Genomic DNA, 40,403 nt, shown 5'->3' with positions numbered 1-40,403 from the left:
ACGCACTTGGCTCAGAGATGTTTATTGGAAGAAGGGCAAAGTTCATTTTTTCTTCCTTTTTAAAGAGTTTCCTTTTCCAGTATCCGAAACGATGGCGGGTCAAATCGTTCTGTCTACAATACTCAGCTTGACTGAGACCAGAATTTTTCCAATTATTCAAATGTTCTTGGTAAAATTCGCAAAGAATTGCCGGGGACTCCTGGCCGTTAATTGGGGTGATATTTTTTTTCATACTGGAGCAAGCATCCTTTTTATCTATTCGTTAAAAGATGGCCCACTATTTCATGAAAAACACCTCTCTGGAAGATGGGGTTTATAGAGCGCTTACTCCTCAACTCATGGGAAATATCGGACAGCCATTGCTTTTGTTTTTGCTCGTAGTCAAAGAGCTGATCAATCATGATATTAAAATCCTGGGCCAGCATTCCCAGTTCATCTGTCCGGGAAATCTCCACTTTCTTATCAAACTGTCTTTTACCCAGCCTGTGCACCGCACGGGACATCTTCTTGATGGGGGCCAGAAGTCCTGCTGCCAAAAATAAGAGATCAGGACAGAAAGGATCAAAAACAGACCGCCGACCAGATAAAGCAGTTTCCGCTGCTGTGCCAGATAATAGGCGTCCAGCGGATTGGGCAACTTTCCAAGTTTTCGAATGCCCAGATAGCCTATGGTTTTGTCCTCCAGCATTACAGGCCTTGTGACTTGCCCTTCCATGGTAAGGGCGTGGCCCATAACAATACGTTGCTCCGTGTCAAAGAGACTGATTCTGGGGCCTGTCTCCAGAAGGTTGGGAAGCCTTCGGGGATATGAGTGCCGGGGCTCAAGGGGAAGGTCGTTTGGCAAGCGTTTATCATGCTTGATCAGGCCGTTCCGGATAAAGATGCGGATCCAGACCTCATGGTTGTCGCGGACAAACGCCCAGCTGCCATGGACCTGGTACTCCCGGGCAAGGTCCCGGGCGAGTCCGGAAAGCTTGTCAAGCTCGTTTTGGTCTACGTATTCCCCGAAATTGCGAAAGGTGAAAAACTGCATGGCACCGATCATCAGCCCGACCAGCATCAGGCCCGTCACCAGGAAGGATAAAAAAAACTTGGTCAGCAGCTTAAATCTCAAATCGTCCTGCACCTGCCCATCTAATAGAAAAGGACCGTGTTGCACCTTAGCTGCTCCTAATTTAATGGACCCGAAAATTTTATACAACCAGTAATTGACCTGTTCCGGAAGAATACGAAAAACAAACGCCAGGAATGTAAACATCACCAATACGGTCAAACTTATGTTCAAATTCACGCATCAATACCTTCGGATGTTGCCGTCTTATTGCCGGCGGGCCTGCCGGCATGGCGGCTTCAAATCCCTTATCCACCCGGATGGCGTTGGGATAGGCAGACGGATTTTTCTCCTGCGGGGCTTTTCCGAGTGTCGCCTTTCCACCGCGCACCAGGCAGACAAAATTCTGGCCGTGGCGGGCATTCCCCTGGGGGCCGCGTCCGATGCTGTCCTTTCCGGTTTTGGGGTCACTTCTCTGGGCACCGGCCCCGTGGACGTCCATGATCCTGCCGTGCATCATCCCCATGGCCCTGCCAAAGCAGATGCAATACCCCCCCAAAAAATTCATAGCCTCTCCTTTTTTTATTTTTACGATGCTTTCCATAATAGTTGCAAAATGTGGGGATACTGTGGAGATATTAGGGGGAAATCATTGAAAAACACCTGGCTGCAGCAGCGCATTTCCCGAAACAGACCTTGTTTCGCCGGGTTACACATGGTTAATGAAATAAAGCAAGGCATCAATGGATTGATTCAGGCGGATTGATTCAGGCGGATTGATTTAGGTTATAGGGTGGGGTATGGTATCCTAACAACTTTAAACATGGAAGAGACCAACGATGGACAACCGCCTGGAAACTTTATTTTCCCCGGAAAGACTTGAGAAAAGATGGGCTGGCCCGATTGACCAAAAGGACCAGCCCGCCACCCAGTGGCATGTCCGGATGGAAACCGCCTCCGTGCCGGACGCCTTGTCATCCCTTTCCGGAGAAATCCTGACCGCGGTAAAAGCAGGGCACCGGCAGCAGGTCCTTTCTGCCATGCTGGCAAAAATCCGGGTGGCTGCCCAAGCCGTTTTCCGGCCGGACCGGGACCCGCCGGTCCAGGATGACGAGGTGTTTGCCCTGGTGAATGAAATCCAGCAGCTGGAAGACATGGTTGAAGCCTATCTGAGCGCCCAGGGGGATCTATAGTTTTGGAGCGTGCGGACAAGACAATCGCCGTTGAAAACAGGATACGAAAAAATGTCGGCCGTTTCGACCTTGTTTCGCTCATCAGGCTGCTGCGCCACATCGGGTACGACAACCGGCAGATCCGGTTTAAAAGCTACAACAGCCAGCTGTCCCAAAAGAGCCTGATTCAATCCGTCAGGTTCAGAAAATGGCCGGAAAAAATTGCGGAACTGACCCTGAACATGGGGCTTCTCTCCCCCCAGGCCCCCCTGCCCAGCTATTTCCAAAAGATCATTGACAAGGGGATGATCGACGTCAACGCTTTTTATCAGTTCATCAACTTCTTTGACCACCCCCTGGCGGCAAGTTTTGTAACCAGTGTCATGCCCGAGGAGAATACCCGGTTGTTTCCCGATTGGGGCAGCACAAAACTGAGCTACATCAAAATGCTGGATCTAAAATCCGTCAACACCCTGCACTGGTTTTTATCCCTGTATTTCCCGGAACTGGAACTGCGTGTGGACAAGACCCGGAACCCCAGGCAGATCGAGACCAACCCCTTCATTCTCGGCCGTGCCGTAATCGGGGATACGGCGACCTTCGGGGACCGGACAACCATAGTGGCCCAGGGCGTGCGCATCACCCTGTTTGCCCAAGAGGAAAGAACCGGCAAAGACCTCCCGTGGCCCAGGGAGATCCGCGATCGTCTAGAGACCCATGTTTTCCCCGTTCTGGCTGCCGTAGGCATGGACGTTGAGGTTGTCCTTGTGATCAAGGACCAGCAGACCTGGGCCAGACTGGAACGTAACTCCTACCTTGGGTACGACAAGGTTCAGGGGGGAAGCAATCCTTTACGAAGGATCAAAATTTTCAACGGTCACCTTATTCACTGAGACAGAGGCACAAGCCATCGGGTTGCGGATAGAGTCCGATTCTGTTCCGCAATCATGCCGATCCACCTGAACCACCAAAAACGAACCTCAGCTGATCCAGAAAATTGCAACGGCCAAATATGTTTTTTTTATGGGGGGCAAGAAATCGGTACAAAGGGGGTTGATTGATGTGCTAAGACATAACGGAGTGGAGGGCAGGCCGGACCTGCAGACTAAAGCAAAACACTCCTTTTTCAATCCCGATTTTTATTTTATACAAGGAGAGACCCCATGCAAGTCAAATTTTTTAAAAAGAACAACATGACGTTAGAAGTTACCAACAACAATAATACTCTGAAGTTCGATACGTTCGGTACGGCCAAAGATGTGAAGGCCTACGAAAATGCCCTAGGATGGCTGACGTTGAAGTCGGCGCGTTTTAAGCAAATGATGGCGGATATCGGCAATTCCAGCACGGCAGGCACCGCCTATGTGGTTGCCAGCAATAACAATCCGTTTACCCAGGGAAAATTTTTTTCTCCCGATGAAACGAGCAACAACGGGTGGCCGGGTGAACTGGCAGGCAAACCGGTTGTGCTTGTATCCCTGATCGCGGGAACAGGGGTCATGCTAAAGTGCACCGACACCAAGAAATTTGTTGGCGACAACCTGGATCTTTTCGCGGGCGGACAACCCAATAATAAAGTTTCACCGGTGCCAAAAGGCTGGACCCTGCAGGGCAAAGGAAAACTCTGGGGCGTTGCAACACCCTTGATCGGCCTGGCCCATGAATTGGGGCATCTTTGGCAATATGCCCAGTACCCGAAGGTCTATAATCAGCTGATGAAAAAGGCCATAGCCTCCGGCGTGTCATTCGGCGATGATATGCTGCGCATTGAAATTAACAATATAATCAATAATGAAGCCCCGATATGCTGGCAGATGGGGGAGGCATCCCGTTTTCATTACGAGTTTGTCAAGGATTACCAAAACGACTTTCTTTATAAATTGCCGGACCCGTCGGGAACGAATCAATTGCCGATGCTGGATAAGGCCGTTATAAAAGGGGATTGGCCCAAGCAACCCGTTCGTACATATAATTCATGCCAGGGCAAGTTGGAAATGACCGGGGACAATGTTGTCCCTCTGACCATCAAATAACTTGCCGACAGGCCGAAAAATTCTAAGGATTCATAAAATTTAGGAGAACGTATGGATAAGCAGCTTTTGCTCACCAGGCTGACGGTCCAGGAAAATCCGGGACTTGCGCTCACCGATCCCAGGTTCAACGAACTGAGCACCCATATTCAGAACGCAGATTTCGCTGAGGTCACCCGCCTGGCCGAAACCATTCTCAAGGAGGAAATTTACGACGTCCGGGTGATCTGTTATTTCCTTTACGGCATCTTTATGGCGCATGGCGTTGCGGGCTTGCCAGACATATTCAAGTCGATTTCCATGATTTTCACCGATAACTGGGAGGCGGTGGGCCCCCGGCGGAACAAGGAGAAACAGATCGCCAACAGCCTGAACTGGCTGTTTAAACAGCTGAACCGGAAAATCGACTACGAGGAGAAAAAAGAGAGTCCGGAATGGATCAAGTGGCAGCAAATGCCGGACGCGGCGGACACGGCCCAGGAAGCCATCGACCTCTGTACCGGGCTCCAGAAGGTGTTGTCACAGCATCTGGAAGATCTGGCCTCCCACCTGGTGGACGGTATCTCCAGCCTGAAAACCTGGCTGGAGGCCTTTTTACGGCTGGTGTACAAACCCGAACCCGAAGAGGCGCCCGGGGAGGAGGCGGAATCCGGGCCCGAACCCGCGGCTCCGGTTGAAAAGCCCCCTGAAACCCAGACCCCAGCGCCTCCCCCGCCCCAGATGACGGTCCAGGGTAATTACCACTTAACACAACTGCACCGTAAAATAGCCGCATTCAAGTCCCTGGTTGAAAAGCGCAAATACGAACAGGCATCTCTGGTGGCCTTTGATATTGATCACATTATCGAGCACTTTGATCCCCGGCGCTACTTTCCGGAAATCTTTGCTGAATTTTCCCTTTTATACGCCATGAACATCAAGGAGATCCTGACGGCTAAAAATTATGTGGCATCATCGGAATGGAAAGCACTGCAATCCATTTATGAGGTGGATATTGACCGGTTCTCGGACATGGACCTGGATATTGATTTTTCCGATCTGCATCTCACATCCGGACCGGGCCGGAATGAAGGAGATGAAGATGAATAGGGACGTTGACCCAATGATGAGAACAAAAGATCAGCGGAGGTTGCCATGGAATGCAAAGGCTGCGGCAAGGCATTTGAAGAATCTGAATTGAAAACCGTAGGGCCCTGGCAGTTCTGCCCGCCCTGTTTTGAAAAACTCATGGCAGGACCGCCGCCGGCAGAACCCGGGGAGCAAGAAGAGATATCCCCTCCCCTGGTGATCACGGGGGAACAGGCCCGGTGTGCGGTGTGCGATATTGTCCTTGAAGAAGGCGCAGGAAAGGATATGGGTATTTTAACCGTATGCCCGGACTGCTATCAGGAGTTGATTACAAAACCCGAGCCTGTTAAGATTCAGGAACGTGATCCCGAAGATGCGCCTGAAACGTCTGAAGAACCTGACATTCCGTGGCAGGACCCCATGGAAACCGTCCCCTGCACCCAGTGCCGCAGGACCATTAAAAAGGTGGCGGCAAAAATTTATCAGGACAAGCCCTACTGCCCGGATTGTTTCTATCAGAACAATTACCAGAACCCGGACCCGGATGACCAAAGCGCTTAGATAAAGGAAATTGCCCATGTTTACCGATTCGCTCATGGCCACCTTGACCGTCACCATAGATTCCACCGAATATGAGATCCCGGCGGGCAGCCTCAGGACCATACAGCTGCATATGGGTACGGCAGGCTTTGAAGGCCAGGCCTCCTTCACCCTGACCTCCAGGGATGACAATGAATTTTTCACGGCCTTTGCCGATAGCACCTTGACCGATTTTTCCCTCTCGATCCAGGCCACCTGGAACCAGCCCGACGACACGCCGGATCCCCTGTACGTCGAGGGTATCGTCACCCAGAAATCGGTCCGGGAGTACACGGTGGAAATTATGAAAGACACCCCCGTCATCTGGTACGACTTTAAAATCCACTTCCGGGACGCTGTCCAGGTGCTGTGGCGCCAGCACTTTCCCGTGGCGGTGTATGCGTCATCCACCATGGGTGACGTGGTTACGGCCAACACGGTCGCAAACTTCACCGTGAGTGCGGACATGGAAGAATTTTCCACAAGCTACGACCAGATTTGCCTGGCCCTGGGGATGGCGGACAACCAGGCAAGTTTCTACGACTTTATTCTCTGGTACGTTTACTCAAGAAACGGTGTCGTCTACTATGATTATACCAATAAAAAGCTGGTGATTTCGGACAGCAAACAGACCGCCGATGACACCTCCACCCTGAATATCGACGATGTGGGCGCCTATCGCCTGGTTATCCCCGAGATTCCGCGCTACAATACCCGGCTTTACAATGTCAGTTCCGAATCCACGGGCACCACCTCCCTTACCCAGGATGAGGCGATCTCGGGTATTTATCAGGACCGTGTCATCCGAACGGACATCACAAGCGAGGTGACCGCAAAAAGCGGATACCTGGAGGCTGAGCTGAAAGTTCCGTCCAAAGAGGTCCATCTTGAGTTCAAGCGGATGCCCAGGACCACGTTCACCGTGGGGTCCCAGGTCGAGTTTGACGCCGATAAATGGTACCAGGGCTTAAGCTTCAATGACGATACCTTCAGGGTGTATGAGATTGATCTCACCGCAACGGCAGTCAACCAGGCCAGTGAAAGCGGGATTGGCGCCGAATATGCGCCCTTTCAAATCAATATGACGGCCAGGATGGAAAACAAGGACAACGAAGTCAGGATCTTTCCGGCGTTTATCCGGCCCCGGTATCCCCTGGCCGTGGAAGGCACCGTGGTCAGCGAAACCGGTGAAGATACGGATAAAACCTACCAGATTTACACGGATGACGATACATCCGTGGAGTACTACAAAGTCTATCTCCCGCTTTGGGAGTTAAACATCCAAACCCGTTACATCCCGGATTTTCTGCCCGGCCATTTTTACTTTCCCCTGTTCAGGGACACCCGGGTGCTGGTGGAACTGACCCTGAACGGGGCCAGGGTGGCAAGGGTTCTGGACTGGGGAGACTCCACCCGCCTGCCGGACGACTACCAGGGCAACCACATCCTGTTCGGAAAGAACGACGGGGACCAGACCTCCATGCAGCATTACTACGATGAGAGCAAGCCGGTTCTGTCCATCCAGCGGACTTACAGCACAGATACCCAGCTCATCCAGATGAGCGACGAATCCATTCTGCTCCAAACCCAGGATGACGAAGATGAATAGCAACTTCACCAAAGGAGATACGGCATGTCCAGCCTAGTTGTCACCGGAGCCACCCTGTCCTGCACCATGGGAACGGCGCCCACAGTCCTGGTGGTTACGTCCAATACAACGGTTGTCGCCACCTTGACGGCCGCCACGATCATGGACTACACATCCGTTACCAATATCCCCAGCTTTACCCTTTGCGCCTCGACCACCAATCCCACGACCATTGCGGCCACGGCCGCCGCAAGCGGGGTCTACACCCAGGGGGCCTGTATCCCGGTGGTGGCAGCGCCCTGGTCACCCGGGGCGACAAAGACCTGTATCGGCAACTATGCCGCCCTGACGGACAGCTGTACCTGCACCTGTTCCTACGGCGGAACCATCAGCATTACCTATGCCGGCCAGGTCACGGTGAGTGCGTCGTGATCTTATCTCCGGAGATGGCAGCAGGAATACTAATGAAAAATGTGCGGCCAGCCCACGATTTTCACATAATCTGCGCAATGCCCCGGCAACACTGGTAAATATAAAATAAAAGTCCCCATTGAAGTATGGTTGAAGCCTTTTGGGATTGACGAAGATTATTTAATACAATAAATTTTTATGACTGTTTGCATCATGACCATCAGGTCAATCCCAAAAATAGATTATGATAATTTCCCTCTTTAATGACAAGAGGGAATTAAAAACAGATCGCTTATAGGAAAGGGAGGAGTCGTGAAAATAGAAAATTTTTCTATGGCGGCACAGGGTGTTATCGAAACTGCCGTAAGATCCGCAGTCAAGCAGGAACACAAGAACGTGACCCCCTGGCACCTGCTCCAGGCCATGGTTGATACACAAAACACGGGGGTGGCCCGGCATCTTGAACAAGCGGGTGCCGACACAAAAAAACTGTCGTCCGCCATGGGAAGCTATTTCCTCTCCCTGCCCAAAGCCCTGGCAGGCACCCAGGAAACCCCCATGAGCCGGGATCTTGAAAAGGTGTTTATTACGGCCGAGGATCTGGTGGATGCGGACAACGGAAAGCATATTCTTGTGGACCACATGCTCCTGGCCCTGGTCAAGCTCGAAAGTGTCAAAGAGGGACTGACCCGTGCGGGACTGTCTTCCGAAACCCTGGAAAAGAACGTCAAGGCGGCCCGGGAGCTGGGCGGAGGACCGGCAGAGGGGTTCGAATACCTGGACCAGTATGCGGAAAACCTGACCCAAAAAGCCCAGGCCGGTAAGATTGATCCCATCATCGGCCGGGACAAGGAGATCAGCCTGGCCGTCCAGATCCTGAGCCGGAAGATCAAGAGCAATCCCATCATCATCGGTGAACCCGGTGTGGGAAAAACCGCCATCGTCGAAGGGCTGGCCAGCAGGATCGCCCAGAAAAAGGTACCCGAAAGCCTCTGGAACATGACCATCATGGCCCTGGACATGGGGCAACTTTTGGCCGGGGCCAAATTCCGGGGAGAGTTTGAGGAGCGGTTCAAAAACGTGATCCAGGAGGTCAAGGACGCCGGCAACATCATCCTGTTCATTGATGAGATCCACATGATCGTCGGTGCAGGCGGCGGATCCGAAGGCGCCATGGATGCGGCCAACCTGCTCAAGCCCGCCCTGTCCCGGGGGGAGATCCGGTGCATGGGTTCCACCACCCTGGAAGAGTACCGAAAGCATATCGAAAAGGATTCCGCCCTGATGCGCCGATTCCAGATCGTCCAGGTGGACGAGCCTTCCATCGAACAGACCCTGACCATCCTGCGGGGCATCAAGGACCGCTACGAGATCCACCACGGGGTCCAGGTGCTGGACTCCGCGCTTGTGGCGTGCACCAAGCTTTCATACCGGTATCTTTCCGAGCGGTTTCTCCCGGACAAGGCCATCGACCTCATGGACCAGACCTGCGCCACGGTCCGGCTGAAAATGGCGGCCAAGCCCGATGAGATCGAGTCCCTGGACAAGCGTATCGTGGAACTGAAAATTGAGATCAACGCCATTGAAAAGGAAACCGACGAAAAGGTGGTCAAGCGCCTGGCCCAGCTACGGGAAGAACTTGACGGCCTCACCGCCCAAAGTGCAGCCCTCACCGAAAAGTGGCAAAAGGAGAAGGACTCTATCTGCCTGGTCCGGAATGCCAAACAGGAACTGGAAGCCGCCAAAAAGGAACTGGAAAGCCGGATCGAGGAAGAGGATTTTTCAAGGGTGGCCGAACTCCAGTACAAAATCATCCCGAAAAACGAAGCCCTGCTGGCAGAGTACGAAGGGGTGTCGGTCACCGACGCCAACCTGCTTAAAAAGGATATCAACGAAGAGGACGTGGCACGGACCGTCTCCTTTCTCACCGGAATCCCCGTGTCCAAGATGCTGGGAGAGGAAAAGGACCGGCTCTTGAATTTGGAAGATCACTTGAGAAAACGGGTCCTGGGACAGGACAATACCCTTTCCGTCATGTCCAAGGCCATCCGCCGGGCCCGGGCAGGGGTCCAGGATGCAGAGCGTCCCATCGCCTCATTCCTCATGCTGGGCCCCACGGGAACGGGCAAGACAGAGATTGCCAAGACCCTGGCCCAATACCTGTTCGATACGGAACAGGCACTGATCCGCATCGACATGAGCGAGTTCATGGAAAAGCATTCCGCGGCCCGCCTGGTGGGTGCCCCTCCGGGATACGTGGGGTACGAGGAGGGCGGTATCCTAACCAACAAGGTCCGGCGCAAACCCTATTCGGTCATTCTCTTCGACGAGGTGGAAAAGGCCCATCCCGACGTATTCAACCTCTTTCTCCAGCTTTTGGACGACGGCCGGCTGACCGACAGCCAGGGGATCACCGTAAACTTCACCAACACCATTGTCCTTTTAACGTCGAATCTGGGGTCCGAACTGATTCAGCCCTGCGAAACCCCCGAAGAGGAAGCACAGATGCAGCAGGGTATCATGGCGGCGGTCCGGTCCCATTTCAGACCGGAATTCATCAACCGGCTGGACGATGTCCTCATCTTCAACCAGCTGACCCGTGAGGTCATGCGGCCCATTGTCCACATCCAGCTTAAACGCCTCCAAAGGCTCTTGGCGGACAAGGAGATCACCCTGACCTTTACGGATGAATTGATTGATTCCCTGGCCGATGAAGGCTTCAACCCCATGTTCGGCGCCCGTCCCCTGAAGCGGGTCATCCAGTCCAGGGTCCAGGATTTTCTGGCGGACCAGATTATCCAGGGGGAAATCACGGAGGAGAGCACCGTTCACCTGTTCCTTGACCAGGATCGGAACATCGCCTTTGTTTCAGGAGAAACACCGGTGCCGGTCTTTGAACGCGAGACGGATTCCCCGCAGCCTCCCGAAGAAAGCCAGGACAATTATTAAGCAACCGAGACAAAACAGGAATAGCGTAGAGCGTTTGATTTAATCCATGAAGCTGCCACCCCCCATAGCCGCATTGTCCGGCCTGCTCCCCAAGGTCAGGGCCCTGCTGTTCTCGCCCTACTTCCAGATTTTCTGCGTCTTGTTGGCCGTCATTCTTGCCGGAATATTGATCTATAAGATCAGACAGCGCAAAAAAGAGGAGAATCCCGAAGCCGCCGCCCCGGAACTTCCCGGGGAAGCGCCCCCCATGGCACCGGACGCACTGCTCGGCGTCTGGAAGACCTACGTCAAAAAGATTCCGCACGAATTCAGACGGACCATTCTTTTATACCATCCATTCGTGGTCCTCGGGGATGCCGGTTCCGGGAAAAGTACGCTGATCGACACCTATTCGGACTGGAAAAGCCAGGCCGGGCAATTCTATCCAAGCTTCCGGGAAAATCAGGACCTTCAGATCTACCAGGGCGCCAAGGTGGTGATCCAGGAACTGTCCCCGGCTGTATTGGAAAACACCACGGTGGAAGCCAGAAATGCGCTGGTGAAGCTATGGAAACGGTTTTACGGGCGTGAGGAGATCACAGCCGTGGCCGCGGTCCGGGCCGAAGATATCCTCAGCGGCAACAAGGAGGGACTCATCTCCCAGGCCCAGGTCATCCGGGGCAAACTCAACGTAATGTCGGCGGTCATGAAAAAGCCGGTGTTCTGTCATGTGGCCGTGACCTGCATGGACAGGATCCCTGGCTTTACACAGTTTTCAGGCTATTGTGCCAAACAGGGCATGGCCACCCATCTTAGTGCCGGGACGGATCCGGCCCGGTGGATGGCCGAGCGGTTCGACTCCCATCTGACCCATTTTCTGGTTACGGAACCGTCGGCAGATTACATCAAAATGCTCCACTATCTGAATCTGCAGGCCGCATTGGGAGATGGGCTGGAAAAATTCACAGCGGTTTTGACCAAGCCCGATCCCCTGGCAAAAACACCAAAGGTTGAATATATTTTCCTCACAGCGGCCAATGCGGCAGACACCCATCTGTCAAACCCGTTCCACCGGGAGGAAAGGCTTAAGCGCCCGTGGGAAAAACATCCTTACTTCAAACACCAGGCCGCCGCCCTGGCCCTTTTGATCCTCGGATGCTTTTACCTTGGGTTTTCACACAGTTACAAGGACCGGTACATATCCGATTTAAAGGCGCAGGTTGCGGCTCTTCAGCAGCAGATTTCCATATCCAGCGAAAAAAAGGGATTTCTGGAAGCGTTGATGAACCGGACCAATGCCATAGATCACAACGCCTTTCTCTCCTTTCTGGCGGATTTCCATCCAAAGGCAGCCGCCGAAATCCGGACCCAGGTGCTGGACTATATCCGGAACGAGGTGCTGGCCTGGGAACTTGACAAACTCCGAAAAGGCGGCGGAACCCCGGAAGAGGTCCGGATGATGCTGGCCCTGATTTACGCCTCCCGGCACAACCGCCTGGGCAAACTCATTCTTGACAATCCGGACCAGTGGGAAACGGCCACGGGATTTAAACAAAAGTTTCTCACCAATTATGTGCGGCTCAGCGACCAAAGCTGGCAGAAACGGGTCAGCCTCGCCGACCTGGCCTATGAGGAGCCGTCGGCGTTACGTAAGTACAGAGAACTCAAGGTCTTTGTAAATACCATCGCAGGTGTGGAGGCAGCCGGTTTTCTGACCGAATCCCAGTTCAATAGTCTTCATGGGGAGGCTGGCCGTATTTTCCAGGAGATCAAGAGTGCCTCCCGGTCCGAACTCCATGACGAGCTGATCACCCTGATCAACGAGGAAACCGTGCTTCACCTTGAGGTGTACGAAAAGGATGTAAACCGGGATAATGAGGACCGCCGCCTGGCTGACTTCCTCTACCACTTCCAAAAAATGGTTTACGAATACCCGGACGCGGAAAATCTGAGCATGACCCAATTCCTCGACAATATCGACGCCATGCTGGGGTTCAAGGAGATGGATTACGATAAATTCTCCCTGGTTGTGGATGGCGTTACCCATTGGCTGGACCTTGGCAAGTTCCACCGCATCCTGAGGCTGAGCGGTGTGATTACCTTTATCCGGGCCTATATCACGGCCAACGCCTATCCCGGCGGAGTCTCTTTCTTTACCCAGGGCAAGAACTACGAGGATCTCAACGCGGCCCTGTCCACGGGGAACCAGTTTTTTTTCACGGCCAAAAAAATCATTGACGGAAGGTACACCCAAACAACCTATGCCGAAGAGGTAAAGCCCGCCCTGGAAAGGATTCCCGCGACCCTGGACAAACTGCCCGTGTCCGAAGACGAAAAAAACCGGCTTTCAAATTTTATTTACCGGGAGGCCGAGGCCTATGCCCAAGCCTATGCAGCGGAGTACAGCGATTATTATCAAAAGTTCAGTATTCATGCCGATTCTCTGGGAGAACTTCGGTTTATCATCAACCAGATCCTTTTGCCCATGTCCCAGTTCCAGGAATTTTTACTGACCCTGAAAACCAACCTGGACCTCGAATACGGAAAAAATGACTACTTCAAGCCCATCATGATGAATCTTAGCGCCCTGAGCTTCATGAAGATCATTATGCAGAATGAAAAGGACTTTTTCCCGGAACTTGAAAAGTACAAGAGTATCCTTCGCATGATGCTGGAGGATCTGGATACCCAAGGCAGCGCTCTTTTGCCGGAGCCCGGCTCCGAGACCGCAGCCCTGGAGCAGATCCTCTCCCCGGCGGCCCGGATTTCCCTGGCCGTTTTCAGAAATGACGCGGACTCCTGCAAGAATCTTATCCAAAAGTGGGCCGCCAGCATGGGAATGCCTGAAAACCAGAGCTACCCCTTTCTGGAACCGGTTTACCAGCTCTACCAGCTCGGCCTCAAGGACCTGAACATCCAGGTTAAGGGCATATGGGAAAAGATGGCGCAAACTTACCTGGGCAAGGATCTGGAACAATTTCCGTTCAACAGAAAGGCTGCAAAAGACGCGGATCCCGACAGGATTCTGGCTCTGCTGAAAAGTGACGGTGCTTTCTGGACCGAGTTCAAAACCTATCTTGCGCCGCTTTGCCGGCAGGTCAACGGCCAATGGGTGGAACGGGGCTTTGAAATGGGCGGCCTGGATCTTCCGGACACCCTTTTTACGACGGTGAACCGGTTAACGCAACTTGCCAAGCTCATGGTGGATGAAAAAAATGAACCCAGGCCGCTTCTGGTGGATATCAAGGCCGACCTTCTTCCCACCATTGAAAAGCGGTTGAAATACGTTGTCCTGACCTATCTTCAATCCGATACATCGGCTGTGTACGGGTTTAACCAGAGGCCAGCCTGGGAAACCTTTAAAATCAACTGGTGGAAGGCAAGCCAGTCCTCCATCGGCGTCGAATTTTCAAGCGGAGACGAGGACCAGGCCAAAACCTATCGAAGTGATCAAATTCCAAACAGTTTCTGGAGTTTTTACAAGCTGTTGCAAAAGGCGGACTTCGATGCCAGGACAAATGCATGGACCTGGGCCGTAGACTCTCCCGAAGCCATTGAATGGAAAAGGTCCGTCACTTTTTTTATCAAACAAAATCCCTTTGAGGTATTTGCCCAAAACAGGATTAAGCCATGAAGCTTACACTGTACCCAATGCTAAAAAGTCAAACCCGGCGTTTCCGGTGCCTTGTGATGATTATGCTGCTCATGGCAGCGTTTGGGTGTTCCAGCAAGGTGCCCACCATCAAGTTCAAGGTTACGTCCGAAAAAATTACCAATGAAGGGCAACCTGTCTACCTTTTGATCCGCACGCTCAAGGGGTCGGAATTTGTCACGGATGATTATGATACCATTGCCGCCCTGGTCCATGCCTCCCCCACGGACGACAGTATCGTTTCAACCGAATTTATCATTCCCGGCAGGACCAGGAAGCTTACCGTTTCCAAACCGGATGATAAGGACCTGGGCGTGTACTGCCTGTTTACCAAACCCGACGCGCAATGGAAACTTCTTTTGCAAAAGCCTTTGAAGAAAAAATATGTCATCCGGTTGGAGAATAATGCCATCCGGTTTGACTGAGAAAGGCGTGTGCTGGTCGGTTGGGGGATGCCAACGAAATTGCCGGACTTCTGGCAAGTGAATCGGCAAACCCGGCGTATCTGAGGCCGATATTGGCCCGGCCCGAACCGGACCGGACCGGACAGATTTTAAGCCCGGCACACTCATTGCTGTATACCAGTTACCAATAAATCTTAACGGATAGTTGACCATCCCGGATAGGGATACCTTAAATGAAAGACAACCCTATGCCTCTATTACACCAAATGCTTGAAAGCCTGATCTTTGACCCGGGCGCTCCGGCAGATATCCGGACGTCCGGTGCACGGGCATGGTTTGATCAAAGCTGGGCCGATCCCAAAGGGTTTTTCAAGACTCTTCTCAAAGCGTACCAAAAGACCCGCAGGGTCACTGTAAAGAGTGTGCCTTATTCCCGCTACGATTTTATTTATGATATATTTGAAAAACAGAACAACCCTGCTGCCCTGGCCTTTATTCGCTATGACGCCAACGGCCGGTGCCACAGGGTCACCTATGGCGAGCTAAAGCAGCTTGCAGACCGCAGAACAGAAGAATGGGCTGCCAAAGGGATCTTACCCGGTAACTGTGTCTGTCTCGTCTATCCTGTGGGTTTAGAATTTACCGTAAGCCTGCTTGCAGCCCTGAAACTCGGGCTCGTAATTTCCCTGGCCCCTCCGGGCCGGCCTTATCTGATGAAACGGCAGCTTTGGGCCCTGGATCCGGACTACATTGCCACAAGCCCGGTTTATGCAGACTTGGTGGATACCTTCCGGGACAAAATGATCCATACGCTGCCCACAACACGAAAAATTACGGACGAACGGTCCCGGATCTATGAAAGCGGCCAACCCGCCCTGCGGATCTTTGATGTCTCCAGCGAAACCGTTCTTGAACCCAAAGAGATCCCCTGCGACACGCTCTATCTCAACGCTGCAAGGGATGGTGTGATTGCATTGAACCTGACACCGGGAGATATCCTTTCAGCCCCGGGCTTTTCCGCCGGCCTGACCCAGCCCTTTTTACTGCTTTCGGTTCTTTTCAGCGGGGCCGCCTTTATGAATCTGACGTCCTCGCTAGTGGGCAAACTCCCCCAGATGCCCGAAGAGATGCGGCCTACGGTGATGGGCATCACCCCGGAATTTCGTGACCTTCCGGCAACCCGTGTCGGGGAGATCCTCAAAAGATGCAGGTTCTGGTTCAGGGCGCCGGCAGGACCCGGAGAGATTGATCAATGGCAGGCGTTCATCACTCAAAAAAACCTTGGAAAGACCTTGACGGGCGTCATCAAGTATCACCCCCAGGCCGGGGGCGTCCTGGCCCTTTCCAGGCGGTGCAAGGGAATCACCAGGGAAACCCTTCTGCCTTCCCCGGGCATGTCATGGCAGATTGTCCCCCTGCCCGAAGGCGGTATGCTGCCGTCTCAGGATTTCGGGCGAATGGCGGTGCAGGTCGGTCAGGAGGAGCGGATGACACCCTACCTGTTCGTCAAAAACAAAGGCGAATGGGTTTACCCCGCTTCCTATCCCGACGAGGTCCGGGAACGTTTTTACACCAGGGAACTGGTGGCGGACTTTATCCGGGAGACCCGTTTCAAGCTCCCCTTCATGGTCATGGCGGTCCACAGGGCAGGGGCAACCTTTCGGACCCATGACCTGGTCATCTTTTCAGGCTCGAGAAACATATCAGACCCGGCGGGACTGGCCCAGAAACTCAAGGACCGGATAAGCCGCTATCTCGGGAGCGAATACTGTCCGAACCGGGTGGAATTCCTGCCCATCCTGCCCCGCCTGGCCAGGGACGGCAGCGTGGACGCCGGCTGGTGCATGAAGGCGTATGCAACCAACCGCCTGAACAAACTGGCCGGACATCCGGTATTTAAAGGGATCGCCCGGCTCAAGGATATGATGTTAATCCAAACCCGAATAACCATTAAGATTTAAGTTTATTGATAATGTAAATTAAACAAAGGAGGATGTATGGCAATACAGGACGAAATACCCAAATCAAGGCTTACCCTGCGCTACAAGACCGAGGTCAACGGTCAGCCCGAGGACCTGTCGCTGCCCATGCGATTCATGGTCATGGGAGATTTCTCCAAGGGAAACTCCAAGGACCGGAAAATGGACCTTGAAGAACGCCAGACCCGGAACATGGACGGTACCAACACCGACGCGATCATGAAAGATATGGGGCTGAACCTGAGCTTTGCCGTGAACAACAAGATTGATCCGGACAACGGGGAGGAGATGCAGGTCAATCTGAAATTTGACAGCATGCGGTCCTTTTCCCCGGATGCCGTGGCCGAGAACGTGCCTAAGATCAAGGGACTGCTCAAACTCAAGGAGTTGCTCCAGGAAGTGATGTCCAACGTGGACAACAGGAAGAGCTACAGAAAGCTTTTATCCGAACTCATGAGCAACGAAGAGGCATTAAAAAGTATGATCGGTGAACTGGAAGGGTTTGAAAGCTTCAAACTTCCGTCCAGGAAAACATCCGTCGAAGAATAAGAAAAGGAGGATCCAATGGCTGAAGAAACCAAAGTGGACGAACAAACCGAGGAAAAACTCGATCTCAAACGGTTCCTGTCCAGCATGAGATTGAATACGGAAGTGGCCGAACCCGTTCCCATGATCCAGAACAATCTCCAGGATATCAAAGATGACGTATCCGAGGAGGAACGGTTTATCTCCGGCATGGCCGCTCTTTTACTCAACGTCGAGCCCGTTGACGGCAAGTTCGACAAGGGCGGCATCCTGGAAGCCATCGCCAGTATCGACGAGATTGTCAACGAGCAGATCAACGAGATTATTCATCATGCGGACTTCAAGGACCTGGAGTCCAACTGGCGGTCCCTGAACGACCTGATCCTGAACACCAACTTCAAGGCGGACGTGATGATCGACATCCTGGACGTCAGCAAGGACGAGCTGTTCGAGGATTTCGAAAACAATGCTGTGGACATCACGGGCTCGGCCCTGTTCAAGAAGGTGTACGTGGCCGAGTACGACCAGTACGGCGGCAAGCCCATCGGTTCCATGATCGGGCTGTACGATGTCAAACACACCCCGGACGATGAGTTCTGGCTTCGGACCATGGGCAAGGTTGCGGCGGCAAGCCACGCCCCTTACGTGGGATCTGTCTCTCCCCAGTTTTTCGGCTGCGACTCCGTGGCCGAGCTTGAGGCCATCAAGGACCTGGAAGGCCTGATGAACCATCCCAAGTACGGGTCCTGGAACAATCTTCGGGATTCCGAGGAGGCGGCCTATATCGGACTGACCCTGCCCCGGTACATCTCCCGTCTTCCTTACGACCCGGAAACCAACCCCTGCCGGAAGATCAACTTCACCGAGCAGGTGGCCGGCGACAAGGATGAAGACTACCTCTGGGGCAGTGCGGCCATCCTCTTTGCCCAGAACATGGTCCGCTCTTTTGAGACCTCGGGCTGGTGCCAGTATCTTCGGGGCCCCAAGGGCGGCGGCCTGGTTTCCGGCCTTCCCGTGCACATGTTCAACATCCGCGGGGAAGAGGAGATGAAGGTGCCCGTGGAGATGATGATCCCGGACTACAGGGAGCTGGAGTACGCAAACAGCGGATTTATGCCGCTGATTTACCGGAAGGGCACCTCCGATGCCTGCTTTTTCAGCTGCCAGTCCATCAAGAAACCCAAAAAGTTCAAAGATCCCAAGGACACGGAAAACTCGCAACTGGTGACCAACCTGTCCTACACCCTGTCCATCACCCGCATCGCCCATTACGTCAAGTGCATCATGCGGGACAACATCGGCAGCTCTGCAGACGCCACCTATATCCAGGCCTCTTTAAGTAACTGGATCTCACAGTACGTGACTACCATCGTAAACCCGGACGACGCTACTTTGAAATACTACCCGTTCAAAGCATACACCGTGAATGTCCAGGAACGGCCCGGCATGATCGGGTGGTATGACTGCGCCATTTCCATCCTGCCGCATATCCAGTTCGAAGGTATGGATGTGGAGCTGAAGTTAGATGCAAGACTCGGATAGAGTCGCAGGCCTTAAACCTGCAACCTTAAATATATAAATAAAACAAGGAGAACAAAAATGGCTGAATTAAGTTACAACTGCAGTGTGGTGCAGGGCTTCAACTTCGTAAAGGACGTCCAGGATCTGGTGGGGCATATCACCTCACTTAAAATCGGTGATACGGAACTGTCCGCCGACATCGGGGTCACGGATCCCACGGATATTTCCGGAGACAAGGTCTCTGTGGTGGGGGTGATGTCCAGCGTATACTGGCAGGGCGGCTATGCCCAGCCCATCACCTTTGACGCCAAGGTGTCCAACACCAACCAGACATCCCTTGCAGGCCTGACCCTGAACACCCTGGACAGCACCGAGGTGACGTTCCAGTTCAACGTCTACAAATACGACAACTCCGCCAAAAAGTACTACAAGTGCTTCCATGCCAACGAGACCGATCTCAGCGGCCTGGTGGAGACCAGCGGCGGGGATCTGGTGCTCTCCATCGACACCGATCCCAGCATGGAGGTCAGAAACCCCTTGAACTTTCACATGAACCTGTCCATCATGCCTGCAGAATCGGAACAGGATCTTCACGTGGCCGTGTCCGATACGGACAAATTCGTGAAAAAATGGGGCGTTCCCATCAGCTAACCACTTTTAATTAATTGCTTTCCCGCGTTCCCGGGCCCAGGGGCCGGAAACGCAGGGAGCTTTCAGGACAAACGATTTATGACAGATACTTTGGCAAGGGTTCATTGGAAAATGGGGCAGAGCATCCTGCCCGAGTTTTTTGTTACCCAGGAGGATGCACTTCTACGGGATACGGTCTTAAGGTTTAAATCCCTGGGCCTGCCTTTTTTCGGCGTAAGCCGCCTGGAGTGGAACGATTCCCTGATTACCGAAGGGATCCTGTCCATCAGCGGGATGAATCTTGTCATGCCGTCGGGACTTTTACTGAACATTCCTGAAAACACCAGTGTCTCTCCCTTCAACCTGGGCCTTGTGGGCAGTTCCAGGGTGTCGGTGTATTGTCACTTCATTAAGGGCAGGCAACACAGAGACGAGGATGTTGAAGGCTGGCAGGAAACAGGACCGGACATTCCGAAAGAGTATTATGACCTGGTTCTCTCTTCGGAACAGAGCACCAGGGGGGGACACGAGGCCATAAAGCTGGCTGTGTTTGAAAAGAGCCCGGACGAGGTCTGGTCCCTTTCCGAAACCTATATTCCGCCCCTGCTCCAGATGGGGACCACCCCATTTTTTGATAAAAAACTCAACGAGCTTGCAGAGGTTTTGGAGTACTTCCATTATAACCTGGCCATGGAGACTTCGGGATATCTGAGCGGTGACGCCCTGATGAGCATCCGGGCCTGCATGAAGGCAAGCCTTGCCATGCAGCGGCTTCTGGCCAATATCAAGACCCAGGTTCACTGCCACCCCTATATCCTTTATGAAGCCTTGAACGGGTTTTATACGGAGCTGTGCTACTATAAGAAGATCATCCCGGAACACGCCACCCAGGTATATAAGCATGACCAGCTTGCCGTCTGCCTCAACCGTCTGGCAGAGCCGCTGATCCGGCAGATGAAAATGATAGAGGCCAAATCGCCCTACCTTTCCTTTGGCTACAAGGACGGCGTGTTTCATCTAAAACTGCCCGAGGAGATCCGGTCGGCCCGGGACGCCTACTTCCTGGTCCAGAAGGCCCATGTGGGAGAGACCCTGGACCTGTCCGATCTCAAACTGGGCAGTATGAGCAGGCTGGCCATGATCCACAGGCTGTCCCTGCCGGGCCTGCCCTTGAAAAAGATAAGCCGGCCGCCGTTCCACCATTCCTTTGGTGCGGAAGTCGAGTTTTTCAAGATTGTCGAGGGGGAAGAGTGGGACCTTGCCTTAAGGGACCTGTCCCTGGCCTTCTACAAGAAAAGCCGGCTTGACGGGGTGGAATGCTTCCTGTACTGGAGATAGGACGGCTTAAGGAGAAAACATATGGCCTTTATGAACAAGTTCATCCCCTCGGAGAAACGAAAGCTTTCCCCGAACAAGTATGAGGATATCATCCAAAACCTGAACCATATTCTGAACACCAAAAAGGAATACGGCGGCGTGCTGAGGGATTTCGGCATCCGGGACCTCAACGAGTTCAACAACAAGGAGGGGATCATCAAAATCGTCATGGACGAGGTTGTCCGGAACATCCAGGCCTATGAACCCCGGCTGACCGTCCAGGAAATAGAAAGCGTGGATTCCCACTCCCTGTTCCAGCTCTCCTTCAAGATCAGATGCATGGTCAAGGACGAGAAAAAATCGCTGAATATGGTGTTTGATTCGATTATGAACAGCTTTCTAATCAATTAGAATATAAACCAATCAATTGAAACCAGATCAATTAAAAGGGTTGGAAAGGATCAAATGGGGCACAGACCTTAAACGGAGCCGGAATTCATGAGCCTTGTATGTAAAATAGAGCTGCACAAAACCAACGGCGTCACGGTCACGGTTGAGAACAATGATGACGGCATCACCCAAACCATGGTTTTTGACGGCACAAACATCACCACCACCTGCGCCGGCAGCGATGAGACCAGTACCATCACCCAGGCGTCGGACAGCATCACCATCTCGTGCAAGTCCTTTGTGGTGGATGCCGAGACCATTACATGTTCGTCCTCCTCGGACACCCAGATGACAAGTGAGGCCAAATTCGGCATCTCCTCCACAAAAGACATGACCCTGGCCTCTTCCGCCGCCTTTACCGCATCCTCGGATTCATCCATGGCGCTCACCGGCAGCCAGGTGGATATCGAGGGCAGCAGCGGAGATGTCAGCCTTTCCGGCACCAACATCAGCGGGGAAGCCGATTCCAACGTCTCCTGGGATGCCGGGTCCGGAGCCAGCATATCCGGCGCCTCCAGTGCCAGCCTCGAAGGGGGCTCGGTCAGCGTGGAGGCGGACGGCACGTTAAGCCTTTCGGGCAGTACAGCCACCCTTGAAAGTTCTTCCACCCTTACCCTCAGCGGGAGCCTGGTTAATATCGGATAATGGATTACAACGACACCCTTTACAAAGCCTTTCTTGAGGCCATGAACGACCTGGATAACTTCAGGACCGCCTATGCGTCGGAGCATGCCGGCCTCTCCCTGGACCGGGAAGATCCGGACGTCAGGCGCCTGATCGAGGCCATTGCCTTTTTCTCGGCCAGAACCCATGTTGCCAGCACAAAAAACATCACGTCGGCAAGGCTGCGTCTCTTTCAGCAGGTCTTTTCCTTTTTGCTGTCTCCCATCCCCTCCATGGGTATCCTCCAGGCAGAGATCACGGGCCACCTCCAGGACAGGGCCGAATTCCCCAGGGGAACACAGTTTCTCTTTAAAACGGACACCGGAGACGCCGCCTTGTACCGGACCATGGAAGACTTGGAGGTCTTGCCCGTAAGACTCACCGGTGCCAGGCTGTTCCTGCTGCCATCCAGGGGATACCGGCTGATGATCCGCTTTGCCTCCATGTACAAGCGCCGGGATGATATCGGCCGACTCTCCCTCTATATTGATTACCTCAACGATTACCTGAATTCTCTTTTCGTCTGGGACAACCTGAAAGAATCGGTCAAATCCGCCTTTATCAGCTTTGAGGACCGGGTGGATGAACATACCCGGGGAGAGGCCTGCGAAATCAGTTTCGGCAACCGTACACAAGGCCGGTCCAAGGCAGACACCGAACCTTTGATGCATCCCATCCAGGAGTCCAGGTTTTTCTTTCATTTTCCGTCCCAGGGACTGTTTATGAACCTTGACGTGCCCCGGGTCAAACACGCCTGGAAACAGTTCACGATCTGTCTGGATCTTTCGGAACGCTGGCCGGCAAAACTTATTGTCAACAAGGACATGTTCATCCCCTTTGCCGTGCCGGTGGAAAATCTGAAAAAAGGGGCTGCAGAACCCATTCTTTACGACGGCACCCGTGAACGGCTGCCCATTTTTCATCCCGAAAAAGAAGCCCGGTACGAACTCCAGGAGATCATCGGCGTATACCAGATCCGGAACGGTGTGACCCGGCCCCTGCGGCCGGGGATTCTGGCCGGCGGAGAGGGATCCTATGAAATCGACTATGCCCAGGCCTCCGGTAAGACCAACCATGCCATCAATCTCCATTACCCGAATGCCTTTATCGATCCTGTCACCATCATGGTGGACGCCAACTGGATCCAGCCTGCGTTTTCGGACCGGCTGGGACAAAGAATCTCTGTCAAGGCCTATTCCCGCCATGTTCCCGGAATTAAGTGGCGAAAGATGGATAACCTTACCGGCCACCAGGACAACGTTTTCCACGAGGATATGGATGTGTTTATCTACCTTCTTTCCCTGCGCCACAAGGCAAGATTCGACTACGACGATATATTGACCCTTTTAAGGGTTCAGGGCAGCGTGTTCAAAGGCCCCTTTAAACAGATTCAGCATATCTTCAAGGGAATCAGCGTCGAGGAGGCCAGGGTTCAGTCTGCCTCAGGCAATACCCTGAAGTATATTTACCACTTGCAATTCGAAAAGTGTCCGGCCTACGCCAGGCCCATGGTCAAGGCCTTTGCCGGAGAGCTTGCCCGGATGTTGGACTGCTGGATGTCCCAGGCCTTGGTGGAAACAAAAATAAAATACCTTGCATCATGATGGAATGAGGGGTTAGAAGGGGAGGATGGAAAAACAACTTTGGGAAAAAATTGCTGAAATTTTCTCCGATATAGATGCCGGTATTGAAAGCCTCCTGCTCGGGGAACAAGTGGATAAGGACGGCATTTTGGACAATCCGGACACCAACGTTCCGCACATCCGGGATACCGTCCGCAAACGCCTGGACCTTCTGCGCATTGATCTTGCCCAAACCCTTACGGAACAGGAGAGCTACTACGTCCTGTTTGCCATCGTGATCTATATTGACGAGCACATCCAGGTGAGCGTGCTGGACAAGGCTCAACTCACCTGGCCTATTTTGCAGCGGGAACTTTTCGACATTGACGACGGCGGGAACCTGTTCTACGAGACATTGGACCATATTCTCAAAAAGCCCGAAATCTCCCTGTTTGTGTTCGAGGTGTTCTTCTTCTGCCTCAAACACGGGTTCAAGGGCAAATACATCCATGATCCCGTTACCATTTCAGATTATATGAAGAGCCTGGAGCAAAAAATCAATAAAGGCGAATTTACGCCGGACATCATCATTCCCGAATCGCGCAGGCACTTTCCGTTCCTCTTTTCCCCGGCCTGGTATTACGGGATAGCGGCTCTCTTTCTGCTCCTGACCATGCTTGTATTTTCAATGGTTTAGGGGGGGAAGAGGGAACAACAAATTCTGATACCTTCCCTGTGTGAGCGTTTTTTTATTTTTTACAAAATTTTACAAGATCATGCTTTCCATACAGGGAGACCAGAATAGCCCCGATGTGCTCTTTTTTTTTGAAGCTTGCCAGGGCCTTTTCGGCCTCTGTTTTCCCAGCGAAACTTCCGATCCGAACAGCGTAGATTTTTTTCCCGTTTTCACAAGTCAAAATGACAGTGGTCGGCGAATATGTTTTAACCCTTTCTGCATTTTCTTCAGCGTTAATTTTGCTGCTGAATACACCGGTCTGAACGGCATAGACAATTTTCGTACTTTCCTTGGTATTGGGTGCCATCTCAATGACTTTGGCCGGAGACACTGTCCTTTCGGATTGATCCGTGATCAAAACACCGGAATTAACGGTTGGGGCACCTGCCTCGTTTTGGTTGCGCAGTACGGTTCTTTTCACCACCTTGGACACGACCGTTTTTTCGGTTGTCCCGGGTGAGGTTTGCTCTTTTACGGCCTGCTTGTCCCAACCGGAACTTTGGATGGCTGGACGATCCGGCCGGGGGTTAATCATCCCGTAAGTCAGGTGGCCAATTTGTTGTCCGGCGATTGACGCAAATAAGGTGACCAAGGCCGAAAAAGCCAAAAGTTTGAATAAAATTATCGAAAAGGGAGATGACATGGCCGCAGTTTCAGTGTCGAAGATTAGTTAATATTATAGCTTAATTAGACCAGGACGCCGGCATTGTCAATACCCTGATCAGGGTCAACTCACGTAAACATTCTGAAAGTAGTCTTGTTATGCCAGCCATCATCTCTTATCCGAACACCATCTTCTGAAAATAAAAAACATTAATAATCAATTAATCCCATCCCGGAGAAATATCAATCAAATAAACCCAAACTGATTGTCCAAAGGGGGATAAGCTTTCGGAAAAAACAAAAGGGGCGTCTCATGAAGGAGACGCCCCTTTTTAAACGACTGTATCGTTAAACAGCTGTGTATTAATGTCCGGCAAGTGCAGCAACAGCAGGACCGATTGCAGGATGAACGAACAGAAGGATCATCGCAACAACCAGAGCATAGATACACAGAGATTCGATCAGAGCAAGACCGATCAGCATGTTCACCTGGATTTTACCAGCTGCTTCAGGGTTTCTTGAGATACCAGACATGGCACCATTCAGACCAAGGCCCTGGCCAATGCCGCAACCAAATGCAGCGATACCAATGGCAAAACCTGCTGCCCAGACACTACCAACGAGAAATTCCATGAGATTTACTCCTTTAATAAAGTATTATAAACAAACGGGCTTCTTCCAAAATCCCGTAAAAAAGACTTAAGTTCTTGCATTCATCAAGCTTAATGTGCTTCTTCTATGGCGCCTGCGATGTACATGGTCGGCAGCAGAAAGAATACAATGGCCTGAATCAAGGATACAAGGATACCCATTGCCATAATAGGAAGGGGTACCAGGAAGGGACCGGCCAACATCAGAAGGATGCCTACCACCAGTTCATGGCCCATCATGTTGCCGAAGAGACGTAAAGTCAGGGACAGTACCCGTGCCAGGTGACCAATGATTTCGATGATAAGGAAAAGAGGCATAAGTGCCGGTACGGGCCCCAGGAAATGTTTAATATATTTTGCACCGTGTTTATTGATGCCGATCACATGACTCCAGGCCACGACAATGATGGCCAGGGCAACAGTGGTGTTGATGGAGGCTGTGGGAGGATAGAATCCGGGGATCAGGCCGAACAGGTTACCCAAAAGGACAAACAGGAAAACAGTCAGCAACAGGGGATATGAATCTCTTCCCTCTTCACCGGTGATACCAACCATAAACTCTTCAAGCCCGGAGATGATTACCTCAAACACATTCTGAACGGTCTTGGGCACAAGGGCAACGCTTTTGCCGCCGATCCAGCCAAAAAATACAAGAATAATCATTGCAAGCCACATGTAAGTGACATGTGCATGGGCACCTGCCCAATCTTCCAGACCAAACAAACCAAACAACGAAGTAAGAAATAGATATGGGTGTTCCACCTTAAACCGCCTCCCTGAATATAATCTTGGTTAATTCAATTGCCGCTGCTATAAACGTGCTTGCCACTACTACGGAAAGACCTGCCAGAAGCCCTGCCGGATGTACGCTGCGGTTTGCGATCAGCAGAAAAATAATCACTGCCGTCAATGCAAAACGCAGATAATATTTAACCAGAAGCGCACCGATCAGGGATTTTCCCTTTTCCATCACCCGCTCTTGGTTGATATTTTGAGTTACTGTATTTTTCAGAACATGAAAGTTGATTGTTACAATCAGACCGCCCAGAAAAACCCCGAGATACACTTTCGGAGAGGCCAGAAGCAATGCCACAAGACTTGACCCCAGAAACAGGAGCCAGTTGGTTCGTGTGATAAAGTTTACTATTTTCTCAAGTTCTTCCATTAATATTTTTCCGCTTTTTTTCCGGCCCTGATAATGTTGCTGAACCCGGCTGCTATGCCGAACCCAAGTCCCACCATCAAAAGGACGGGTTTTGTATCAAAAACACTATCCAGCCAGTATCCCAGTGCCATCCCGATGACAATGGCCAGCGCCACGGATATGCCAAGACTTGCAAAATATCCCAGCTCACGAAAGGTCTTTCCCTTATCTTTCTCTGCCATTTTTATTCGGCCTTTCACCGGCAGCTCGTTTACCAGTCACCCGGCAGCCCTGCGTTTCAAACTTGGCTCTTCAAACTTAATTGTTAAATTATCTTGAGAGCAAATATCATATGATCCGGATGAAGTCAATGTGAAAAAACGTTTTACATAATATCAAGGAATCCGTTGGTATACGGCCCTTTAACCCTTCCGATCACCCTTGCCTGAATACCATTTTTTTCCATAATACCCACACATTGCGCTGCTTGGTCCCGGTCCATAAAAAGCAGAAGCCCGCCAGATGTCTGGGGATCGAACATTAAATCACTTCGCACCCGATCCGTTCCTTTAGCCACACGGATATGCGGGGCAAAAAAACGTTTGTTTTTATGGGCACCGCCCGGAAGAAGACCCATGGCGGCAAATTCCATTACCCCGTCCAGCACCCCGACCTTTTCCGTATAAATTTCAATACGCATGCCCGCACCTTTGGCCGCTTCAATCAAATGCCCCCCAAGCCCAAATCCTGTGACATCCGTACAGGCATGGACATGAAATTCCTTCGCGATCAGGGCAGCATTCTTGTTCAGGGCAGACATGGTTTTTACAGCCTGCTTAGCCTGGTCCCCGGATGCAAGACCGCCTTTGATCGCCGTGGAGATGACGCCGGTGCCAATGGGCTTGGTCAGAATCACGGCATCCCCCTCCTGTGCCCGGCTGTTGGCCCAGACCCGGTCCGGATGCACGATGCCGGTCACGGACAGCCCGTACTTGATTTCAGGATCATCCACGGAATGGCCGCCCACAAGTACTGCGCCTGACTCTTTAATTTTATCAAGTCCGCCTTCAAGGATACGGGGCAGGATACCTGCGTCAAGGTCACATGAGGGAAAACACACAATATTCATGACGGTAATGGGCGTACCGCCCATGGCATAGACATCGGACAATGAGTTAGCCGCGGCGATCTGGCCGAACTCATAGGGATCATCGGCCACAGGTGTCAGAAAATCAAGGGTCTGGACGATGGCAGTCTCTTCGGACAGGCGGAACACACCGGCATCATCCGGGTGTTCAAGCCCGATGATCAGATCCTGATGGAACGGCAGTTCAAGTTTTGACACGATTTTATCCAGGGCCCCTGGATCCAGTTTAGCAGCTCAACCAGCGGCTTTTACCGTGCGGGTTAAAAAAACCTGTTCAAAATTATCCATTATTATTCATCCTTGTTTTTAAGTGCAATTACCGCAGCAAATCGACCGGTGACCTTGTTTGCCCTGAAGGAGTAAAACAGATCCGTACGGCACCGGGTACAAAGCCCCATGGTTTCAATATGCTCATCCAACACACCGTAGGCCCCAAGCTGGTCCCGGGAGATCTGCCAGAAGTCAAAATAGGGGCGGTCCTTGTCTTTATATTTCCAAAATGATTTTGGAATTTCCTGTTTATAATTCATAAATTGTGCACAGCAGGGGCCAAGGGAGGGACTGATCCCTGCCCGGATGTTTGCAGGTGTACACCCGAACTGTGTGACCATGGCATTGATGCAGCGTCCTAAAATATTATCCACACTGCCCCGCCAGCCGGAATGGACATTGGCAATCACCTCTTTTTCCGGGTCATACAGGACCACGGCCTGGCAGTCTGCCACCTGGATCACAAGCCCCAGGTCTTTACGATTTGTAACAGCAGCATCAGCTTTAAATATTTTAGACGGTGCGCCCCCCTGCCCTTCCCAGGCAGCGTCTGCCGCATCTTTTTCCGATTTGATCACAGCGATGTCTGTGCCGTGTACCTGATTAAAAAAAAGAACCCGGGTCAGATCCAGGGACGACAGCATCCGGCGTCTGTTCCGGTTTACAACATCAGGATCATCTCCGGTGCTCAATCCGATATTCAGTCCTGAAAAGGCATCTTTACTGTATCCGCCGGCCCTGGAAAAAACACCATGAACCAGCCCGGGGAAGGCATTAAGATGATCAAATGTCAAAGGCTTAAGCGCCGCCATAAAATCTTTGCCCAATTCGTTCAATGATTTTTGATGTGGAGATATCTTCTTCAAAAGCCACGCGCGCCACGCGCCCGCCGCAGCCTTTGACAAACTTGGCCCCAATGATTTTATCCTCGGGCCAGTCCGCCCCCTTGACCAGAACATGGGGAACAATGCTCCGTATCAGATCCCCCGGATCAGGCGCATCGAACAGCACCACATGATCCACACAGCTTAAGGCCGCCACAACCCGGGCACGCTGGTCCTGGCAGATCACCGGCCGAAGGTCGCCTTTGATCTGCCGGACGGACGCATCGGAGTTCAAACCCAGGACCAGCACATCCCCGAATGATTTTGCTTTTTCAAGGTAGGCCACATGACCTGCATGGAGAAGGTCAAAGCAGCCGTTGGTAAACACAACGGTCCGGCCAAGGGTTGTGTATTCCCGGGACAGACGGCACATCTCATCCAGGGTAACAATTTTATTATCCATTTTATTAACCATAGATATCCCCCCTGCGGTCCTGTCCAACGGGAATGGCTTGCCGGACCCGATCAACCAGGTCCATGTCAATGTCAGCCATGATGGTACCGGACTGATCATCTCCCAGGGCAAGAACAACGCCGTTGGGATCAACGATCATGGAACTGCCCGGAAAAACCAGCCCGTCAGGATCCGTGCCCGCACGGTTGCTGCAGATAAACCAGGCCTGGTTTTCAATGGCCCTTGCCCGGATCAGGGCCTGCCAGTGGGCCACCCGGGCAAGGGGCCACTGAGCGCTGATCACAAAAATCCGGGCCCCGTCAAGGAAAAGGCGGCGGGCAAGCTCGGGGAATCTCAGATCATAGCAGATCATTATCCCGACGCGGCCCAGGCTGGTGTCTGCCGTCACCATTTCATCACCCCGGGTATAGTACAGATCCTCACCGGTCAAAGGAAACAGATGCAGTTTGCGATACCGGGCCCGGATCTTCCCATCCCGGTCAATGAAATAAAGGGTATTAAATATCTGACCGTTCTTTTGCTCAGGCAGACTTCCGGCAACCGCCATGGAGCGCTTCCGGGAAAATTCAGCCAGACGCTGGATCCCCGCTTCCACGGCCGGCATAAGCCGGTCCATATTTTCATTGTCAAACCCGGTCAAAAAAAACTCAGGGCAGACCCCAAGGCCCCCCCCCTGGTCCGCCAGGTGCCCCAGATACCCAAGGGCAGCAGAAAGATTGCCCCGGACATCCCCGGTTTTCACATCAAACTGCACGGCACCGGCTTTAAACTGTATTTTCGTGATCATATTTCGTTTTTAGCGTATCCCTTAATGCTTGATCATATCAGCAATCTGGAACGCCACCTCCAGGCTCTGTTCCGCATTGAGTCGCGGGTCACAGGTGGTATCATACCGATTGTGAAGTTCTTCACTGACAATATTTCTGGCACCGCCTACACATTCGGTTACGTTTTTACCGGTCATTTCAAGATGAACGCCTCCCGGAATCGTTCCTTCTGCCCAGTGAATTTCAAAAAACCGGGTAATCTCCTTTAAAATATCATTAAAATCCCGTGTCTTGTGTCCGGATGCCGATGTATACGTATTGGCATGCATGGGGTCGCAGTTCCAGACAATATGATATCCCTCTTTTTTGATTTCACGAAGCAGGGAGGGCAGCTTTTTCTCAATATTGTCACACCCCATTCGGGTAATCAGGGTCAATCTTCCGGGTTCGTTTTCAGGATTAAGGATTTTAATAAGCTGCTTGATATTGTCAATATCATGGTCCGGGCCGATTTTAACCCCAATGGGATTGAGAACCCCTTTTAAAAATTCGACATGAGCGCCGTCCACCTGCCGGGTCCGCTCACCAATCCAAAGCATGTGTGCAGAACAGTCATACCAGTCCCCGGTGGTGGAATCAATCCGGGTCAACGCCTCTTCGTAGGGCAGTAAAAGGGCTTCGTGGGAGGTGAAAATCTGGGTTTGATTGATCTGGGGAATATCCGTTGGAATCCCGATGGTATTCATAAACTTGATGGCCTGGTCAATCTGCCTGGCCAGACGGTTATAAGACCGCCCCATGGGGGATTGCGCCACAAACTCCTGATTCCAGGCCTGGACCCTGTGCAGTGCTGCGAACCCGCCCCGGGTAAATGCCCGCAACAGGTTCAGGGTGGAGGCAGCCAGATAATACCCTTTAAGCATGTATTTAGGATTCGGGGTCCGCGCGTTGATGGAGGGTTCGCTTTTGTTGACCATGTCTCCACGATATGAGGGCAGTTCAACGCCATCTACAGTTTCCGTATCTGACGAACGGGGCTTGGCAAACTGACCGGCAATCCGGCCCACTTTTATGGCGGGTTTCCCACCGGCATAGGCCATAACAACGGCCATCTGCAGCAAAACTTTCATGGTTTCCCTGATGGTAGGTGCCGTAACCTGGGAAAAATCTTCTGAACAGTCCCCGCCCTGGAGCAGAAACGCCTCCCCTTTTGAGGCCTTGGCCAGCAGGTCTTTTAATGTTCTTATTTCTCCTGCAAAAACCAGCGGCGGCAGCAACGCCAAATCTTGAGTGACTTTTTCCAATGCTTTGTGATCCGGCCAGTTGGGTTGCTGAAGAGCCGTATAATTCTTCCAGCCTGATTTTGTCCATCCATTTTGATTTGTCATGTTTTTATACCGTCCTATCCTTTTTTATAATTTTTATTTGGCATGCCAGGGCATTAAACGTCTGACCAGCAGCAGATCCGAAAGTATATCGATTGTAATCCATCGAGAAATCATACCTTGCAATTTAGGATATTTATTCCAAAATTAAAAGGTATACAGCGAAGAAATATTTGGAGAACAAGCTATCATTTTGATAGATGGAATCCAAGGTGTTGAAATTCTAAATAAGCTTCGTGTGCAATGTTTCTTTTTCTCTGTCAGGCAGGACTGCAAGAACATATTTAACTGAAGTATATGAAATAAATTACTTGTGACATTTTTTAAAGGACATTTCATCTACTCCCAGAACCCTGATTGTGTCCCAACTATCCCAACTGTGCTTCAATGCAGCCACAAATTAATAATCACCCGCACGTATTGAAAACCTGCCACGATTCACAAATCAACTATTTGAATTTATTAAAACCAAACCGCATGGAAATTTTTCATATGATTGCCCTGATAAAATTGCTTGAATTCTCACGTAAAGGTTGTTATAGATATCAAGTTTTTTGGGCGCCCGTAGCTCAGCTGGATAGAGTACTTGACTACGAATCAAGGGGTCGCAGGTTCGAATCCTGCCGGGCGCGCCACAAATGACAAGGGTTTTCAGCTTTTAGTTGAAAGCCTTTTTTATTTGGGGTGGGGATTGGGGTGTGGATTTTTGAAAATCCGCATCCAAAACCCCGATCATTTCCTTTTCCGAATTGCCAATCGAATGAAGATAAATTTCCGTGGTCTGTCTGTTCTCGTGACCTAAAAATCTTTGAATCGACCCGATGGGAATATTGGCATTGTCAAGCAGGGATGCGCCGCAGTGTCTTAAAGCGTGATACCTAAAATATTTAACCCCGGCTTTTTTGCAGAGTGTTTCCATGATCTTTTTTCGATCAATATATCGACCTTCAATCCATTCTTTGGTTTTTCTGCTCCAGTACCGGTGCCAAAATACCCAAGGAATTCTTTTTTCACGATGCTTAAACCGGTATGAAAGAATGTCAAACAGTCTTTCGGTCATAGGAACTTTTCGGGGGGTTAGATGACCGCCTCGTTTTTTGCGGGTATATAAAATGATGGTGCGTTCATCAAAATCTATATCCTGCCAAGTCAAGCGGTTGATCTCAGACATTCTTCCCATACTGTGAAAGATAGTCCAAAGATAATCCTGGGTATCTTTGTCTGCTGCCAAGATAACTTTGAGCACATCTTCCTTAGGCGGGACATATTTAATTCTTTTATCAACAGGGAAAAAATCAATGCCTATCGTAGGGTTGTTTTGTATCCACTGTCGTTTGGGGTGCAAACCAAAATTAAATAACGCCCTTAAATTCCTGAGGTCATAATTCGCTGTTATTCCCGAAGTTTCCCGTTTCCGTTTTAAAAGGTATTGTTCCACCATTTCCATGGTGATTTGCTTACAATAAAGTTTCCCCCAGCACTTCATCCATTGCTTGGCAAGATAAACCTGGTTCTCATAGTGGCTCTGTGAATTATAAGCCTGCACATGATCCAACCTCTTATTTATCAGATCCAAGAATGCCATGTCTGTCGGGGTTTCCTCTATCTCCTTTTGGATTATCGGACTGTTCAGTTCTTCCTGTTTTCTGGCTTCGGCTTTTTTGGCTTCTCGCTTGGTTTTGAAACCTGACTCTGTGTACCGAATCCCGTTTCGGGTGAAATCGTATCTCCATCCTTTCTTTTCTCTCAAATATACACTCATAGAGTTCCTCCTTTCTTTTAAAGAAAAGAGAACCTCCAAGCTTTCTGCCGCCCAACTCCCGCCAGTTTTTATAAACCCAACTGGTGCTTTTCCGAAGGAACCGGGCGACCTCCTCGGGTTTCAATATATATGGTTCAGCTTTTCTGTCAACAAGGCAATTTTCGAAGATGTTTTCATCAAAATCCATGGCATCCCACCGTATATGGATTAGCGCAATCTATGTTTGTCAGAAATGGATAAGTAGCCAGTCTGCTTTCACAAACTGGCTACTTGAGAAGTTAGGGACATTCTCTGTCCTGGTGGGTTGTTTGGATGCTTTTTGAGAAGCGAAAAATGCCTTGCTTGATTTACCTGACGGTAATGCAAACAGGGGACAAAAACAAAATACCGAGTATGCAGCCGGGGCTGTGTGCAATCAGTTTTTGTTTCCAACCTGCATAAAACCTAATCTGATATTGTGGAATTTTCAAGTATTAATTTTAGATTTCAATAGGTTGAGTATGAATTGGTTTGTAAGTTGACCTATATATTTAGAAATGGTGCAAAAGTGTATTTTGAAACTGGATAAGCAACTGAATTTTAAATAAATTGAAAAAGAGAGGAACGCAGGAATAGAATCTTATTGAGGGACGCATGTTGATTTTTAAAAAAATATTGAATATGAAAGTAATGTAAGGTCAGGCGTTAAAATAGTTGCCAAATTCCGATGCGGCTTCGTTCATTTATCAGTATCATTAATTCAGTTGTTGCCTGACATCATGAATGAATTTGGTTCGGGGCAGACCAAAGTTTGTCATAGGTGATTAAAGTTGCAGCAAGTCAAAAGAAAATATCTTCCCAAGCAAAGACGGCAAAGAGCTGTTAATTTTGAATTCACCCAAAGAGATTTTGAAATCCTCAAGGCGGTTAACCGCTGCCGCTATTTGACCGTTAGCCTGATCAAAAAATTGGTTTTTCCTGAAAATCAATCCAATCAAAGCACCCAGCGTAGATTAAAATACCTGTTTCACAACGGCTATCTGAATCGGATCAAACCGATCACGCCGGATAGAAAGGGTGATGGCGAATATGTTTATGTGCTGGATAAAAAAGGAATGGAACTGCTGGAAGCCTATGACATTGATTTGTTGCCTTACGCAAAAAGGAAGCCAGCAAAGCACCAGTTTATCAACCATGTGATTGACCTGAGCCGATTCCGAATTGATTTGGAGCTGGCATTGGCTGAAAATCCAATCATTGAGCTGAAACGATTTGTCTGTGATTTCGAATTAAAGTCTTTCACTCAAAATTTAACGGGTCGCTGGATTTACAAACTATATGATGAGGTGAAGCATCCGACCTTTAAGGAGGCGACATTCGCAGTCTTTCCGGATGCACTCATTATATTGGGCGGTAAGGTCGGAACTGATTACGCTAAATTTCAACAATTGTATTTTTTGGAAGTTGACCGGGGAACCATGGGTTTGGAGAAGATTCGGGAAAAAATACTGGCATACAACCTTTACCGGGAGCAAGGTGCATTTAAAAAGTATGGAAAATTTTCTGATTTTCGGGTGCTGCTGCAAAGCAGCTCAAAGAAGCGGGCTGAAAATATTCGAAGGATGCTGCTGGATCAGAAAGGGACTGATTTGGTGTGGCTCTCAAATTGCCAAGGGGTGAATGAAAACACCGTTTTAAATGAGGCAATATGGAGAGACCATGAATGGGAATTACAAAGCATATTAAAAACTTGATCGTGAGATAACAGACAGAATGCAAAAAGCCCCTTCACACTATATCAATTACAGCCTTCTCCCATTGGTCTTTGTTGGTATATTGGCGGGCTTTGGCGTTTTCGAAGGAGATACCGTATCAATTTTTGGTTTCCTGTTGTCGCTGTTATTTTTTCTGAATATCCTCGACAAGCGTCTATTTTTCAGAAATCTGAAAACTGAACAGCGGCTCTTGACCGGATATATTGCTGTGATCGTGCTGCTGCTTTATCTCTTTGTTCCGTACAGCGATTATAAAAATTTTTGGGGGCAGCAGATAAACCGATGGTATGTGGAAATTCTTTCAGCGGCTGCCTATGCGCCAGCTTTGTTGCTGGAAGGTCTGCACCATTTTTTTGATGTTCCGGTTTCTTATGCCTTTCAAAAAACCAGCACCCATTATCCCTTTGCCGTCGGCTTTTGGCTTTACTGGCTTCTGCTGACCATCAGTATTCGGCTGTATGAAAAAATCGCTTCCATGTTCAAACTGCTGATGATTTACAATTTCATTATCGGTGCCCTTATCGCCACCCGATTCCAGATTATAGGAATGGTTATAGTGGGTGTATCGGTTTTCATTTGGATATACATTTATTTCCCACGCTTCGGAATACCAATCATTTCCATAAGCAAATGGCGGCAGAGGCAAGTCCGAAAAGCCGGCAAGGATATTGACCGGGCGGAAAAACGCATGGAAAAAATTCTTAAAAAAATAGACAGGATTTGAGGCAGATGAAATTTTTCAAAAAACGGAAGATTAAAAAAATCCGTGCCGAAATCGTCAATGATGACCAACTGCTGCCGGAACAACGGGAAACTGCTTTGGCGCGTCTCGACCAAAAGGAGATGGAGCTGTTTCAGCCAAATAATATTGCCAGCCAAAGCCAGTCAATTTTTCAAACTCTGCTGCCCACTATTGTCGGGAAAGTCCAGTTGAAACGGTTGAGAACTCGGAACGAGATGATCCGTGAGATGCGGATAACTTTGAACGAGTTGGCGGAAACTAAAAAGTCCTGGGAGCGGCTGAAAAATATTGATGCGGAAATTGCTGTGGAGCAGGCATTAGCCTATCAAGCGCACCAAGAAGAAGTGGCGGCGCATCAGAAAAAAATGGCGCAACTTCAGTCTGAGAAAAAGGAGATCGAACAAAAATCCGAAGAAGCTGACCTCCGGCATTCTGTCAACAAACTCAAACTGGAAATGGAACTGGAGGCACTTAAAAATAAACAGGCTGCCGGGGAGCCCAAAGAAAAGACACTGGATGAAAAACTCCGGGAGATTAAAGACCGATTGACCTTGGACAAGGCGGAAGTTAAAGGGGCTCGTGAGCTTCGTCAGATTAAGCGTGAGTTTGAGCAGGATAGGGAACAGAAAGGAAACGAAGCGGTAAAACTTGAAATGTATGAGCGGCTGCGAAGTCGCATCTCGGAACTCAAAAAGCAGGGTGCCGAAGATGAGACGATCCGGCAGGTTTATGAATTACTGGATCAGGAATTCGAGTTTAACCGGGATGTGGATGATTAACCTTTGTTGGATTGCAAACAGACAGCGAGGTTAATCAAGGAAATGGACACCTCCCTCCACCCGGTCGATGTAAAAATCGTCTTCTGGAAAATAAAGGGCAGGATGCCCCGGCTGTGCAATAAGCCCTGCAATCTCCTGACGGCAGTTATTCCGGTGGAGAAAGAAAATCAGCTCACGGCGGGACATTGCCCCAAGTGCTTTTAAATCCCGAAGCAATGACGCTTTACTCTCGGGACTGATTTGGCAGTCCTGCTCGACTTGAAACCGGGTTTTAGCAAGTTCATGCTTTCGTTGGAAAGCCGTCCAAATGGCATTAAAAGAATCAGGCTTTTCACCGGGCAAGGATTCAGCCGCTGTTTGCGGCTTCCCCGGGTTCAAGACGGGATTAAAATCGGTCTGTGGTTTGAGGCGATCAGGCATGGGAATTTGGATATGGAGTTAGCCAAACAAATTATTGATGATTGCAGAAGGGAGTTGGTTTCCCTTGTGCGGGGAAGCGGAAGAATGAAAAACTCAATCCTGAAAGAATTAAATTCAGAGTCTTCCGGGAAAAATTCCGATCACATCTTACTTGGGCTAGACAAAAAGTCAAATTTAGTTCATCTTAACAACTCGGAACGCACCCGGCACATGTATGTTCTGGGATCTTCCGGCACTGGGAAAAGCTATTTTCTCCAATCCCTCGCCCAGCAGGACATTGATCAGGGCAATGGAATTTGTGTCATTGATCCCCACGGGGAACTGTATAACAATCTATTGGCTTACTGCGCCGGGAAAGATGAATTGAGAAAGCGGGTCGTGCTGTTTAATCCTTCGGATTTCCAATCCCATGTGGTGGGCTTCAACCCTTTGGCAAAAAATGGGTATCATGAAGACATCAGCCTAAAAGTTGACCGTTTCATTGATGCTATAAAAAGGGTTATGTCGCAGGACAGCGAAACCCAACCCCAGCTCGAACAAACTCTGCGAAATGCCCTCATTCCGCTGATTAAAGGCGGTCATTCTTTGCTCGACATACAAGACTTCTTTGATTTCAAAAATGCCAAGCGTGCCGTCCAAATGGCGGAACCTGTCGGTGGCTCCGTCCTGACCTTTTGGCAGAATTTCGCCAAAATGCAAATCCGGGAGCGGTTAACCACCATCGGCAGCACCCAGCGGCGGATTGAAAAATTCATTCACAACGAAGCGATCCGGCTTTCCCTCGGGCAGTCCAAACGCACCCTTGATTTCAGAGACATCATTGAGAATAGAAAAATCCTACTCGTGAACCTCGGGCTGCAAGGCAACCGGATTAGCGAGGATAATGCCCATCTTTTGGGTACGCTGCTGGTGCATGCCATCCATTCTTACGGCATGACCCGGAGCCGGGAGAGTGCGATCAAACGCCCCTTCTATCTTTATTTGGATGAGTTTCAAAATTTTGTTACATCGGACATTGAGAAAATCATTACGGGCGGGCGTAAATTCGGCTTGCATTTGATTTTGGCAAATCAGCACCTGTCTCAAATCGAAGATGAGAAAATCCGGGATGCGGCTTTGTCCGCCCATATTCAAGTGGTGTTCCGGGTTCTTTACCGAAGTGCCGTGGTACAGGCGGAAAATTTGGGTACTTATTTCGATTTGAATGAGGTGAAGTACTGGGATCAGCAGACCAGTTTCGAACCGTACCTGGAACTGCGGACGACGCACAGCCACAGCAATGCCAATACTTTCGGCAGCAGTGATGCCAATGGGCAGTCTTCCGGTTTTGGTTCAAGCGATGGCAGCAGTTGTGGCGGAAAATTTATGGCGAACTATACGGAAAGCCAAAAAAATTCAAGCCAGCATGGACAGACCGCCACCCACACCAGCAACCGATCCACATCAGCAACCGATTCCGTGAATGAGACTTGGGTGACAAACCACAAAAAGCGGGTGGATTATTCCCCCCGGTTTTATCCATTGGCAGAACATTATTATCTTTTCACAAGTGCATTGGTAAATCAGCCCCAACGAATGGCAACCGTGAAAATCGGGGAGCAGCCGCCATTTCAGATTCGGACTCAGGATGTGGCGGAATCTAAACCAAATCCAAAATTCAAGAAGCTGGTGTACTGGAGTCATGGCTGCTATACGCCATTAGAAAAAGCCCAAAAGGTTATTGCAGGCTTCTCCGGTCAACCAGAGAGCAAGCCGCCCCAAACACCCAAAGCCGATCCGGAAAGTCCGTTTAACTGAAATGAAAACATATTTGAAAAGAGAAAAGCGGCAACCACAAGCCCTTCCCTGCAAACTGACGGAGCGGGATTTGGCAATCCTGTTGGTTCTGAACCGCTATCGATACCTGCGCACCGGTCAAGTCAAACGCCTGATTTTTTCAGACAACAGCACTTTGCAAAGCACCCGCCGCCGACTGCGCTGCCTTTTTCACAATGCTTACATCGGCGTGATCACGCCTTTCGTGAAGACAGGTCAAGGTTCGGGCGAGTCCGCTTATTACCTTGAAAAATCCGGAATGAATCTTTTGGAGGAATACGGGGAAACTGTCCGGGCGTTTTCTAAATCCGGCAATGTGCGGCACTTTTTTTTAAATCATGCCCTTGACCTGTCCGAATTTCACCTCTTGCTGGAACTGGCACTACGCAATCATCCCAAAATCCATCTACGCCGTTTTGTTTGTGATTATGAGGTCAAATCACATTTGAACAGCGAAAAAGGAAACAAGGCTTTTGCCCTGTACGACGAGGTAACCCATCCGGTGAGCCGCCGTAGTTATGTGGTACACCCGGACGCGCTGATTATTTTGCAAGGCAAGGGTGAGTTGGAAAAATATCAAAAACTTTATTTTTTGGAGATTGACCGGGGTACCGAACGGCTGGAGATAGTGAGGAATAAGGTGATCGGGTATAACACCTATCTGCAAAAACGGATTTTTACAAAGTACGGCAAGTTCGACGGTTTTCAGGTTCTGATTCAGACGAACTCGGAAAAACGAGCAGAGAATATCCGAAAGAGCCTGACGGATCAGGAAGGAGCGGAGTTTGTTTGGGTGACGGATGTGGGGAAGATCAATGAGAAGTCTATTTTGAATGAGGCGGTTTGGGTGGATCATGAATGGCAGTTGAGGAGTGTCTTGAAGTAGTTATATGATTTTCCTTGATGAATTCGCTTGTGTCGAATAATCAGATTTATGGGGATTCTTTGTAGTTAACAAATCAGCTAAGGAGAATGGAATGGCAAAAAAATCACATCATGTAGTTCCTGATCCAAAGGGTGGATGGAATGTAAAAAAAGGCGGATCGAAGAAAGCATCAAAGCATTTTGATAATAAAAAGGATGCTGTTTCATGGGGACGAGAGGTCAGCAAAAATCAAGATTCAGAGTTCGTAATACATAAAAAAGATGGGACTATTCAGCAGAAAGATAGCCACGGAAACGACCCTATTCCTCCGAGAGATAAAGATACGCATAAATAAAATGGAAGGCTATTTGCCTATAACACCACCTATAACAATACCCGCAACCCTGACGGAACGTAAGCGCTTAATAAACCACACCTTGGCAAGTACGGTTCGTTATGCGATATAAAGAGGACCTGCAAGACTGGGCATATCGAGATAGTGAGGCAACAAGGTTTTGTAATCATCCTTGATTATAAGTATCGAGGAGTTTTTCCAGAGGGAACAAAGATACCAGTATGGTTAAAGACTATTTGCTTTGGCAGTTTCAATTAGGCTGTAAATGCCCCACACTGGCAGTGACTCAGGCGTTACAGAAAAGTAAGCGCGAGATTAACCGCATTTTGTATGAGGCAGCCTATTATGAGATACAAGGAGGACCGGCGAGTTTAGTCTTA

41 protein-coding genes, 1 tRNA gene and 1 pseudogene are annotated in these 40,403 nt (G+C 50.3%); 27 read left to right on the top strand and 16 right to left on the bottom strand.

Features of this window, described 5'->3' with window-relative positions:
• From tnpA to Q366_RS16310, 4 genes are all read right to left on the bottom strand, one after another.
• Positions 1-232 (bottom strand): IS66 family insertion sequence element accessory protein TnpA (gene tnpA / locus Q366_RS16320; protein WP_035240876.1); only part of this gene is annotated, 232 nt, incomplete at its 3' end.
• Positions 233-251: 19 nt separating this feature from the next.
• Positions 252-503 (bottom strand): HAMP domain-containing protein, encoded by a 252-nt coding sequence (locus Q366_RS22425; RefSeq protein WP_084691870.1) that lies wholly within the window; start codon positions 501-503, stop codon positions 252-254.
• A complete protein-coding gene (locus Q366_RS16315) occupies positions 398-1,114 on the bottom strand; it encodes a sensor histidine kinase (protein WP_156968200.1) in 717 nt (238 codons plus the stop codon). Before Q366_RS16315 ends, Q366_RS22425 begins: the two co-directional genes overlap by 106 nt.
• A gap of 79 nt (positions 1,115-1,193) precedes the next feature.
• Positions 1,194-1,619 carry a hypothetical protein gene (locus Q366_RS16310; RefSeq protein WP_035240873.1) on the bottom strand — a complete coding sequence of 142 codons (426 nt, stop codon included), beginning with the start codon at positions 1,617-1,619 and terminating at the stop codon, positions 1,194-1,196.
• 271 nt (positions 1,620-1,890) lie between these two features.
• Between Q366_RS16310 and Q366_RS16305 the strand changes: the two genes are divergently transcribed.
• The 20 genes from Q366_RS16305 to Q366_RS20475 all read left to right on the top strand — a co-directional run bounded on the left by Q366_RS16305 (position 1,891) and on the right by Q366_RS20475 (position 24,227).
• Positions 1,891-2,244, top strand: a complete 354-nt coding sequence (locus tag Q366_RS16305) for a hypothetical protein (RefSeq protein ID WP_035240870.1) — start codon at positions 1,891-1,893, stop codon at positions 2,242-2,244.
• A 2-nt stretch (positions 2,245-2,246) separates the two neighbouring features.
• On the top strand, positions 2,247-3,116 hold the full coding sequence (locus Q366_RS16300) for a type VI secretion system baseplate subunit TssG (RefSeq protein ID WP_035240868.1): 870 nt from the start codon (positions 2,247-2,249) through the stop codon (positions 3,114-3,116).
• A 270-nt stretch (positions 3,117-3,386) separates the two neighbouring features.
• Entirely contained in the window at positions 3,387-4,256 is an 870-nt protein-coding gene (locus tag Q366_RS16295) for a hypothetical protein (RefSeq protein WP_035240866.1), read from the top strand.
• Between the two features lie 51 nt (positions 4,257-4,307).
• A complete protein-coding gene (locus tag Q366_RS16290; RefSeq protein ID WP_035240863.1) occupies positions 4,308-5,342 on the top strand; it encodes a type VI secretion system protein IglI family protein in 1,035 nt (344 codons plus the stop codon).
• A gap of 45 nt (positions 5,343-5,387) precedes the next feature.
• Complete coding sequence (locus tag Q366_RS16285) at positions 5,388-5,882, top strand: hypothetical protein (protein ID WP_035240860.1); 495 nt, start codon at positions 5,388-5,390, stop codon at positions 5,880-5,882.
• Between the two features lie 16 nt (positions 5,883-5,898).
• Complete coding sequence (locus Q366_RS16280) at positions 5,899-7,509, top strand: hypothetical protein (protein WP_035240859.1); 1,611 nt, start codon at positions 5,899-5,901, stop codon at positions 7,507-7,509.
• 24 nt (positions 7,510-7,533) lie between these two features.
• Positions 7,534-7,920, top strand: coding sequence for a DUF4280 domain-containing protein (locus tag Q366_RS16275; protein ID WP_035240857.1), 387 nt, complete (start codon positions 7,534-7,536; stop codon positions 7,918-7,920).
• 291 nt (positions 7,921-8,211) lie between these two features.
• The gene (locus tag Q366_RS16270; RefSeq protein WP_084691868.1) at positions 8,212-10,848 is read left to right on the top strand and encodes an ATP-dependent Clp protease ATP-binding subunit; all 2,637 of its coding nucleotides are present in this window, start codon (positions 8,212-8,214) and stop codon (positions 10,846-10,848) included.
• 46 nt (positions 10,849-10,894) lie between these two features.
• The gene (locus Q366_RS16265) at positions 10,895-14,461 is read left to right on the top strand and encodes a hypothetical protein (protein WP_035240855.1); all 3,567 of its coding nucleotides are present in this window, start codon (positions 10,895-10,897) and stop codon (positions 14,459-14,461) included.
• Complete coding sequence (locus Q366_RS16260) at positions 14,458-14,904, top strand: hypothetical protein (protein WP_035240853.1); 447 nt, start codon at positions 14,458-14,460, stop codon at positions 14,902-14,904. The genes Q366_RS16265 and Q366_RS16260 overlap by 4 nt, the downstream gene beginning before the upstream one ends.
• A 20-nt stretch (positions 14,905-14,924) precedes the next feature.
• On the top strand, positions 14,925-15,074 hold the full coding sequence (locus Q366_RS21370; RefSeq protein ID WP_156968199.1) for a hypothetical protein: 150 nt from the start codon (positions 14,925-14,927) through the stop codon (positions 15,072-15,074).
• 42 nt (positions 15,075-15,116) lie between these two features.
• Positions 15,117-16,844 (top strand): acyl-CoA synthetase family protein, encoded by a 1,728-nt coding sequence (locus tag Q366_RS16255; RefSeq protein WP_156968198.1) that lies wholly within the window; start codon positions 15,117-15,119, stop codon positions 16,842-16,844.
• A 36-nt stretch (positions 16,845-16,880) separates the two neighbouring features.
• Complete coding sequence (tssB, locus tag Q366_RS16250; protein WP_035240849.1) at positions 16,881-17,411, top strand: type VI secretion system contractile sheath small subunit; 531 nt, start codon at positions 16,881-16,883, stop codon at positions 17,409-17,411.
• A 15-nt stretch (positions 17,412-17,426) separates the two neighbouring features.
• Positions 17,427-18,929, top strand: coding sequence for a type VI secretion system contractile sheath large subunit (gene tssC, locus Q366_RS16245; protein ID WP_035240847.1), 1,503 nt, complete (start codon positions 17,427-17,429; stop codon positions 18,927-18,929).
• Between the two features lie 57 nt (positions 18,930-18,986).
• Complete coding sequence (locus Q366_RS16240) at positions 18,987-19,559, top strand: hypothetical protein (RefSeq protein ID WP_035240845.1); 573 nt, start codon at positions 18,987-18,989, stop codon at positions 19,557-19,559.
• Positions 19,560-19,637: 78 nt separating this feature from the next.
• On the top strand, positions 19,638-20,876 hold the full coding sequence (gene tssK, locus Q366_RS16235; RefSeq protein WP_084691867.1) for a type VI secretion system baseplate subunit TssK: 1,239 nt from the start codon (positions 19,638-19,640) through the stop codon (positions 20,874-20,876).
• A gap of 21 nt (positions 20,877-20,897) precedes the next feature.
• Entirely contained in the window at positions 20,898-21,266 is a 369-nt protein-coding gene (locus Q366_RS16230) for a GPW/gp25 family protein (RefSeq protein ID WP_035240842.1), read from the top strand.
• A gap of 87 nt (positions 21,267-21,353) precedes the next feature.
• Complete coding sequence (locus Q366_RS16225; RefSeq protein ID WP_035240841.1) at positions 21,354-21,950, top strand: hypothetical protein; 597 nt, start codon at positions 21,354-21,356, stop codon at positions 21,948-21,950.
• Positions 21,950-23,572, top strand: a complete 1,623-nt coding sequence (locus Q366_RS16220; RefSeq protein ID WP_035240840.1) for a type VI secretion system baseplate subunit TssF — start codon at positions 21,950-21,952, stop codon at positions 23,570-23,572. The genes Q366_RS16225 and Q366_RS16220 overlap by 1 nt, the downstream gene beginning before the upstream one ends.
• A gap of 25 nt (positions 23,573-23,597) precedes the next feature.
• A complete protein-coding gene (locus tag Q366_RS20475) occupies positions 23,598-24,227 on the top strand; it encodes a DotU family type IV/VI secretion system protein (protein WP_051958109.1) in 630 nt (209 codons plus the stop codon).
• 52 nt (positions 24,228-24,279) lie between these two features.
• On the opposite strand, the gene Q366_RS16210 is transcribed toward Q366_RS20475, so the two are convergent.
• The 10 genes from Q366_RS16210 to Q366_RS16165 form a co-directional block, all read right to left on the bottom strand.
• Positions 24,280-24,858, bottom strand: coding sequence for an SPOR domain-containing protein (locus tag Q366_RS16210; protein ID WP_169742982.1), 579 nt, complete (start codon positions 24,856-24,858; stop codon positions 24,280-24,282).
• A gap of 374 nt (positions 24,859-25,232) precedes the next feature.
• Positions 25,233-25,502 (bottom strand): ATP synthase F0 subunit C, encoded by a 270-nt coding sequence (gene atpE, locus Q366_RS16205; protein ID WP_020590069.1) that lies wholly within the window; start codon positions 25,500-25,502, stop codon positions 25,233-25,235.
• 89 nt (positions 25,503-25,591) lie between these two features.
• On the bottom strand, positions 25,592-26,281 hold the full coding sequence (atpB, locus tag Q366_RS16200; RefSeq protein WP_035240836.1) for a F0F1 ATP synthase subunit A: 690 nt from the start codon (positions 26,279-26,281) through the stop codon (positions 25,592-25,594).
• A 1-nt stretch (position 26,282) separates the two neighbouring features.
• The gene (locus Q366_RS16195; RefSeq protein WP_035240834.1) at positions 26,283-26,684 is read right to left on the bottom strand and encodes an ATP synthase subunit I; all 402 of its coding nucleotides are present in this window, start codon (positions 26,682-26,684) and stop codon (positions 26,283-26,285) included.
• On the bottom strand, positions 26,684-26,905 hold the full coding sequence (locus Q366_RS16190; protein ID WP_035240832.1) for an AtpZ/AtpI family protein: 222 nt from the start codon (positions 26,903-26,905) through the stop codon (positions 26,684-26,686). The genes Q366_RS16195 and Q366_RS16190 overlap by 1 nt, the downstream gene beginning before the upstream one ends.
• Positions 26,906-27,048: 143 nt before the next feature.
• Positions 27,049-28,098, bottom strand: a complete 1,050-nt coding sequence (gene selD, locus Q366_RS16185; protein ID WP_084691866.1) for a selenide, water dikinase SelD — start codon at positions 28,096-28,098, stop codon at positions 27,049-27,051.
• A gap of 2 nt (positions 28,099-28,100) precedes the next feature.
• Positions 28,101-28,892, bottom strand: coding sequence for a peptidoglycan editing factor PgeF (gene pgeF / locus Q366_RS16180; RefSeq protein ID WP_035240828.1), 792 nt, complete (start codon positions 28,890-28,892; stop codon positions 28,101-28,103).
• Positions 28,879-29,367, bottom strand: a complete 489-nt coding sequence (gene rfaE2 / locus Q366_RS16175; protein ID WP_035240879.1) for a D-glycero-beta-D-manno-heptose 1-phosphate adenylyltransferase — start codon at positions 29,365-29,367, stop codon at positions 28,879-28,881. Before rfaE2 ends, pgeF begins: the two co-directional genes overlap by 14 nt.
• A gap of 4 nt (positions 29,368-29,371) precedes the next feature.
• Positions 29,372-30,166 (bottom strand): carbon-nitrogen family hydrolase, encoded by a 795-nt coding sequence (locus Q366_RS16170; RefSeq protein ID WP_035240827.1) that lies wholly within the window; start codon positions 30,164-30,166, stop codon positions 29,372-29,374.
• 21 nt (positions 30,167-30,187) lie between these two features.
• Positions 30,188-31,534 carry a class II 3-deoxy-7-phosphoheptulonate synthase gene (locus Q366_RS16165; protein ID WP_035240825.1) on the bottom strand — a complete coding sequence of 449 codons (1,347 nt, stop codon included), beginning with the start codon at positions 31,532-31,534 and terminating at the stop codon, positions 30,188-30,190.
• A gap of 555 nt (positions 31,535-32,089) precedes the next feature.
• On the opposite strand from Q366_RS16165, the gene Q366_RS16160 reads away from it, so the two are divergent.
• Positions 32,090-32,166, top strand: a tRNA-Arg gene (locus tag Q366_RS16160).
• A 23-nt stretch (positions 32,167-32,189) separates the two neighbouring features.
• Here Q366_RS16160 and Q366_RS22020 read toward each other — a convergent pair.
• Positions 32,190-32,777: a tyrosine-type recombinase/integrase gene (locus tag Q366_RS22020; RefSeq protein ID WP_245619988.1), complete on the bottom strand. Its 588-nt coding sequence runs from the start codon at positions 32,775-32,777 to the stop codon at positions 32,190-32,192.
• 414 nt (positions 32,778-33,191) lie between these two features.
• Positions 33,192-33,293 (bottom strand): annotated as a pseudogene (locus Q366_RS22015) (hypothetical protein); the annotation flags it as partial.
• Positions 33,294-34,102: 809 nt separating this feature from the next.
• Here Q366_RS22015 and Q366_RS16150 point away from each other — a divergent pair.
• The 6 genes from Q366_RS16150 to Q366_RS16120 all read left to right on the top strand — a co-directional run bounded on the left by Q366_RS16150 (position 34,103) and on the right by Q366_RS16120 (position 40,023).
• Positions 34,103-35,026 carry a replication-relaxation family protein gene (locus Q366_RS16150; RefSeq protein ID WP_035240821.1) on the top strand — a complete coding sequence of 308 codons (924 nt, stop codon included), beginning with the start codon at positions 34,103-34,105 and terminating at the stop codon, positions 35,024-35,026.
• Positions 35,027-35,045: 19 nt separating this feature from the next.
• A complete protein-coding gene (locus tag Q366_RS16145) occupies positions 35,046-35,771 on the top strand; it encodes a hypothetical protein (protein ID WP_156968197.1) in 726 nt (241 codons plus the stop codon).
• Positions 35,772-35,776: 5 nt separating this feature from the next.
• On the top strand, positions 35,777-36,568 hold the full coding sequence (locus tag Q366_RS16140; protein ID WP_035240817.1) for a hypothetical protein: 792 nt from the start codon (positions 35,777-35,779) through the stop codon (positions 36,566-36,568).
• Positions 36,569-36,808: 240 nt separating this feature from the next.
• Positions 36,809-38,785, top strand: coding sequence for a type IV secretory system conjugative DNA transfer family protein (locus tag Q366_RS16130; RefSeq protein WP_156968196.1), 1,977 nt, complete (start codon positions 36,809-36,811; stop codon positions 38,783-38,785).
• Positions 38,786-38,798: 13 nt separating this feature from the next.
• A complete protein-coding gene (locus Q366_RS16125) occupies positions 38,799-39,689 on the top strand; it encodes a replication-relaxation family protein (RefSeq protein WP_169742981.1) in 891 nt (296 codons plus the stop codon).
• Between the two features lie 91 nt (positions 39,690-39,780).
• Entirely contained in the window at positions 39,781-40,023 is a 243-nt protein-coding gene (locus Q366_RS16120; RefSeq protein ID WP_035240808.1) for a DUF2188 domain-containing protein, read from the top strand.
• Positions 40,024-40,403 lie beyond the last annotated feature (380 nt).

Origin of the sequence: Desulfobacter vibrioformis DSM 8776 (assembly GCF_000745975.1) — a bacterium.
Lineage (GTDB): Bacteria > Desulfobacterota > Desulfobacteria > Desulfobacterales > Desulfobacteraceae > Desulfobacter > Desulfobacter vibrioformis.
The sequence above is the reverse complement of the archived record's forward strand: the minus strand, read 5'-3'. Positions and strand labels throughout refer to the sequence as shown.

What these genes read in the sequence shown, in the direction of transcription:
- Q366_RS22425 (WP_084691870.1), bottom strand. Translation starts at nt 503, where the DNA reads ATGTCCCGTGCGGTGCACAGGCTGGGTAAAAGACAGTTTGATAAGAAA.
- Q366_RS16310 (WP_035240873.1), bottom strand. Translation starts at nt 1,619, where the DNA reads ATGAATTTTTTGGGGGGGTATTGCATCTGCTTTGGCAGGGCCATGGGG.
- Q366_RS16305 (WP_035240870.1), top strand. Translation starts at nt 1,891, where the DNA reads ATGGACAACCGCCTGGAAACTTTATTTTCCCCGGAAAGACTTGAGAAA.
- Q366_RS16295 (WP_035240866.1), top strand. Translation starts at nt 3,387, where the DNA reads ATGCAAGTCAAATTTTTTAAAAAGAACAACATGACGTTAGAAGTTACC.
- Q366_RS16290 (WP_035240863.1), top strand. Translation starts at nt 4,308, where the DNA reads ATGGATAAGCAGCTTTTGCTCACCAGGCTGACGGTCCAGGAAAATCCG.
- Q366_RS16285 (WP_035240860.1), top strand. Translation starts at nt 5,388, where the DNA reads ATGGAATGCAAAGGCTGCGGCAAGGCATTTGAAGAATCTGAATTGAAA.
- Q366_RS16280 (WP_035240859.1), top strand. Translation starts at nt 5,899, where the DNA reads ATGTTTACCGATTCGCTCATGGCCACCTTGACCGTCACCATAGATTCC.
- Q366_RS16275 (WP_035240857.1), top strand. Translation starts at nt 7,534, where the DNA reads ATGTCCAGCCTAGTTGTCACCGGAGCCACCCTGTCCTGCACCATGGGA.
- Q366_RS16265 (WP_035240855.1), top strand. Translation starts at nt 10,895, where the DNA reads ATGAAGCTGCCACCCCCCATAGCCGCATTGTCCGGCCTGCTCCCCAAG.
- Q366_RS16260 (WP_035240853.1), top strand. Translation starts at nt 14,458, where the DNA reads ATGAAGCTTACACTGTACCCAATGCTAAAAAGTCAAACCCGGCGTTTC.
- Q366_RS16255 (WP_156968198.1), top strand. Translation starts at nt 15,117, where the DNA reads ATGAAAGACAACCCTATGCCTCTATTACACCAAATGCTTGAAAGCCTG.
- tssB (WP_035240849.1), top strand. Translation starts at nt 16,881, where the DNA reads ATGGCAATACAGGACGAAATACCCAAATCAAGGCTTACCCTGCGCTAC.
- tssC (WP_035240847.1), top strand. Translation starts at nt 17,427, where the DNA reads ATGGCTGAAGAAACCAAAGTGGACGAACAAACCGAGGAAAAACTCGAT.
- Q366_RS16240 (WP_035240845.1), top strand. Translation starts at nt 18,987, where the DNA reads ATGGCTGAATTAAGTTACAACTGCAGTGTGGTGCAGGGCTTCAACTTC.
- tssK (WP_084691867.1), top strand. Translation starts at nt 19,638, where the DNA reads ATGACAGATACTTTGGCAAGGGTTCATTGGAAAATGGGGCAGAGCATC.
- Q366_RS16230 (WP_035240842.1), top strand. Translation starts at nt 20,898, where the DNA reads ATGGCCTTTATGAACAAGTTCATCCCCTCGGAGAAACGAAAGCTTTCC.
- Q366_RS16225 (WP_035240841.1), top strand. Translation starts at nt 21,354, where the DNA reads ATGAGCCTTGTATGTAAAATAGAGCTGCACAAAACCAACGGCGTCACG.
- Q366_RS16220 (WP_035240840.1), top strand. Translation starts at nt 21,950, where the DNA reads ATGGATTACAACGACACCCTTTACAAAGCCTTTCTTGAGGCCATGAAC.
- Q366_RS20475 (WP_051958109.1), top strand. Translation starts at nt 23,598, where the DNA reads ATGGAAAAACAACTTTGGGAAAAAATTGCTGAAATTTTCTCCGATATA.
- atpE (WP_020590069.1), bottom strand. Translation starts at nt 25,502, where the DNA reads ATGGAATTTCTCGTTGGTAGTGTCTGGGCAGCAGGTTTTGCCATTGGT.
- Q366_RS16195 (WP_035240834.1), bottom strand. Translation starts at nt 26,684, where the DNA reads ATGGAAGAACTTGAGAAAATAGTAAACTTTATCACACGAACCAACTGG.
- Q366_RS16190 (WP_035240832.1), bottom strand. Translation starts at nt 26,905, where the DNA reads ATGGCAGAGAAAGATAAGGGAAAGACCTTTCGTGAGCTGGGATATTTT.
- pgeF (WP_035240828.1), bottom strand. Translation starts at nt 28,892, where the DNA reads ATGGCGGCGCTTAAGCCTTTGACATTTGATCATCTTAATGCCTTCCCC.
- rfaE2 (WP_035240879.1), bottom strand. Translation starts at nt 29,367, where the DNA reads ATGGATAATAAAATTGTTACCCTGGATGAGATGTGCCGTCTGTCCCGG.
- Q366_RS16170 (WP_035240827.1), bottom strand. Translation starts at nt 30,166, where the DNA reads ATGATCACGAAAATACAGTTTAAAGCCGGTGCCGTGCAGTTTGATGTG.
- Q366_RS16165 (WP_035240825.1), bottom strand. Translation starts at nt 31,534, where the DNA reads ATGACAAATCAAAATGGATGGACAAAATCAGGCTGGAAGAATTATACG.
- Q366_RS16145 (WP_156968197.1), top strand. Translation starts at nt 35,046, where the DNA reads ATGCAAAAAGCCCCTTCACACTATATCAATTACAGCCTTCTCCCATTG.
- Q366_RS16140 (WP_035240817.1), top strand. Translation starts at nt 35,777, where the DNA reads ATGAAATTTTTCAAAAAACGGAAGATTAAAAAAATCCGTGCCGAAATC.
- Q366_RS16120 (WP_035240808.1), top strand. Translation starts at nt 39,781, where the DNA reads ATGGCAAAAAAATCACATCATGTAGTTCCTGATCCAAAGGGTGGATGG.